This window comes from Hallella colorans, assembly GCF_003096815.1.
Lineage (GTDB): Bacteria > Bacteroidota > Bacteroidia > Bacteroidales > Bacteroidaceae > Prevotella > Prevotella colorans.
The window spans coordinates 1-57,671 of record NZ_QENY01000012.1 but is presented as its reverse complement, the minus strand read 5'-3'; the positions used below and the strand labels follow the sequence as shown (position 1 = coordinate 57,671).

At 47.1% G+C, this 57,671-nt stretch carries 40 protein-coding genes (1 of these 40 running past the window's edge); 23 read left to right on the top strand and 17 right to left on the bottom strand.

Features of this window, described 5'->3' with window-relative positions; all coding sequences use genetic code 11:
- The 4 genes from C7379_RS07265 to C7379_RS07250 form a co-directional block, all read left to right on the top strand.
- On the top strand, positions 1-991 hold the 3' portion of the coding sequence (locus tag C7379_RS07265; RefSeq protein ID WP_116616690.1) for a LacI family DNA-binding transcriptional regulator. It extends 35 nt beyond the left edge of the window; 991 of the gene's 1,026 nt are visible here — the last part of the coding sequence; the start codon falls outside the window, past its left edge; the stop codon is at positions 989-991.
- 85 nt (positions 992-1,076) lie between these two features.
- Positions 1,077-1,469 carry a four helix bundle protein gene (locus C7379_RS07260; RefSeq protein ID WP_116616689.1) on the top strand — a complete coding sequence of 131 codons (393 nt, stop codon included), beginning with the start codon at positions 1,077-1,079 and terminating at the stop codon, positions 1,467-1,469.
- A 73-nt stretch (positions 1,470-1,542) separates the two neighbouring features.
- Complete coding sequence (locus C7379_RS07255) at positions 1,543-2,865, top strand: SLC45 family MFS transporter (protein ID WP_116616688.1); 1,323 nt, start codon at positions 1,543-1,545, stop codon at positions 2,863-2,865.
- A 61-nt stretch (positions 2,866-2,926) separates the two neighbouring features.
- Positions 2,927-3,493, top strand: coding sequence for a phosphatase PAP2 family protein (locus C7379_RS07250; protein ID WP_116616723.1), 567 nt, complete (start codon positions 2,927-2,929; stop codon positions 3,491-3,493).
- A 691-nt stretch (positions 3,494-4,184) separates the two neighbouring features.
- On the opposite strand, the gene C7379_RS07240 is transcribed toward C7379_RS07250, so the two are convergent.
- Together C7379_RS07240 and C7379_RS12730 are read right to left on the bottom strand one after the other, a co-directional pair.
- Positions 4,185-5,954, bottom strand: a complete 1,770-nt coding sequence (locus tag C7379_RS07240) for a hypothetical protein (protein WP_243406745.1) — start codon at positions 5,952-5,954, stop codon at positions 4,185-4,187.
- 41 nt (positions 5,955-5,995) lie between these two features.
- Complete coding sequence (locus C7379_RS12730; RefSeq protein WP_165815043.1) at positions 5,996-6,142, bottom strand: hypothetical protein; 147 nt, start codon at positions 6,140-6,142, stop codon at positions 5,996-5,998.
- A gap of 548 nt (positions 6,143-6,690) precedes the next feature.
- On the opposite strand from C7379_RS12730, the gene C7379_RS07235 reads away from it, so the two are divergent.
- The 5 genes from C7379_RS07235 to C7379_RS07215 all read left to right on the top strand — a co-directional run bounded on the left by C7379_RS07235 (position 6,691) and on the right by C7379_RS07215 (position 16,866).
- Positions 6,691-7,554, top strand: a complete 864-nt coding sequence (locus C7379_RS07235; RefSeq protein WP_116616686.1) for a helix-turn-helix domain-containing protein — start codon at positions 6,691-6,693, stop codon at positions 7,552-7,554.
- A 313-nt stretch (positions 7,555-7,867) separates the two neighbouring features.
- Positions 7,868-10,543, top strand: coding sequence for a 4-alpha-glucanotransferase (locus tag C7379_RS07230; RefSeq protein WP_116616685.1), 2,676 nt, complete (start codon positions 7,868-7,870; stop codon positions 10,541-10,543).
- A gap of 174 nt (positions 10,544-10,717) precedes the next feature.
- A complete protein-coding gene (locus C7379_RS07225) occupies positions 10,718-12,847 on the top strand; it encodes a glycoside hydrolase family 97 protein (RefSeq protein WP_116616684.1) in 2,130 nt (709 codons plus the stop codon).
- 170 nt (positions 12,848-13,017) lie between these two features.
- The gene (gene pulA, locus C7379_RS07220) at positions 13,018-14,940 is read left to right on the top strand and encodes a type I pullulanase (protein WP_243406744.1); all 1,923 of its coding nucleotides are present in this window, start codon (positions 13,018-13,020) and stop codon (positions 14,938-14,940) included.
- A 6-nt stretch (positions 14,941-14,946) separates the two neighbouring features.
- A complete protein-coding gene (locus tag C7379_RS07215; protein ID WP_116616683.1) occupies positions 14,947-16,866 on the top strand; it encodes a glycoside hydrolase family 13 protein in 1,920 nt (639 codons plus the stop codon).
- A 141-nt stretch (positions 16,867-17,007) separates the two neighbouring features.
- On the opposite strand, the gene ccsA is transcribed toward C7379_RS07215, so the two are convergent.
- The 4 genes from ccsA to nrfH form a co-directional block, all read right to left on the bottom strand.
- Positions 17,008-17,796, bottom strand: coding sequence for a cytochrome c biogenesis protein CcsA (gene ccsA, locus C7379_RS07210; protein WP_116616720.1), 789 nt, complete (start codon positions 17,794-17,796; stop codon positions 17,008-17,010).
- The gene (locus C7379_RS07205) at positions 17,793-19,085 is read right to left on the bottom strand and encodes a cytochrome c biogenesis ResB family protein (protein ID WP_116616719.1); all 1,293 of its coding nucleotides are present in this window, start codon (positions 19,083-19,085) and stop codon (positions 17,793-17,795) included. Before C7379_RS07205 ends, ccsA begins: the two co-directional genes overlap by 4 nt.
- Before the next feature lie 128 nt (positions 19,086-19,213).
- The gene (gene nrfA, locus C7379_RS07200; protein WP_116616682.1) at positions 19,214-20,710 is read right to left on the bottom strand and encodes an ammonia-forming cytochrome c nitrite reductase; all 1,497 of its coding nucleotides are present in this window, start codon (positions 20,708-20,710) and stop codon (positions 19,214-19,216) included.
- 27 nt (positions 20,711-20,737) lie between these two features.
- Positions 20,738-21,400 (bottom strand): cytochrome c nitrite reductase small subunit, encoded by a 663-nt coding sequence (nrfH, locus tag C7379_RS07195; protein ID WP_116616681.1) that lies wholly within the window; start codon positions 21,398-21,400, stop codon positions 20,738-20,740.
- A gap of 759 nt (positions 21,401-22,159) precedes the next feature.
- On the opposite strand from nrfH, the gene C7379_RS13090 reads away from it, so the two are divergent.
- A complete protein-coding gene (locus tag C7379_RS13090; protein ID WP_262500761.1) occupies positions 22,160-22,294 on the top strand; it encodes a hypothetical protein in 135 nt (44 codons plus the stop codon).
- A gap of 145 nt (positions 22,295-22,439) precedes the next feature.
- Complete coding sequence (locus C7379_RS07190; RefSeq protein WP_116616680.1) at positions 22,440-22,715, top strand: lipocalin-like domain-containing protein; 276 nt, start codon at positions 22,440-22,442, stop codon at positions 22,713-22,715.
- Positions 22,716-22,895: 180 nt separating this feature from the next.
- Here C7379_RS07190 and C7379_RS07185 read toward each other — a convergent pair whose 3' ends face one another.
- The 6 genes from C7379_RS07185 to C7379_RS07160 form a co-directional block, all read right to left on the bottom strand.
- Entirely contained in the window at positions 22,896-23,096 is a 201-nt protein-coding gene (locus tag C7379_RS07185; RefSeq protein WP_116616679.1) for a hypothetical protein, read from the bottom strand.
- Between the two features lie 51 nt (positions 23,097-23,147).
- On the bottom strand, positions 23,148-24,674 hold the full coding sequence (locus tag C7379_RS07180) for a hypothetical protein (RefSeq protein ID WP_116616678.1): 1,527 nt from the start codon (positions 24,672-24,674) through the stop codon (positions 23,148-23,150).
- A 65-nt stretch (positions 24,675-24,739) separates the two neighbouring features.
- Positions 24,740-27,487: a TonB-dependent receptor domain-containing protein gene (locus tag C7379_RS07175; RefSeq protein WP_116616677.1), complete on the bottom strand. Its 2,748-nt coding sequence runs from the start codon at positions 27,485-27,487 to the stop codon at positions 24,740-24,742.
- A 252-nt stretch (positions 27,488-27,739) separates the two neighbouring features.
- Positions 27,740-28,678, bottom strand: coding sequence for a metallophosphoesterase (locus tag C7379_RS07170; RefSeq protein WP_116616676.1), 939 nt, complete (start codon positions 28,676-28,678; stop codon positions 27,740-27,742).
- A 39-nt stretch (positions 28,679-28,717) separates the two neighbouring features.
- Positions 28,718-31,555, bottom strand: a complete 2,838-nt coding sequence (locus C7379_RS07165) for a TonB-dependent receptor (protein WP_116616675.1) — start codon at positions 31,553-31,555, stop codon at positions 28,718-28,720.
- Positions 31,556-31,796: 241 nt separating this feature from the next.
- The gene (locus C7379_RS07160; RefSeq protein ID WP_116616674.1) at positions 31,797-34,043 is read right to left on the bottom strand and encodes an inorganic phosphate transporter; all 2,247 of its coding nucleotides are present in this window, start codon (positions 34,041-34,043) and stop codon (positions 31,797-31,799) included.
- 393 nt (positions 34,044-34,436) lie between these two features.
- Between C7379_RS07160 and C7379_RS07155 the strand changes: the two genes are divergently transcribed.
- The 5 genes from C7379_RS07155 (at position 34,437) to C7379_RS07135 (ending at position 39,992) form a co-directional block, all read left to right on the top strand.
- Positions 34,437-35,372 (top strand): YitT family protein, encoded by a 936-nt coding sequence (locus tag C7379_RS07155; protein WP_116616673.1) that lies wholly within the window; start codon positions 34,437-34,439, stop codon positions 35,370-35,372.
- 38 nt (positions 35,373-35,410) lie between these two features.
- Positions 35,411-36,052: an AlbA family DNA-binding domain-containing protein gene (locus C7379_RS07150; RefSeq protein ID WP_116616672.1), complete on the top strand. Its 642-nt coding sequence runs from the start codon at positions 35,411-35,413 to the stop codon at positions 36,050-36,052.
- 661 nt (positions 36,053-36,713) lie between these two features.
- Positions 36,714-37,049: a hypothetical protein gene (locus C7379_RS07145; protein WP_116616671.1), complete on the top strand. Its 336-nt coding sequence runs from the start codon at positions 36,714-36,716 to the stop codon at positions 37,047-37,049.
- 253 nt (positions 37,050-37,302) lie between these two features.
- Positions 37,303-39,801, top strand: coding sequence for an alpha-amylase family glycosyl hydrolase (locus tag C7379_RS07140; protein WP_243406743.1), 2,499 nt, complete (start codon positions 37,303-37,305; stop codon positions 39,799-39,801).
- Positions 39,798-39,992, top strand: a complete 195-nt coding sequence (locus tag C7379_RS07135; protein ID WP_116616670.1) for a hypothetical protein — start codon at positions 39,798-39,800, stop codon at positions 39,990-39,992. Before C7379_RS07140 ends, C7379_RS07135 begins: the two co-directional genes overlap by 4 nt.
- A gap of 159 nt (positions 39,993-40,151) precedes the next feature.
- Here the strand turns inward: C7379_RS07135 and C7379_RS07130 are convergent, their stop codons facing one another.
- Positions 40,152-41,003, bottom strand: coding sequence for an OmpA family protein (locus C7379_RS07130; protein WP_116616669.1), 852 nt, complete (start codon positions 41,001-41,003; stop codon positions 40,152-40,154).
- Positions 41,004-41,290: 287 nt separating this feature from the next.
- Between C7379_RS07130 and C7379_RS07125 the strand changes: the two genes are divergently transcribed.
- From C7379_RS07125 to C7379_RS07110, 4 genes are all read left to right on the top strand, one after another.
- Positions 41,291-42,544: an acyloxyacyl hydrolase gene (locus tag C7379_RS07125; protein WP_116616668.1), complete on the top strand. Its 1,254-nt coding sequence runs from the start codon at positions 41,291-41,293 to the stop codon at positions 42,542-42,544.
- Positions 42,545-42,687: 143 nt separating this feature from the next.
- Positions 42,688-46,485 (top strand): phosphoribosylformylglycinamidine synthase, encoded by a 3,798-nt coding sequence (gene purL, locus C7379_RS07120; RefSeq protein WP_116616667.1) that lies wholly within the window; start codon positions 42,688-42,690, stop codon positions 46,483-46,485.
- 126 nt (positions 46,486-46,611) lie between these two features.
- The gene (locus C7379_RS07115) at positions 46,612-47,139 is read left to right on the top strand and encodes a chromate transporter (protein WP_116616666.1); all 528 of its coding nucleotides are present in this window, start codon (positions 46,612-46,614) and stop codon (positions 47,137-47,139) included.
- Positions 47,140-47,201: 62 nt separating this feature from the next.
- Complete coding sequence (locus tag C7379_RS07110; protein ID WP_116616665.1) at positions 47,202-47,777, top strand: chromate transporter; 576 nt, start codon at positions 47,202-47,204, stop codon at positions 47,775-47,777.
- Positions 47,778-47,989: 212 nt separating this feature from the next.
- Here the strand turns inward: C7379_RS07110 and C7379_RS07105 are convergent, their stop codons facing one another.
- The 3 genes from C7379_RS07105 to C7379_RS07095 all read right to left on the bottom strand — a co-directional run bounded on the left by C7379_RS07105 (position 47,990) and on the right by C7379_RS07095 (position 52,156).
- Entirely contained in the window at positions 47,990-48,904 is a 915-nt protein-coding gene (locus C7379_RS07105) for a Ppx/GppA phosphatase family protein (RefSeq protein ID WP_116616664.1), read from the bottom strand.
- Between the two features lie 121 nt (positions 48,905-49,025).
- Positions 49,026-51,074 (bottom strand): RNA degradosome polyphosphate kinase, encoded by a 2,049-nt coding sequence (locus tag C7379_RS07100; RefSeq protein WP_116616717.1) that lies wholly within the window; start codon positions 51,072-51,074, stop codon positions 49,026-49,028.
- Between the two features lie 68 nt (positions 51,075-51,142).
- Complete coding sequence (locus C7379_RS07095) at positions 51,143-52,156, bottom strand: leucine-rich repeat domain-containing protein (protein ID WP_116616663.1); 1,014 nt, start codon at positions 52,154-52,156, stop codon at positions 51,143-51,145.
- Positions 52,157-52,378: 222 nt separating this feature from the next.
- Here C7379_RS07095 and C7379_RS07090 point away from each other — a divergent pair, with 222 nt between their 5' ends.
- The 3 genes from C7379_RS07090 to C7379_RS07080 all read left to right on the top strand — a co-directional run bounded on the left by C7379_RS07090 (position 52,379) and on the right by C7379_RS07080 (position 55,673).
- The gene (locus C7379_RS07090) at positions 52,379-53,410 is read left to right on the top strand and encodes a porin (protein WP_116616662.1); all 1,032 of its coding nucleotides are present in this window, start codon (positions 52,379-52,381) and stop codon (positions 53,408-53,410) included.
- A 98-nt stretch (positions 53,411-53,508) separates the two neighbouring features.
- Entirely contained in the window at positions 53,509-54,204 is a 696-nt protein-coding gene (locus tag C7379_RS07085) for a response regulator (RefSeq protein WP_116616661.1), read from the top strand.
- Positions 54,204-55,673, top strand: a complete 1,470-nt coding sequence (locus C7379_RS07080; protein WP_116616660.1) for a sensor histidine kinase — start codon at positions 54,204-54,206, stop codon at positions 55,671-55,673. The genes C7379_RS07085 and C7379_RS07080 overlap by 1 nt, the downstream gene beginning before the upstream one ends.
- A 766-nt stretch (positions 55,674-56,439) precedes the next feature.
- On the opposite strand, the gene C7379_RS07075 is transcribed toward C7379_RS07080, so the two are convergent.
- A complete protein-coding gene (locus C7379_RS07075; protein WP_243406742.1) occupies positions 56,440-57,264 on the bottom strand; it encodes a Cof-type HAD-IIB family hydrolase in 825 nt (274 codons plus the stop codon).
- Positions 57,265-57,671 lie beyond the last annotated feature (407 nt).

Here is a 57,671-nt window from a genome sequence, read left to right as displayed (position 1 = left end):
TGCCAGCGCCCTTGGGGTGTCGGTGGCAACGGTGTCGCGTGCCTTGAAAGATAGCCCAAGCATCAGTCAGGAGCAGCGCGAGAAGATTCAGACCTACGCGCGGGAACATAATTATTACCCCAACGTGCTGGCTGAGAGTCTGCGTAATAGCAGGAAGAGGCCTATGAAGATCATAGGCGTGATACTTCCGCAGTTTCAACACTATTATTTTTCGTCTGTATTGAGTGGCATTGAGCGAGAGGCCACTTCCCGCGGATATATCATCATGATTGGCCAGAGTGCCGAGGAATATGATCTCGAGGTGCAACTCTGTCGTCGGTTCTATGAGCATAAAGTGTGTGGTGTTATCGTTTCGCAAGCCAAGGACACCCAGCGATATGACCATTTCCAAAAACTCATTGATCATGGAGTGCCGCTTGTGTTTTATGATCGTATATGCACTGGGCTCGATTGCAACCGTGTTGTGGTGGATGACTACCAAGGAGCGTTCAACGCTGTTACCCATCTCATCGAGACTGGTTGCCGGCGCGTCGCCTTTTACAGTTCGCCGATGAACATGCAGATATCCAAAAATAGATACAATGGTTACCGTGACGCGCTGTTGCGGCATGGCCTTCAGCCCGACGAGCGGTTTTTTCGCATCTGTGACAACCGTGCCGACGCCGAGGCCATCACCCCTGACGTACTATCCCAAAAAGACATTCCCGATGGCTTTTTCGCCGTGAACGACGACACGGCCATCGGCATTCTCTACACGGCCAAGCGCATGGGCTTCAAGGTGCCGGCCGAAATATCCATCTGTGGATTTACCAATGGCCAGCGCGCCGTGGCTTGCGACCCTATGCTTACCACTGTGGAGCAACGTGGGGTGCGAGTGGGCGAAGAGGCCGCCGATATTCTTATTAATAAGGTAGAGGGGCTGACACCAATAGACAAGATAGAAAAGCGGGTGGTAAGAACACGCTTGGTGGTGAGGGGGACAACGAGATAGTTCATATTTCGCAATATTCAATTCACAATTAGGAAATACCATTATTAGATTTTTCATTTCGCAATTTGGATTTAATTTTTCAATTATGAAAGATATATACGATAATGTTACCATCGTGAAAAGTATGAGCAATGCCCCTCGCAGTGTAAAGCTCGCTCGATATTTACGAGAAAGTTTTTGTGAGTATGATTTGTCAAGTCAGATTTTGAGGCGCGGCATAAGCATAGGAGCCAATGCTCGAGAGGCATTGCGAGGACAGAACCGCGCAGACTTTCATTCAAATACGAGCATTGATTTACGTGGGGCCGAGGAGTTGAACTGTTGGCTCGGGCCGTTGCGCCAAGTGGGATATATGCCAAGGCAAGATTACACAAGTATGAACAACGATAGCGCGGGGACACGCAAGTTGTTAACGCCTATCGTAAAATCAATATCAACAACAATCGATAAAAATATAAAAACAGAACCGCGATCTTGACCGGTTACCATAATTGCGTGTCGTAAATGACGCGTCGTAAATTATTACACAACCTAATTGTGCATTGTAAATTATGAATAGTGAATTAAAAAAGCCCAATTTGTCCTTTTGGGGTTTATGGAACCTTAGTTTTGGTTTCTTCGGCGTGCAGATAGCTTATGCCCTGCAAAGCGCGAACATCTCGAGAATTTTCGCCACGTTGGGGGCCGACCCCCACAGCCTTAGTTATTTTTGGATACTGCCCCCGTTGATGGGCATTGTCGTACAACCCATTGTCGGGTCGTGCTCTGACAAGACGTGGACGCGTTGGGGGCGGCGCATACCCTACCTGTTTCTTGGTGCCGCGCTGGCCGTCATCGTGATGTGTTTGCTGCCCAATGCCGGGTCGTTTGGCATGGCCGTGTCCACCGCCATGATGTTTGGATTGGTGGCTTTGATGTTTCTCGACACCTCCATCAACATGGCCATGCAACCCTTTAAGATGCTTGTGGGCGACATGGTCAACGAGAAACAGAAGGCAAAAGCCTATTCCATACAGAGCTTCTTGTGCAATGCGGGGTCGTTGGCGGGCTATGTCTTCCCGTTTTTGTTCGCCTTTTTAGGCATCGCCAACACCGCTCCCAAAGGCGTGGTGCCCGATTCGGTGATTTATAGCTTCTATGTTGGCGCTGCCATCCTCATCCTTTGCGTTGTCTATACCGTTGCCAAGGTGAAAGAATGGCCGCCAAAAGAGTACGAGCAATACAACGGAGCCACTGAGACCCCTGACGAGGACAAGGGCAGTGGTAACTGGATAAAACTGCTCAAGAACGCTCCCGCCACGTTCTGGAAAGTTGGGGCGGTACAATTTTTCTGTTGGTTTGCGTTCATGTATATGTGGACATACACCAATGGCACGGTGGCTGCCAACGTGTGGGGCACCACCGATGTCACCTCAGAGGGATATCAGACGGCCGGCAACTGGGTGGGCATACTGTTTGCCGTGCAAGCCATCGGTTCTGTGCTGTGGGCCCCCATCCTGCCCAAGTTCACCAATCGCAAGATGGCTTACGCCGTCAGCCTGCTCTTGGGCGCGGTCGGTTTTGTGTCGTGCGCCTTTGTCCACGATCAGTATCTGCTCTTTGTTCCGTTCTTGTTGATAGGCTTCGCATGGGCCGCCATGCTCGCCATGCCGTTCACCTTTGTCACCAACGCCCTGCAAGGCTACGGTCACATGGGTGCCTATCTGGGCCTATTCAACGGCACTATTTGTATACCACAGATAGTGGCTGCGGCCATAGGCGGCGTCATCTTAGCTTTGGTTGGCAGCGTGCAGAGCCACATGATGATAGTGGCAGGTGTGTCGTTGGTGCTCGGAGCCTCTGCCGTGACACTTATTAAAGATGACAATAGATAATCGGCGCGATGGCTGGCACTTCTCCACGTTGCGCCAAACACGACGTCAAAATGATGTTTTTATGACAACAAGACTTGGTATTCTGTCATTCCTTTGTGTTCTGTCGCTCTCGCTCCATGCACAAAAACCTTATCGTGGCGATGGCGCTGACGACTGGTTGCGGTTTGTGCCGGTGGCCTCTACCTATGCGCTCAAGGTCTCTGGCGTGCGGAGTGCCAGCTCGTGGAAACGATTGGCTGTCAACTCGGCCTTGGCTTATGCGTTGTCATCGGGTGTGACGTGGGGCCTGAAATGTGCTGTGCGCGAGCGGCGTCCAGACTGGACCGACCGTCGCTCGTTTCCATCGGGGCACACCTCCGCGGCTTTTGCCGGAGCCACTATCCTTGACAAGGAGTACCGCCACGTGTCTCCATGGATCAGCGTGGCGGGCTATGCGGTGGCTACGGGCGTGGCTGTAGACCGTGTGGCTCGCCATCGGCATCATTGGCACGATGTGGTCGCGGGAGCGTCGATAGGTGTTGGTGGCACGCTGCTGGGCTATTGGATAGGCGACAAGCTCACTGGCGAGGGCTGTCGTTATGGGGTAGGTGTCGGGGCCGAAGGCGTGGCGTTGGTCATCCACCTATGAGAGGATCTGACAGAAAATGTTTTTGAAAAAATCTGAATAACAGTTGGCCAAACCGTTCTATAAGCAATGAGGGTGGCCAATTGTTATTTTTTTGCGCTATTTTCAACAATTTTGTCACTTTGCTGATAGACAGTGCTTTGCGTAGTTTAGTTTCTTGATTAGAGAAAAAAGTCTTTGCCATCGTTTTGCCATTAGGCCTTAAACGGCTTCCGATTAATACCTAATCGCGTTCCCTTTCGGCCTTAAACGGGTGACGAATGAGACTTTCACGCACTGCCATAAAGGCCTAAAGGCATTATGCTCTCAATTTTTTTAGCTTCCTGACGGATGTTTTTGGCATGGTTTTTTCATTTTTACGCTTCCAAATGCACTTTTTGTTCCTGTTTATTTTTCAGAATTATCATGACAAAAAGCAAATGACAGCCCTTGCTGTTTACATGCCACATGGACTCCGTGTATATAGAAGAGATAGTCGTTGAGTGTTTTCTAAGCAAGATGTTTTTTATACGCAGACCTAAAAATAAGGCTGGACACCGCGTTTGGTGTCCAGCCCTCGTGTTTTCATTTTTTTAGGTTAACAAATGATTATAACCATCGGTAAACAAATGTGTTTAACCGATATACAATATTATTTTTAAATTGATGTATCGAGATGGTCGTAAGTGCGTGGTGCGTGTAGACACATGGGCGCTTAACGTCTAACTCTTTTTGGATACATATTGTTTTTCCTGAGATTGTGTCTTCCGTATTTTCCCCAGCAACCTAACGAGGTAATCATGGTTTCGTTGTCATATTTCCATGCTACGTCTTCAAAAACTTCTCTGCCACCTTGGCGTGTTCCTTCATAGCGCATCACTGTCTTGGGGTTGTACACATAGGTAGCTGGTCCGGCTGGTCCTGGTACATTTGTCCATATATTGAAATATGGTACGCGGTAGTAAGTGAGGTTGAGATTTTCAAAACGATATATTCTTCCATAAGCGTCACGTCCAAAATTGTCCACGATGTCATTAGGTTTAGACAGGGAAATGTTGGTGCCGTTGTAAGTTAAGAAATATGCGTTGGAGAAATATCTGCTCGGTATATCGCGGCATACGGTCTTTTCAGGTTCGAATTGTTGCCTCAGATTATCATTATCTCCGAGAATGGCTATCTGGTAGATGTCGTTCTTGCAACCGTCAAATGTTCTGTTAGCTATTGTGCTGTTATATGATGTTATCAAGATAGACGCACCCGTTGGCAATATCTTCTTTTCACGGTCGTTATACAAGAACTTTGCGCCTGCGCTTTCCAAGCTGCCCAAATCGAGCACGCCAGATGCTTTCTCAGGTGAACCATACACCGAGCGCACGAGATAATAGCCGCTAAGGTCGATGGCGTGGTTGCTGATATTGCTAATTTGAAGAAGGTAGCGGTTTCCTGTATTTGGCAATGTGGTGTGAAATAATGATATGACAAGGCCGTTGGATAGGTCGGGGTCATTCGATGATGGCTTGTTAATAAAACCGAAAGAATAGGACATGTGATTTTCAAAGTTAACACATTTGCCATTGGTATCTTTAGTGTAACGCTTCGGTCCATGCCCGTTTTTCGCAACTTCCTCTACTGTCAGGGTAGTGGGTTTCTGTGATTTCTTGTCAAGAAGAGGCATGAACCATACCACCAACGGCTTGCTTTCTTGTCTTGCTTTTACCTCAAAGTTTTTTACGTCAAATTTGATATTTTCTGATGTAGAGGGGTCTGGAGACCATGCAGGCTTGTTATTGTTAGAGGAAAACAAGTCGAGCGTACCATTGGTGGATACCACGTCAGAGTTTACCAATAGATTGTCGGGAACCATATCGTGTGGTATATCCATATACGCAATGAACCAACTGCCAAGTGCTTTGAAGTTGAGTGTTATTTTTCCTGTGGGATTGACAAGGGTAAGCGGAGCGTAGAAAGGCAGGTTGAACTCCTCGGACGCGGCGTCAGCAGTGTTGGAAGTCTCTATTTTAAACTTGCCGGTAGATGTCATTTGGCTTGCCCATGCGCCGTTTTTCACGCCCGGCTGTTTACCCATGACGGCAGCGATATAGAGGTTGCCCTTTCTGCGGTTGAAAGAACCGGGGATGTTTACATCAAAGGATATTTTGTTGCCATCTTCCGCGAATACCATATTTTTGATGACCTGCGTTTTGTTGTCTTGCTTAAAAACCATGAACACAGGAATTTTTTCGCCTTTTTTCCAACGAAATTCCAAAAGTTTTTTCTTGTTACAATGCACCGTGGTTCTTGTTTCTGGTGTAGCATTGAACATGTTATCCACTTCGTTAATGTCAAAAGATCCGGTGCCCGAAATGATGTTTGAGGCCTCTACGGTGGTGTCTTCATTTGTGTCATACGCCTCGTCGGTTTCTGAGCAGCCTGCCAAGAAAACCAATGTGACAATGGCCATCAAAGCCAATACGTGTTTTTTCATTACTTTTTTCATAGTTGATATTTTCATTATTTTGTTTTCAGTTACCATTCGTTGTCTTCGTATTCTTCATTATCGTTAGGCAATTGTTCTTCTATAGAATAATTAGGTTTGGCAAAATGAGTTCCGCCTGGGTTACCAGGGTTATTGCCATCAGCTGGGGATCCTGCTAACAATGTGCTTTCCATCATAGTATAAATTACCTTAACCGTTGGAATTACATACTTTTTTTTTCATAAGTTGCTACATATATTATAAAAATAAAACATTTATTGCCGTTCTAAACAGGCACTTCTTGAACGAAACATTTGCGTTAGTAACGAATGGCATCGATACTTCGACCATGCCTCAAGACCATTGGTACGTGATAGGAGGTCTTGTTTTAGGCTATGTGTTAATGAATGTTCTGTTGCCGTATCAGATAATCGGGGACAAAGGTACGTATCTTTATAAATAACAGGTATAACAAAATATGTCAATAAATTATTGTTTTGTATCAATCTACTTGATACGATGTTTTTATACTTTTAAATTGAAAATAAAACACCCTTGGTATGTAATGATTCAATTAGTGTTTACAAGTGAAGTATAAATAAAATACATAAAACGAGCAATTTTAAGCAAAAAGCGGTTAATATTTGCAAATTAATAGTTTGTAAGGTTAATATGATTTAAAAATGGAACTATATGATATGATATTTCATTAATTTTACATAATCATATATATTTTAATAAGCCTATGCAAGTATATTATTTGAACAAGCATTTGATGTGCGAGCATTATCAGTGCAACAGCCCTACGGGCTTTAGGGTTGTCAAAGAAAAGCAGGGTGTTACAACGCATACAAACCCTTCGCGCACGGCCATGATATTTTTGTTAAAGGGAGAAATGCGCGTTTCGGGTAAGCGTTTTCCTGCGTTCACCGCACGCAGCAACGCTATGTTTCCGATGCCTGCAGGTACAGACAATATGATCTGTTTTGCGGAGGACTCTATAGCGTTGGTACTTTATTTCATTGATAGCAAATTTAGGTTTTGTGGCAGTATTCTTAGTGATGAGATGATAAAGAATGCGCCCGAGCGAGACGATTGGTTATTCCCTTTGGACATGAACAAGCCTGTTCGAGTGTGGGCTCGCCAAATGGCTGATTATGTATTGGATGGTTTGCTTTGTTGCGATATTCAGTTGATCAAGCAGCGTGAGTTCACAGCTATCTTACAAGCGTATTATCCTCCGGATGTACTTGTGAATTTTTTGGGCCCAATGTTTGGGGTGGATTTGTCGTTTCAAGAAATCATCATGGGTATGGTGGAAACCTATCCCACTATTGACGAGATGGCCGACAAGGTGTGCATGAGTCGTCCAACGTTCATACGCCACTTCAAAAAATGTTTTGGAGATACACCCAAGGCTTGGATAAGCAGGGTGAAAGGCGAGGCGCTGTTCAAGGAGTTGCACAACACTAAATACACCATGGATGAGATAGCTAAGAAGTTTAGATTTTCTTCGGTGCAGCGTATGTCCCTATTCTGCAAAGAAACGCTTGGGGGGACGCCGCTTGAAATAAGAAATGGAGAGGTTACGCCAGAGCACGCCATGTAATGGTAAAACATGGACATGAGCGAAAGGTCAGCGTTGCAATTTTTTTGGGCTATTTACTAAGACAATATCATATACTATAAAATTATTGGCACTCAAAACATTGACCATGGTCACAAATAGACTTATGGTCGTGTAATTAAGACGTGTTTCGTTGCGACTGTCAGACGTTGCCGATGGATTGTCACGTCATAATTAATTCGTCAAGGAATATGTGATGCAATCGATTGCATTGTTTTTTAGGAGGTTTTGTTATGGGCTAAAGATAAGCAAGTGAATATTTTGCTATCTTTGAAACAAAATAAGCCTAAAGACTATGAACTTAAATTTTAATGTGGACTACCAAACCAAGTTTGGTGAGGAAATCATCTTGAATGTGGTTTGCGACAATGTCGTGAAAAAATATCGGATGAATACTGTGGACGGCATGCGGTGGACGCACCATTGCGTGCATGCCGATGAGCATGCGATGCTCCAATATTTTTACAGCGTGGAGTATGACGGCACGACAGAAAAAAACGAGTGGACCACGATGCCCCATAGGGTAGAGCTGAACGCCAAGCGGGGTACCACCTATTATATATATGACCGATGGTCTGACATTCCAGAAGACTCATATCTTTATAGCTCTGCGCTGGCCGATTGTATCAATCGCCGTGACCGTGGGGCTCTCCTCGATACGGACTTCGCCCAGACGGTGCGCGTCGTGGTGCGGGCACCACAACTGAGAGCGGGCGAGCGGTTGGCCATTATAGGCGACAATGAGTCTTTGGGTAAATGGACGGCCAAAAAGGCTATCAAGCTCACCGAACACAACGTGAACGAGTGGGCGGTAGATTTGGATAGGCGTGCGCTTGGGGATAACCATTTGGAGTTTAAGTTTGTGGCTTTGGATAGTGATGGAGATGTGACCCCACTTTGGGAGTGTGGGCTTAACCGCTCGATAGACCTGCCCGACATGCGCGATGGCGACGTGGTGGTGTATCATTTGGACCAAGCTTTTTTCCCGATCTATAACGAAAAGTTGGCTGGCACGCTCGTACCCGTGTTCTCGTTGCGCTCCAAGAGTAGTTTCGGCGTGGGAGATTTCGGCGATTTGCGCAAGATGGTAGACTATGTGGAGCGGAGTGGCCAGCACGTGTTGCAGATACTGCCCATCAACGACACCACCACCACCCATACATGGACAGATTCTTACCCCTACAGTTGCATCAGTGTTTTCGCGCTGCATCCGCAGTATGTGGACCTCAACCAGTTGCCTCAACTCAAAGACGGCAAGACGCGTAGTGATTATGCAGCGCTGCGCGAACAGCTCAATCAGCTGCCCCAAATAGACTACGAGCGAGTGAACAACGCCAAGATAGAATACCTGAGATTGCTTTATGCGCAGGAGGGAAAGTCTATGATGGGCACGGCGGAGTTTAGGGATTTTTTCACAGATACCGAGCAGTGGCTTGTGCCCTACGCGCAATATTCCACCCTACGCGACCTTTATGGCACGGCCGATTTCAGCAAATGGCCAGACCACAACACGTGGGACGAGGCAGAACGAAAAGCCCTCTCCAACCCACGCAAGAAGGAGTACAAGGATGTGGCGTTTTGGTATTTCGTGCAATACGTGCTAAGCGCTCAGCTCAAACAGGTGCACACCTATGCTCTTGAACGCCATGTGGTGCTCAAAGGCGACATCCCTATTGGCGTGAGCCGATATGGCTGTGACGTGTGGATGGAACCTAAATATTTCAACCTTAATGGCCAGGCGGGCGCCCCACCAGACGCATTCTCGGTGAATGGACAGAACTGGGGCTTCCCCACCTACAACTGGACAGAAATGCTCAAGGACGGATGCCAGTGGTGGGTGCGCCGTTTTCAGAATATGGCCAAGTATTTCGACGCTTATCGCATAGACCACGTGCTCGGCTTCTTCCGCATTTGGCAGATACCCATCAACGCCGTGCATGGCTTGCTCGGCCATTTCCAGCCAGCCCTTGGCATGTCGAGAGAGGAGATTGAGGGATATGGCTTGCGTTTTGACGAGCGTCAGTTCTGCGACCCATTCATCGCCGATTGGATTATTGACAGAATGTTCGGGGAACGCGCCGCAGAGGTGAAAGACAAATATCTCGTACACCAGCACGACGATATTTGGGCCATGAAACCCGAGTATGACACCCAGCGCAAGGTGCGAGAGGCTTTCGGCGATGTGACCGACGAGCGTGAACTGAACTTGCGAGACGGCTTGTACGCACTCATATCCAATGTGCTTTTTGTGCGCGACAGCAACGATAAAAACAAATTTCATCCACGTATTTCCGCCCAGTTCGATTTCACGTACGAGGCGCTTTACGACCACGACAAAGCGGCATTCAACCGTCTTTATAACGATTATTACTATCGTCGCAACAACCATTTCTGGTACAGCGAGGCCATGAAAAAGTTGCCAAGGCTTGTTGAGAGCACTCGCATGCTGGTGTGTGCCGAGGATCTTGGCATGGTGCCCGATTGTGTGTCATGGGTAATTGAGCAGCTTCGCATATTGTCTTTGGAAATTCAATCCATGCCCAAGGACCCGCACGTGCGTTTTGGTCACTTGTCGCGCAACCCATATCGGTCCGTGTGCACGTTTTCCACGCACGACATGGCGACGTTGCGCCAATGGTGGGACGAGGATTATGAACGTACGCAAGATTACTACAACTCCATGCTCTATCGTGGCGGTCCCGCACCCCATCCGCTGCCTGGATGGCTCGCTCGTGACATCGTGGCTCGACAGCTCGCTTCTCCAAGCATGCTATGCGTGCTGAGCTTGCAAGACTGGCTTGCCGTGGACGAGGGCTTGCGCTTGCAAGACGCCGACGCCGAGCGTATCAACATACCAGCCAACCCACGCCACTATTGGCGCTATCGAATGCACCTGAACATTGAGGACCTGATGGCCAACGAGGGCTTTATGGCCAACGTGAAAGAGCTTGTTGCCCAAAGTGGGCGATGAGACGCGATGCGCGACTACCATTCACAAAACATGATTCGGAAACGCTCGTTGTCGTTTGGGGGTGTTTTAATGCTTGAATGATGGATTGCGAATAGATAGCATAAATACTTTTTACACATGAACAGGGAGGCAATATGCCCATCGGCGCACCTCCCTCACTTTTCAATAACAACTATGCGACTAAACATTCTATTGGTATCTTTGCTCTTTTCCGTGTCTGCAATGGCACAGGAGGTAACATCCCCCAATGGCCATATGGCTGTGAAATTCTCGCTCGTGGGCAATGGCGTGCCTACCTATGAGATGACCTACAAGGGCAAAGTTGTGGTGAAGCCATCACGATTGGGTTTGGAACTAATGAAAGACAAGCACGCCTCCAAAGGGCTAAGAGAGACAAACCTAATGGATGGATTTGTGAAAATGGATGCCAAAACGACATCTTTTGATGAAACTTGGAGGCCCGTTTGGGGAGAGACCGCAACCATTCGCAACCACTATAACGAATTGGCCGTCAATCTTTCGCAGCCATCGTCCAAACGAATGATGGTCATTAGGTTCAGGGTTTATGACGATGGCATGGGCCTGCGCTATGAGTTTCCAATGCAAGACAGCCTGACTTATTTTATCATTAAGGAAGAACACACGCAGTTTGCGATGGCCGGAGACCATACGGCTTGGTGGATTCCGGGCGACTATGACACGCAAGAGCAGGAGACACAGGAGAGCAAACTGTCGGAAATCAGGGCTCGCTTCCACGACGCTGTGAACTGGGGAAACTCGTCGGTGGCAGTGTTCTCGCCCACCGGGGTACAGACTTCGTTGCAGATGAAGAGCCAAGACGGCTTGTATATCAATATTCATGAGGCTGCCTGCGTGGACTATTCCACCATGCACCTCAACCTTGATGACAAGACTATGACGTTTGAGAGTTGGCTCACGCCAGACGCATACGGAGCCAAAGGATGCTTGCAGACGCCATGCGTGAGCCCGTGGCGAACGGTGATGGTGAGCGACGACGCACGCGACATGCTGTCGAGCAACATCATACTGAACCTCAACGAGCCATGCAAGATAGAGGATACAAGCTGGATTCACCCCGTAAAATACTGTGGCGTGTGGTGGGAAATGATCGTCGGTAAGAGCTCGTGGAACTACACGGACGAGTTCCCTTCCATCAAACTTGACCAGATAGACTGGTCGAAAGCCAAACCAAACGGACGTCACGCGGCCAACACGGCCAAGGTGAAACGATACATTGATTTCGCCGCCAAAAACGGTCTCGACCAAGTTTTGGTAGAAGGCTGGAACGTAGGATGGGAGGATTGGGCCAACCATTGGAAACAAAATGTATTCGATTTCGTCACCCCTTATCCAGATTTTGACATCAAGGGCCTCAACGATTATGCCCATTCCAAGGGCGTGAAACTCTTGATGCACCATGAGACATCATCGAGTGCCGTAAATTATGAGCGACATTTGAAAAAGGCTTTCAGCCTAATGAACAAGTATAACTATGACGCAGTGAAGACGGGATATGTCGGAGACATCATCCCGAGGGGCGACCACCACTTCTCGCAATCCATGAATGACCACTACATGTATGTGGTCAAAGAGGCCGCCAAGCACCACATCATGGTCAATGCGCACGAGGCAACTCGCCCCACGGGGTTATGTCGCACGTGGCCTAACATGGTGGGCAATGAGAGTGCGAGGGGCGGCGAGTACGAGGCTTTTGGCGGAAACGCTCCCGGCCACACCGTCATCCTGCCTTTTACGCGCCTGCAAGGCGGGCCGATGGACTATACGCCGGGCATCTTCGCAACCAAGCTTTCTGAGTGGAGTGATAACAAAAGCTATGTGCATTCCACCCTCGTGGGGCAGTTGGCGCTATACCTTACCATGTACAGTCCTTTGCAAATGGCCGCCGACTTGCCGGAGCACTACGAGCGTTTTGACGACGCTTTCCAATTCATTAGGGACGTGGCGTGTGACTGGGACGACTCCAAGTACCTTGAGGCGGAGCCCGCCCGGTATATCACCGTGGCCCGCAAAGCCAAGGGAACGGACAATTGGTTCGTGGGAGGAAAGTGCAATGAGAACGGGCATGTCAGTGTGGTAAGGCTTGATTTCTTGGATAAAGGCAAGGCCTATCGGTGCACCATCTATGCCGATGGCAAGACGGCCGACTACGAAACCAACCCGCAAGCCTACACCATCAAGCGCAAGACGGTGAAGCGTGGCGACGTGTTGAAAATAAAACAAGCCCGCGGCGGTGGCTTCGCCATGTCGTTGTTCGCCAAATAACGCGCGCCGAAAGCCCTTTGGTGACGATATAGGATAGATGTAAATGAGGAGGGATGGCGAACCGCCAAGCTCTTCGGGATTGAGCGACAAGCATGGAGGCGATTGCCCCCAAGGAATGAATGAATGTACTTGCGCTGTTTAAAGATAATACCAAAAATATGATACGAGAAATGTTTTTTGCAGGAATCCTCTCGTTTTTGATAGGTCAGCCCATGTGCGCGCAGACTTTCGACGAGATGGTTTATAGTCCGAAATCTACAGTTTTCAACCTTAACGCCCCTACCAGCGCCAAGCGCGTGGAGGTGAAATTGTATGACGATGCGTTGGGGGGCAAACCAATCAAGACGCTGTCGATGAGGCGTGTTGGCAACGATAGATGGAGTAAGTCGGTGAAAGGAGATTGGAGGGGCAAGTTCTACACTTTCGAGATACCATCGCTTGGCAAAGGCGAGACACCCGGAACGTTCGCGAAGGCCGTGGGCGTGAATGGCAAACGTGGGGCCATTATTGATATGAAAGATACCAATCCGGTAGGTTGGGATCGCGATGCAAGGCCTGCGTTGGCGTCGCCAGCCGATCTCGTGATATACGAGATGCACCATCGAGACTTTTCCATCGACTCGTCATCAGGATTGCGTCACAAAGGCAAGTTTTTGGCACTCACGGAGCCACGCGCCATAGAACACCTGCGTATGTTGGGTATCAATGCCGTGCACATCCTGCCATCTTATGATTACGCCTCGGTGGACGAGACTAAGTTGGACCGCCCGCAATACAATTGGGGATACGACCCGCTCAACTACAATGTGCCTGAGGGTTCTTATTCCACCGACCCCTACAACCCCACGACCCGTGTGCGCGAGTTCAAAGAGATGGTACAAGCCTTGCACAAGGCCGGTATCAAAGTTTTCTTGGACGTGGTATACAATCATACTTTCGATATAGACGGCAGCAATTTCCAACGCACTTACCCCGATTATTATTATCGAAAGAATGCAGACGGCACTTATTCTAACGGCTCCGGGTGCGGCAACGAGACAGCCTCTGAGAAGCCCCTGATGCGCCAGTTCATGATCGAGAGCATGAGATATTGGGTCACGGAATATCATATTGATGGTTTCAGGGTGGACCTTATGGGCGTGCACGACATTGAGACGATGAACCTCATACGCAAGGAGATGGACAAGATAGACCCTTCCATATATATATATGGAGAGGGCTGGAGCGCCGGCTCGTGCGCTTACCCGGCAGAGAAGTTGGCGCTCAAGGCCAATATGAGACAGTTGCCACGTATCGGCGCGTTTAGCGACGAGTTGCGCGACGCGCTTCGAGGCCCATTCTCTGATGATAGCAAGGGGGCGTTTCTCGCAGGAATCGCCGGGCAGGAAGAGAGCGTAAAATACGGCATAGCTGGCGCTATAGCCCATCCGCAGGTAGACATGGATAGGGTGAACTATGCCAAGGAGCCGTGGGCGACGGAGCCAACGCAAATGATCAGCTACGTGAGTTGCCATGATGACATGTGCCTTAACGACCGCTTGAGGGCCAGCGTACCAAACCTTACGACCGCGGAGCAAATCAGGCTGAACCTTTTAGCGCAGACGGCGGTCTTCACATCGCAGGGCGTACCTTTCATGTTGAGTGGAGAAGAGATGTTCCGGGACAAGAAGGGGGTGCACAACAGCTATAACGCTCCCGACTCTATCAACCATCTTGACTGGAATAATTTGCGTCGTTACCCACAGGTGTTCGCTTATTACAAGGGGCTTATCGCGCTACGCAAGCAGTTCAAGGCTTTCCGCTTGGGCACCGCGGAGGCAGTTCGGCGCGACTTGTTTTTCTTGCCAACGCAACCTTGCGTGGTGGCCTATCGGGTGCTGGACGAACCTACGCGCAGCTATATCTATGTGCTGCTCAATGCCAATAAGACCGAGCGCAAGGTTCGATTGCCGTATGGCGTGTACGATGTGCTGTGTTATGACGGTGTTATCGACGTGACCGGAACGGAGAAATTGTTTGTTGACGAGGACGCTGATATGGCGATAGTGCCTGCCCAGTCGGCCATGATACTGAAGATAAGAACGACAAATTAATGCGATATGAAAAGAGCGGTATTCTTCTTTTGGCTTTTAATGCAAACGTTTAGCATGAACGCGAAAGTCAAAGTGACGCGCATAGACCCTACCAATTGGTATGTGGGCATGAAAGATCCAAGTTTGCAACTCATGTTCTACGGTGAGGATTTGGACAGCGTGGAGGTCACCACAGACTACCTTGGCGCGCGCGTGGACAGCGTGGTACATCTTCCCAACGCCCATTACCTGCTCGCTTATCTCAATTTGCGCGACGCCCATCCGGGTGTCATGACGCTAAGGCTGACTAAGGGCAATGCCACCAAGAAAGTGCTATACGAGTTGAAACAGCGAGAGATGAGTGGCGAGAAGCGTATGGGATTTACCAATGCCGACGTGTTATACATGCTTATGCCCGACCGTTTCGCAAACGGCAACGGCAAAAACGACCAAGTGAAAGGCATGAACAAGTATGTTTGCGACCGTACAAAGCCAAGCCTGAGGCATGGCGGCGACCTCGAGGGCATACGCCAACACTTGGACTATTTCAACCAACTAGGTGTGACCGCGCTGTGGTTCACGCCTGTGTTGGAGAACAACTCGCCAGACACCAACGGCTTCAGCACCTACCACGGATATGCCACGACAGACTATTACAAGGTGGACCCTCGCTTCGGCACAAACGAGGAGTATCGAAAACTCATCCATGAGGCGCATGAAAAAGGGCTGAAAGTGGTCATGGACATGATTTTCAACCACTGCGGCTTGGAGCATCCTTGGATATCGGAGATGCCCAGCCCGGATTGGTTCAACTGCCCCGAATGGCTTCGCGATGGGCGCGACAGTGGGCGCGACAGCAAAACCGGCATGGCCAATGGCGCCAAGACTAACTCCAAGTACTTGCAAACGAGCTACAAGCTAACGCCCGTTCTCGACCCGTACGCATCCAAGGTAGACATGAGAGAGACTGTGGACGGATGGTTCGTGCCATCCATGCCCGATCTGAACCAGCGCAACCCACACGTGATGAAATATCTCATCCAGAATAGTATCTGGTGGCTAGAGACCGCCGGCATAGATGGCATACGCATGGATACCTACCCATATGCCGACCGCAGGGCTATGGCTCGATGGATGAAAACGATCGATACGGAGTACCCCAATTTCAACACCGTTGGAGAAACTTGGGTCACTGAGCCCGCCTACACGGCCGCTTGGCAGAAGAATTCCAAACTGTCAGATGTGAACAGTTATCTCAAGACGGTGATGGATTTCAGCTTTTTCGATAAGTTGAACAAAGCCAAAAACGAGGAGACGGACGCATGGTGGAGTGGGTATAACCGTATATACAACAGCTTGGTGTATGATTATCTCTACCCCAATCCATCCTCCGTGATGGCCTTTATAGAGAACCACGACACCGATCGCTTCCTTGGCAAGGGCATGGATGTGCCGGCTTTAAAACAGGCGTTGGCCCTGTTGCTCACCATAAACCGCACACCGCAACTGTATTACGGCACCGAAGTGTTGATGAACGGCACCAAAGAGGTGAACGATGGGTATGTGCGCGAGGACTTCCCCGGTGGCTTTCCCGGCGACACTCACAATTGTTTCACGTCGAAGGGCCGCACCAAAGCGGAGAACGACATGTTCTCATGGCTCAGCCGTTTGCTGCATTGGCGCCAAGCCAACAAGGTTATCACCAAGGGCAACCAAACGCAATTCATCCCGTTTCATGGCGTTTACGTCATCGCTCGCCAGTATCAAGGGAGGACGGTGCTTGTCGCGCTCAATGGCAAGAGGGGTGACAATGTCATGTCGGTGAAACGTTACGCCGAGGTAATCGCAAATCACACCACGGCCAAAAACATCCTCACCGGTCAGCAAGTTGACTTGACCAAGGACGTGCCAATGGCAGATCGAGCGGTCATGGTGCTCGAGTTCTAACCGTGGATAGCCGATGGGGGCGGCGTGATATCTACGGACACAAATATTCTTCACAAAGATTTTTATGCCATCAAACAGCTTGACACAAGTTCATGATAGAGTTTTGTTCAAGTTGTTTGATGGTTTTTGTTATCATTGGTGCTATTGCATGCCATACGTATGCACGCTCAAACCGCGCGCAGATGGCAGATAATTCACGCCCCACCAGCACATTTGCAGCAAAACGAAAGCCACCACGACCGTCCATAAGGCTGCTCGATGTCCGTGTGGGTGGTGTTGCCGCAGATGTATGTACACCAAATAGGCCATCCATGTGGCCGCTGCCCAAGTCTCTTTCGGGTCCCAAGCCCAATAATGTCCCCATGCCTCTTTGGCCCAAATGGCACCCATGAGCATACCTATAGTCATGAACGCCAATCCCACGCATACCAAATCGTCGGTTATGGCCATCTCGTTGCCGCATGCGTTAGGCCGTTTCACAAACAGTAAATATATCGCCATGACAAACGCCGCTCCCAATAGCGCATAAGCCATCATGTAGACGATGACGTGCGGAGCAAACCATGGACTTTGCAAGGCAGGCATGAGTGTCTTGGAATGTATCTCGGGTTTTAGAATATTAATGGCTACAAAAACTGTCGCCATGAGCGTTGAGAAACTTAATATCCACTTGTAACGCCAACGGGCGTACACAATAATGCCAGCCAATGGTAAGAAAAAACTGTACCACAGGCGTGTCTCGCCCATCGTGCGCATGGGCGGTCGCTCTAACGAAAGCCACATGAGCACAATGTATGTAAGAAAAATCGCTAAACCAATCGTTGTTGCAACAAAAGCCACGTGGCGTTTTTCTTTCCATGCGGCCCACGCTCCGACAATCCAAAGGAAAACGGCTATCGTGGCGAATAAGATAAAATAGCTCCAGTTCATGTTTTTAACTCCTTTCTGCGTCCAGTCATCAGAAACATGCATACAGCACCGACAAACAACATAAACACCCCTATATATACCACCGGCAGCCATGGGTCTGCCACTAATTCAAACACGCTTAGCGTGCTCCATTTGCCCATCTGCTCGTTGTAGCTGAGCTGATAGATGTCCCATCCTTCCACTGATAGGGGCTTGTTCACGTAGATTTCTGCGTGGAGGTGTTGTCCTTTTTTTGTGAACAGTTCCACGGTGGACGCATAGCGGCGTGGTTCTCGTGGAGGCATCACAAGGATATGCTGATGGTCCAAGACCAAAGATTGAGGCGCAAAGAGATAACTGCCACTACTTATCCACCCTTTTCGGCTCTGTTCACCCTTGGTGGCACTCACGTATAAAGCACTGGCCGTACCTCTCGATTGGCTCTTTACAAATCCGTATCGATTGTGTGCCATGCCTATGTCATCAGCCCTTAGCCGTGCCATCATACCCTCGGGCATCTTTCCTGCCATGGCGTTTAAGATGGCGGGCATGCCGTTTTCGATACGTTTTTCCACCAGAATGCTCCATCCTGACAGGTCGCCACGTACAAACGCCGTGTCTATAAGTAGTTGTGCGGGGTTTTGTCGAGATATGGCTTCGCCTTTAGCATTGGTCATCATCAGCTTGGGCGGATATTCGTCTATGGTGAATTTTTCCAGTTGTATGGCCAAAGGCAATTCGTGCACTCGGTTGTTTGCATCGAGTGCGCGCCATTCTGGTGTGCCTACCTCACAATACATTTTCAATCGTTGCATGTCCGCGCTACCCAATGTGCCACCTGTGAGCACTATGAACAGACCCGCATGGCTCATCAACGAGGGTGCGCGCCGCCATGAAAAGTCAAACAGTCGCATAGTTGTTACCTCGCCCACGATGAGCGTCATCCAAGCATATACCAAGACAAATGGCCAAAATGCGAGCATGCGTGTTATGCCGATAGCATCTGATGGTGCCTGCTCCTCGGGCACTTGCTTGGTGAGTCCCATCACCGCGGTGAGCAGTGCGGCAACGGCGATGGCGGGGACGGCGGCACTCGTGGTGGTCATAAATCGAAAAAAATATACGTGCCTACGCGCGCTCCATATCGCTATAAGCGTGGCTACAAGCGCAGCAAGCGTGATGATATTGGCTGGCCAAGCAAACACTTGCCACTCCAACGGGCCAATGGTCAACTGCAAAAGCAAGCCCGTGGCAAGTAATCCTGCAACGATGGCGGTGCCCTCTCTCAGAGTATAAGGTTTATTCCACATGAATAGATCGGGTTTGACAAAGCCGCTTTCCATCTTTGCCATCATGGTTTGGTGTAGGTGGCGAGGGTGGTAGCGGCTTGGTCTTTATCGCACGCGAACCTTTATAATAAAGTGTGCGTGCATCTCTCTTACATTGGTTTCATTTCAAAACGCTTGTTGTGGCGCGCTTGTTCTATCCATCGCGGCACCACTTGGTCTATGAACTGTCGCTTTTGCGCTCTCAGTTTTGGCATGTCAAGCCCCACATATCGAGCAGCTTTTGCACGTGTGGAGATGTCGGGCAGTGGTATGGGCTTGGTATATCCGTGGCGTGCCACCACGCGAGCTATCTGTAGGCGAGCGTCTTTGGCGTATGTCATGGCGTCGGCCAATAGGCGCATCACTTCTTGTGGCGCATGGAATGCGGATCCATGCCCAGCCATTGCATAGTCCCACCGCCATTGGCTCTTGCGTATATCATCGAGCACCTTGGCCATCTCGCTCTCTGTGGCACCTTTGTCCCATGCGAATTTGGCCTCTATGTGCGCGTAGGCCAACTCCTTGTCCAACTTGCCGCAAAAGTCGTACACCTTCTTTTGACGGTCGTATACGTTCTGCCTCAGTGTCTCGGCATCTTGTCTATGGCAGGTTTGGCAGGTACGGTCGATATTGGCTAATGGGCTGGTGATGTGATGATCGGTATATTTCACGCCACCCTCAGAGCGGTAAGGCATGTGACAATCGGCGCAGGATACGCCGCGCTGTCCATGTATGCCCTGTTTGTAGATCTCATAACCGGGATGCTGTGCTTTTAGTATGCGCGCTTTGGAGAGTGGGTGTATGTAGTCGTAGAACCCGATACTATCATAAAACGCCTCGGCATCCTCACACGTCAGGCCCTTGTCTTGTGGGAAGCGCAGGTAGTTATGGTTGTCTTTTTCAAAATAGTACTCTGTGTGGCACTGTGCGCATACCAAGCTTCTCATCTCTTGGTGTGAAGCTTTGCGTGCGTTCTTGCCAGCGTTGGCCCATGCTTCATAGAGGGCTGGGCGGGCCGGGCGAATATCCATAGTGCGAGCGTCATGGCAGTCAGAGCATCCAACGGTGTTCATGACCTCGGCTCCGTAGTCGCTCCATTGGCCGGCGTAGAATGTGCCCACACCTTTCTCGCGCATCAGCCGTGGCACGTCAGGTCCTTTGCAAGTCCAGCAGGTGGCGGGTTGCAGGTCGGTGGCTCCATTGATGCCCGGACTGCCAGTGCGTAGTATCTTGCGCAGGTCGTCGAGACAATGGCGGTGACCCCGTGGCGTATTATATTCGCGCGAGAAGGCGTAGCCGTCCCAAATGACGACAAGCTCTGGATGCGCTTCGAGCACGTCCTCTTCTTGAGAACCGTTGTATAGGCTTTTGAAAGTGGTGTCTTCGGTCATTGCCCACGTCTCATATTCACGCGGGAAGTCCTTGGCAAACTTCTCGTTTTGTGCCACGATAGAGTCGGTCATGGGTGTGCGGCGGTTGTTGAACACGCTTGCTACCTCTGCCCTGCGCTCCAAAAGCGATGAGCATATCAGCCCAAGGATGAAGACCACGGTCATGGCACAGAAAAAGAGTAGCCATCCTTGCCATTTTTTCAATTGTTTTTCCATGATGAATGTCGTTTATGTTTTTCTCGTTTACATGCCTTTGGGGCTACGCAGGTTAGGCACAGCCTCATGCCCAGTGAGCTTTTGTAGCCATTGCGGCACTGGGCTGGCGGGCAATGGTTCCACGTACTCCGCGCCCGGTGTGGCTGATAAAGAGTTCATGCCACCATGTGGCACGTCTCGGTGACAGTCCCAGCAGGCTTGCCCTTCGCCACGCTTAGCCAACATGTAGTTGATTCGCCCAGTCTTAACAAACTCTTGGTTGAGCTGGCTATGACAACGTATACAGTTGTCCATGATGACGGTGGCAGAGGGAGTTTCGGCTTCGATGGTTTGGCTCTCGCTATGCGTCACGAAGTAGGCCACGTGCTTCATGCCGTCTACGCCTTTGAACATATAGTGCGACAAGATGTTGTCGTTAGGCACGTGGCAGTCGTTGCACGTGGCGTCACGCCCATGAGACGAATGGCTCCATGTGGCGTAATAGGGCGACATGATGTGACAGTTGATACATGCCGCAGGGTCGTCTCCAGCTATATAGGTATGCATTCGGAGCAGATACATGAACAAAAGCACTAACCCTACGATGATGCCTGTGACAGCGACAAGTGCCACTTTCTGCCTGTAGGTAAAAGAACTCGTTAGTCGTTTCCAACTGTTCGAGAACCATGCTTTTAGCTTCTGGATGTACATAGGCTTGTAGTTAGCGATATTGCAAATATATAAAGAAAAACAATAATCAATGTCAATATTTCAGAAAAATATCCTCATTAATGAGGAATATTCATAATGTGTGGTATGAAAGACATATTGGTGCATGTTTGACGATTAGCGAAGGTAATGACAATTTATGGTAAGCGTGTGTGGTTGGGCTAACAATCAAACGTTATCATGATTATTGAAAAAAACTGACAATAGGGCTTTTAAAAATCGTTTATTTCCAAATGAATGACATCTTGCACGCAAATACGCCCAAAATGAGAGTTTTCAGTATCGCTTTATATATCAGAATGTTGCAGATTTAAAATTGCTATTGCCTCTAAAAAGTTTTCTGACAGCTTTGCCATTAAGCCTTATTCATGATGTGAATAGGTGCTAATGGTAACGTGAAAGCGTTTGAAACGCGTTGCGATGAGGTGCTAAACAACTTGCGAATGAGTGCTATTCGCGATGCGTCGATAAAAAAATGATTGGGAAAATCAATTTCTTTCTTCCTAAAATGCTATTTTAGTCGCTAAATCAATTGTTCTAACACCCCCTGTTTTTGTGATTTTATTTTGACATCGTTGACCGCTTAAAAGCATTGATATGCCACACGTTTGCTATCGCCACATGCAGGTAACGGCCTGTGCACGGCTCAACCTCGTGGCCCAATTACCTGTTGTTTGTATATAAATCACATCATTGCGCTCAATAATTGGCTGTTTAGCGAATTTGTTTTACCTTTGTAATATGCCAATCTTTAGCGTATATACGAAGCGTGTAAGCATCATAGTCATTGTCATAATGATGATGGTAGGTGTAAACGTCAAGGCGGCGTTTGTGGATAACTACAACGTGTCTCAACTTGGCATGGGCAATGGATAGCCCACCAATTATGTGGACGACATCTACGAGGATGACATGGAATGATAAAATAATATGTTTCTGCCAGACACCTGATGGAACTATTAGGATAGGCAGCAATGGTTATGGACTCATGGGGTGACGGCAATGACTTAGCAACGCACTCATGGTAGCTGCTGTGAGAGCTATTGTTTGGACGGCTGATGGATGGCCAATTGTGCTGCCTGAACGTTACGGAGCCGTGCCACCAAAGAGCGTATCAGAGTCTGAGCTGGTCGGAACGTGGCAGCATATAAACTCTGTTTATCGCTATCAACAGCAGCAAGCGTCGACCGATATAATACTTGGTGCTGACCACAAGGTAATCTCTGGATGGGGAGCAGACTCTGTATGGAGCTTCGACTCTATTGCGTTCCCTATACAACAAGTTAGCAGAATGTAAAAAAACAAGAGCTATTTTTGCGTCTTTTGAAATGCTCTTTGTAGATCGCTAAAATGAGAATTATGGCTGTCTGTTTCTTCTTTTCTGTCTCATTTTTATTGCGTCGTTTTGTGATTGATACTCGTTCGCATTCTGATTTAGCCTTAAACGCAGGTTGTTTGGGTTTCAATCGAGACGTGTTTAAGGTGTAATTGTGCGGCGATTGGTGCTTAAAGGCAGGCGCTCAAGAAAACTTACGAGATGTGAAAAATAAAAAACCACCCCAAGATGTTGGTTGATAGGCGAATATGAAAAGTGCTCAAAATTGGCGTATTTGCGAGCAAATGCCTTGCCGTTTGCAAATACGCCAATAATGAGCGTGTCTTTGTGAATTTTTTTCAAAGGCTTTTTATGACTTAAAAGCCTTTGGGTAGTCTCAAAGAATGAACCGTATTAATAATCTGTGTTGTTCGGGTCGAAGTTGGTCCAACCGTTCAACCAGTTGTCGCCCACGTTGAAAGCGCCAATGTAAGGCACTTGCGTGAAGAAACTATCAAGGTTTGTAAACATGGCGGCTGTGAGCAGCGCGCTACCCGATGTGGGCATATAGCCATTGGCTTGCATGCCGAGGTCATTGATGTTGGGTAGCACCTTGTTGCCACTCTGCTTGACAAACCATGTGCTGGAGAAGCTCTTTTTGCTCTCGTCGTAGATGGGTTTGCTCTTTTCATTATAACCCGTCACGAGCACATCTTTCTTGCCTTTGTTGTCGTCCACGCCTGTGAGGTCCATGCCTGCAAACCATACGTTGTTCACGTGCAGGTCGCCTTTGGTGGCGGCCCCTTGCGTGTCACCCTTCTGATTGTCGAGGATGATGCCTACAGGATAGCCCAATGCCACGGAGTTGTAGCAGTTGAGGCGTGAGTTGCGGCGTATCTGCATGGCGCTTTGGAACAATCCAAGGGCTGCGCCATTCATAGGATTCATATTGCCACCAGTGATGTAATTCTGTGTGTTTTGAAATTGGTTGTCCAATTTGGGGCCTACGAAAGTGATGTTGGAGAATGTGGCTTTGGTGTAGGGAGACACGGCTCCGCCACCAGCCTCGTTGTCGCTCTCAAAACCGTTGCTCAAGGAAGTGTCGGCGATTTTGGAGTCTCTTACGACTAATCCGAATTGCACTTTGCCAGAATAGCCGTTGTCTGTGTCAAAGTCGTCATCCCAACCGTGGTAGGCTATGAGATACTTGGCGTTGACCATACCGCCAAACCACTCGTAGGAATCGTCGTTGCTGTATGACACTTGGATGTGATCTAATTTGGTTCCTGAACCAACAGAGCCCAATGTGAGGCCATTTATTTCCTTGTCTTTCATAAATGGGTAGCCTGCGAACTCTATGCGCACGTAGCTCAACACGCCAGAGTTGTCGGTGTTGTCATTGCCACCGTGCTTGGTGCGGGGCCCACCCTCAATCTGCATTTCCTTTTGGTTGTTCTGCGCTTTGCCGCAGAGAATGATACCGCCCCAATCGCCGGGCTTGCGGTTTCCTTTGGCTTGGGCAGATGTAAAAACGATTGGCGCTGATGCGGTACCTTGGGCAAACAGCTTGCCGCCACGCTCCACGATGAGGGCAGCCTTGCTGGCTTTGTCACCCTTGATGATGGTACCCGGTTCTATGGTTAGCTCTGCGCCATCGGCTACGTATACCCATCCTTTAAGCATATAGGTGCCTTTTTTCAGTGTTTGCTTGCCGGTGAATACAAATTCGTCATTACCATTGCCAATCTCTCGGCCCGCGGCATCCTCCTTGCCGTTGTTAAACAGGATACCAGTGCATGCCTTCAGGCCGCCGTCAGTGGTCCAAGTGTAGCCTGTGTTAACCTCAGGTTTTACTTTTTCGTCTTCGTCAGAGCTGCAAGAGGCAAAGCCTGTTGCCAGCGTTAGGACGCATAAGCATCCGTACATCATGTTCTTGTTCATAAAAGTTTGATGTTTGTTAAACATGTAAAAGAATATATTTTCTAAATTGTATAGTCGTTTTCGATTTATAATTTATACATCACGGATAGGCCGATGTTGCGTCCGGGGCGATATTGCCGCACGATCTCGTCTACCTTTTTGTTCTCGCCACTTGGCATTTTCACTTCGGCGAACTGTTTGAAGTTTACTTTTTCAGTAAGCAAGTCACGTATATTTAATTTTATTTCCCAATGTTTCCCAATTTTTTTGGAGGCAGAAATGTCTATCACATTGCGTGGCATCTCGTATGAGTCAGGTATACGTGCGTTGTCGTCTCCGGCCGATTCGCTTGAACCTTCAGAGCGTCCCACGCCGATGATGCGTTTTCCTATGCGATTGTAGAGCAGTGCGATGTTGAGTTTGAAAGGCTCGTTGCGATAAAAAACACCCGTGTTGATGAGGTAAGGCGACTGTCCCTGCATGGGCCGGTCGTGCTCCATGGAGCCGGCTGGAAAGGTCACACTGCTGTGGATGAGGGCGCCGTTGAACGACCAGCTGAAATTGGTCAATCCGATAAACGACAAATCCTTGCGTATATCCAATTCCAATCCGTAATTGTTTGCGCTCTGGGCGTTTTTGTAAGAGTAGATAAGGTCTGTGCCACCAGCCACCGTGTATGTCCACTCGATGGGCGAATCGAAATGTTTGTAGAATGCGGCCAATGAAATTTGCTCACCTCGCGATGGGTAGAACTCATATCGCAAGTCCAGGTTGTCCACCCTGCAAGTGTTTAGCTCGGTATTACCCTGCACGTTAGAGGCCAAGTCGAAGTCGTAGAATACCGATGAGGATATCTCGCGAAACTCGGGCCTGTTGATGGTGCGGCCGTAGCTGGCGCGTAGCTGATGTTGGTCGTTGAATTTGTAAGTGGCGTTGACTGATGGAAAGAGGTCGTCGTTGCGGTAATGCCTTGACGACTCGCTTCGCTCTATGTCGCGCATGTTGGAGATGAGCTCCATGTCGTTATGTTCAAAGCGGACACCGGCCAGGACGCTCAGTTTGCCAAAGGGGAGGAATGCGGTGAGATATCCTGCGCCGAGTGTGTTGTGTCCGCTGTAATTGTTTCGCCAGCGCACTTGCTCCAAGACGTCCAAGCCTCCGTCGCCCAAATAGGTCTTGTTGGATAGCAGTGTGGGCACGTCCATCTGTCTAAATCCGTCGGGCAGGTGGTTGTTTGCGGCATCCCAGTTGTAGATAAACTCGCGTGCTTGGTACTTGCGTGTGCGATATTCGCCATAGGCCCCGTATTTAAAGTTGGGCTTCCAATCTCCAAATTTGAGGTCTATCTTGTCATTGACATTGGCCGAGACAATATGTTCGTCAAGCTGTGTCCACTCGCACGATATGTCATTGCCTGTGGTGAGGGCTATTTGACCGCTGTTGATAGCGTCGTCTACGAGATAGCGTCTGCGATCGGGGAGGTTTCTGTTAGCGTATGCATAACCCACACTCCAGTCTAAAAGATTGTTCTTGAAGGTGTGTTTACCCGTTAATTGGCCATTGTATACGGCTCGGCTACGATAGTAATACTCGGCTGAGTTTTCCAGATTGGCTTGGGCCGAGACGCCCTCGCGCCAAGTGTATCGCTGGTTGGTGAGGTAATTGAAAATATTTTTCAGTTGAAATTTATGGTTGCCAGACGGTGAGAAGAATGTCAGATTGAGCATGCTACCGAGGCGACGGTTATTATTGTACTGGTTGTCGGTGGAGTGGCGCAAGTAGTTGCTGTGATCGTTGGCCACATCGTACACGCCGAAGAGATTGTTTTTCATCTCGTCGTAGGTACGATATTCGTTGGAGTAGTTTGCCGCGGCGATAAGTCCCAATCTGTAGTCTGCTATCTTCCAGCGATAGCTGCCGTTCATGCCGAGTTTTAAATCTCCGTACACTTTTTGATCTTTCACTATCCAGTCATTGTTAAATCCACCCGTGAGCAAGGAGTTACCAATGGATGAGAGAGCTGTGGTTGACTTGTTGAAAGAAGAGAAATTGCCCAATGAGGCGTCGTTCCAATTGCCTCCTATGGTGAGGGCCAATGAGTTGGAGGCGGGAATTTCCTTAGTGTTGATGATGATAAAGCCGCTAGTATAATCAGCGGGATAGTCGGCGGAAGGCGTCTTTACGATAGTAAGATTGTCAATTTGCTGACTTGGAATGATGTCGAAAGAGAACGCGCGGCTGTCAGCTTCGCTGCTCGGCACGGCGCCACCGTTCATCCAGACATTGTTGTAGCGTTGTGAAAGCCCTCGCACCATGACAAATTTGTCGTCTATAAGGCTCACTCCCGGTACTCGCCTGATGACCTCGCCGGCATTGGAATCTTGTGTTTTTTCTATTTCTTGGGCCGACACATTGCTCAGTATGACATCGCTATTTTTTACCTGTTGCACCGCCGCTGTCTCAGTGTTTTTGCGCTCCAGGGCCACGATGGATACCTCCCCTAACTGCTTTTCGTCGGGCTCCATGCGTATTTTTAAACCTTCTTCTGTAGCAATAGGTTTGCCCGGGACATGTTCCAAAGTAAAACTTTTGTACCCCACATAGGTCACAGTGAGTGTATATTGCTTACTGGGCTGTAGCCCGTCTATCTTAAACTTACCGTCTACATCTGTTATAGCTTTGTAGTCTGTGCCTTTCACGCTGACCATGGCACCTATCAGCGGTTCGTCATTTTTGGCATCTGTGACTGTGCCCACTATTGTTTGGGCCAAGCCCTGAATTGCAGCGATCAGCAGTATGGCCGCAATCGCTATTCCCCTTTTGCAATTTTTCATTGTCTTCTATTATCTATTATGCGATGCAAAGTTACTTGTGGGATGTTACATAGAGGTTACACGGTTTTGACGATATGTTCACAAGACGTTTACATCATTGATACAAAGTGGTTTCAATCATGTTAAGACAGTGCCACTATCGTGTGTAAACAGATGTAAAGGCCCCATCGTTAACATCAACGCTAACGGTGGGGCCAATCACCTATGAAAAATATTAAAGACTATATTTTGTATGCAAGTGTATATCTATTATTATTTATGTCTTCGCGTAACCTCGTGCAACACTTTGCCATGCTTGTCTATCATGCGTAAAACGAGTGCGTCTTTGGAGGCGGACACAATGGAGAACCCAGGCTCTCCACTGCAAAACATCGTTCCCTCCACGGCTTTCACGTAGGGTCTGGAAAGTGAGGCGGAGCTGTTGATGATATAGTCTATGTTGGAGTCTTGGTGCCTGATGTGCTGAAAATTGTGAATGTGTCCACAGAGATACATGTCTACATTGTGGCGTTTCAATATTGTGTTCACATGGCTCTGCATGTCCAACCGCTCGCTTTTGCTCTTTCCTGTTTCGGCGTATATGGGATGATGGCCCATCACGATGACCCAATCTTCACGCTCAACGGTTAGTACAGAGTCGAGCCATTGCATTTGCTGGTTGCAGTCTTGTAAGCTGGCGTCGGGGTATTTTAGATAGGCATTGCGATATTTTGAGATTATCGGTGTGGTGTCTATCCATACCAATCGTAGAGTCATGCCATGATTTTCGAACACCTTTGTGTAGTATCGAGCGGGCATCATCCAGCGTCTACTCTTGTGGCTATACTCCATGCAGGCAGTGGTGTTGCCTCTGTATTCATGATTGCCCAGCAAGGGAAACCAGTCTAACATAAGCTCTGGGTGACTGTATATCTGCTCGAAATTGGTCATCCATAACGGGTCGTCAACACTTGCCACGCCATTGAAGTGGTGTACATCGCCCAATGCTGCCACAAATTTTGGGTTCACACCCTTTTGGCTCATCTGTCCCATCAGCTCGGCGATAGGTTTTTGATCGTAGTAGCCGTTACGTCCAAGGTCGTTGCAAACAATGAAGTTTAATTTGCCTTTAAAGATAGAATAGTCGGTTATCTGTGCTCTGGTAAGGAGCACAGATAATATAGTAAGGATTAAAACGAATGTTTTTCTCATAGTTCTCAAGTTTAAAAATCCAAATGTTTAGGCTTTTTGTCACAAGGAAATCTTGATGCCAGCGTTCAACTTCACGCCGTAGTATTCTGATTGCATGGTGCGATCTTTGGTACCTTGATAATATCGCAGTGGTTGGTTCAGCAAGTTTGTGGCGTTGGCGTATACCGTGAATTTGGAGCGTTTGCCCCATGTGTATGATGCATTGATATCAAGATAATTCACGCTATCGTAGTAACGGTCAAGTTCAGCTACGGTTCCTAACTCGTCGATGAAGCTTGATGCTGTGTTCCAACTCAGCCTTATGTTTGTGCCGTTTTGCTCGAAATAGAGCGAGGCGTTGGCTGTATGCTGCGGACTTCCGGTCATTTTGATGTTCTTGGCATCGTCCATCGCACGATGTTCAAACTTGTGGTTGAGCGTGTTGCTGTGCGTATAGGTGTAGGTTCCGTAGAAGCCAAGGCACTTTAAAACGGGTGTGATGAAGCTGAAATCGCGCTCATAGGCCACCTCAACACCGAACAGGCGTGCGTCGTAGGCATTGATAGGCTTGGTTATTTCGTACTTGGGTGTCTCGCCGTCTTCGGTCAACAGTCCGTTGGGAATGTTGGGGTCGGTGCTCGATTTCCACACCTCGTCCACAATAACATTATTTAATCGCTTGTAGAATACTCCCAAACTTACTAATCCAATGCTCTTGAAATAATAGTCGGTTGATAGGTCGAGGTTATACGATGTGGTAGCTTTCAAGTTAGGATTGCCCATAGACGCTTCCTCGTCGGCCACCGTATAGCTTACGCTTGGCACCAACCACGAATATTTGGGGCGGCTCAATGTCTCGGTGAACGAGGCTCGTACGTTCCAGTCGTTCATAGGTGTGTATTTGAAAAGCACGCTTGGCAGCCAGTTCACATAATTGTTTTTTTTGTCTCCTGTAGGTATCAACTTGCCATTTTCATCCTTGGCATTGTCCACCACCCAGTTGAAACCGCTGTAATTTAAGTTGGTATATTCCATACGAAGACCAGCTGTAAGGTCCATCTTTTCACCCAGACGCTGATCAAATCTAATATATGCAGCGGTTACCTTTTCTGTGGCATGATAGTTTCCTGCAGCCTTTGAGTTCAGCTCATTGCCCTCAAGTGAGGCAAAGTTGAAAGAGCCGAGATAGTGATTTGCGATAAAAGGCGTACCTTCAGGATAGTTCTTTCCTGCCATGAAACCGTTGCGGATGTGCGGAGATAGATATTTTTTCCACTCATCATTATTGACTTTTTTGTATGCGTCAATATAGTCTAAACAGTGAATGGCTTTGTCTTTCTCTTTGGAAGTGAACTTTGCTCCGATTTTCATTTTGGTGCCATAAAGTCCTGTAGAGAGAGGCAGCGTAAAATTAAGGCGCCCTTTCCATTCGTTCTCATAAATCTCTTGGTTAGAATTGGTCAACTCGTCTATGCTCCATTTGTAATCGTCTATTGATGAGATAACTGCCGAAGGATAGGGTTGCCTACCACCATTGTCCACAAAATCGATCCCTTTTAAAAAGTCCTCGTTAGCCTTGGCCTTCCCTTTCATCACCACACCCATGTAGCGTTCGTTAGGTCTATCCTCTGTAGCGCGGCTGTAAGAACCGGCCCAATCCACCTTTAAGTTGCCGAAATAGTGTTCGCCGTCAAGCATGAAATCCATGGTTTGTTGTAGTTCCAAGCGTCTATTCTTGTTGTTATCACTACCTGCTTTGGTCTGCAACACCAAACTGCGTTTGCTTGATTTTTCACTTATTTTCTTGTATGTTAGTCTGAATCGGTTTTCCCAATCGTTACGTCGGTTATACATTGCACGAAATCTTATCTTGTGATCAGCGTTGAATTTGTAGTCGGTTGAGAAAGTATAGCTTTGACGTTGGCGCGTCACATAATATTGTCTAATCTCCGCTTTGTTCAAGAAAACCTTATTATTGTCGTCCACGTCATAGGTGAACTCTGTGTTGTCAGAGCCTCCGGGGTTGTACTGATAAGATGCGGCGAGCATCAAACCAAGCCTGTCATCGAGAAATCTATCGCCCCAAGTGGCGCTCAATTCCTTTTCCATCTTTCTGCTTACCATGTTGTAACCTGTTCCGGCCGAGAAGTTCAGCACTCGTCTGTAAGGCGTGTTCTTGGTCACGAGATTGATGCTTCCACCGATGGCATCACCGTCCATATCAGATGTCACCACCTTGTTTACCTCAATGGTTTGCACCATGTCTGCTGGAATAAGGTCCAACTGTACGTTTCGTGTGCCACCTTCGGCTGAAGGAACGCGATTTCCATTGACCGTCACCGACGAAAGGTCCGCGGCCGTTCCACGCACTTGCCCAAATCGTGCCTCGCCTTGATCATACTGCACGTTGATGCCATTGATGCGCTTCAGGGCATCGCCGATGTTCGAGTCGGGAAATTTTCCCACTTGGTCGGCACTCACCACATTGGTCACACCCATACTGTTTTTCTGCATATTTAGAGCCTTACGCCGGCCGTGCAGGGCACCGTGTACTTTCACTTCGCGCAGATAGGTTCCCTCGCTCATCACAATATTTCTTTCCACGGTGCCCCCACCACTGATCGTCACGGTTGTAGTGACGGGTTTATATCCAACGTAACTTACTGTCACATTGTAAGTTCCTGGTTTGATATTGGTAAGGTTATAAAATCCGTTTTCATCGCTCACCACGCTCGTTTTCAGACTTTTGATGTATACAGTTGCACCGGGTAATATGCCCTCGTCCGCGTCTACAATTCGTCCTCTCACTGTACCTGCGTTGGGCAAACTGGTCACTTCCGCAGCGTTCGCACATAACAAGGCAGCCTGCAACATCAAAACGATTGGTAATTTTTTCATCTGTAATGCATTGTTTTTTAATCTTTTGCAAAATTACGTGGTAAGCGTTACATTTGTTTTGCAATGGTTTGAAAAAGTTGTTACAGTATATTGAGTTGGCATTTAGCCATAATTCAAGTCTTCATGTCAAGCTCTTAGGCACAAAAATCCCATCCCAACGTCGCGCGGTTGAGATGGGACATCAATCTACATTTACCTTAAAAATACACGTCTTCCCACGCTTGGGCAAGACTAACGCATGTTAATTTTCCATGAATTTTTTTGAGGCGCGCAACTGATGGCGCATGATATTGAGAAACTCTTGACTTTCTTGCAACATATTGAGATATACCAACGACACCTGTAACATCTTGTTATTTTCAGTCTGTTGAATACGATCAATATGTCGTTTGCGCAATAAGGATATGTCATCTTTGCACGTATCAGCCTCGGCCATGATGTTGCGGTAGTCGTCATAGCGATTGGTGTCTATCATATTTTGTGCCATTTGCATCAAATCATTAATTCTGCGGCGCATCGGTTCAAACTCCTTGATGTATTCGTCGGGCAATGGGTTGAAATTGTTGTCTACATGCTCCTTGATAGGATCGAGCATACGGCGTAGGCAATAAACGTATTGCTGTGCAGAGTTAGCACTGAGATGATACCACGTGTTGCGCTCTATGGCCTTTTCAGTGGGCGATCGTTTCAGCCCCAACATCTCCTGACGGCGGAATTTTTTCAGCATGTCGCGTTCGTTCCTCAAGCTTTTTAGGCTGTGTTTCAGGGCTTTCACGTCTTGGTCTGCAAAGCCATCTACGATACGGTTAAATTCGCTTTGGGCAAAATTGTTGATAAAAGCCTGGGTTTGTCCCACTTGCCTTTGTAACATGTCCCATACCAAATCGGGATCTCGCGTGCGCATCATCAGGTTGAAAGTGCTGGTCTTCTTGTTAGCTGCCATCTTCTTGGCGTAGCTACGATTAGAATGAATGAGCGAGACGACCACTAACAGCATGAACAAGGCTTTGGCCACGATGCCACCGTAAAACATGATGGTGCATACCACCGCGCAAGCGAGAAAGGCCACGCCAGCCGTTATAAACCATCCGCCTATGACGCTCAGTACGCCCGTCACGCGGAATACGGCACTCTCCCTGCTCCATGCCCTGTCGGCCAAACTCGAGCCCATGGCCACCATAAACGTGACGTATGTGGTTGATAATGGCAGCTTATAATTAGTACCGATGGTGATGAGCATGGCCGCCAATACAAGGTTGACCGAGGCCCGAACGGTGTCGAATGCCGCTCCATCGTCAAGGTTTATCTCATTCTTATTAAATCTGCTATCCACCCAATTAATCATTTTTTGTGGCACCACGTCTTTTACCCACGAATTGCCATTCTGCGTAGCTCGCACTATACTTCTTGCCGCACTCGATGACCCGAACATCTCGTCACCCTCGTCTTGCCGGCTCAGGTCCACCGAAGTTTTGATCACATTGTGTGCTTTCTTGGATGTCGCCATGGCAATAATCATTATCACTCCAGCGCTCATCAGGTACAGAGGCGGTGTCTTGGCGCTCTCCATTAACGAGGTCATCATAAACCCTGACGCCGAGGCCCCGTTAGCATTGGCCATGAAGTCTTGGTAAGAGGACAGTCCGGCCAATGGCACACCGATGAAGTTCACGAGGTCGTTGCCTGCGAACGCCATAGCCAACGCAAACGTACCCATGAGTACAACAAATTTGAATATGTTGACACGACATAGATACAACAGCTCCATCAACACTGTAGACCCAATAAATACATAGACGAGCAGCATATCCGTGTTATCTTCAATGTATTGTCGCGTGGCCTCTGCTATATATGGGCTCTTGCCCAACCCTTTAAGAAAGATGAAATAAGACAGTGCCGTGAAAGCTATACCACCAAATATCGCAATGGCGTATTTGGAATGTCGTTTAAAGTTAAACGTGAAAATCACGCGCGAAATCCACATCACGATGATGCCAAAAAAGAACGCGATGCCCACACTTACAAAGATGGCGATGATGGTTTTCAAGGCTTGACTGCTGTTTAGCAGGTCGTTATAATCCAAACCGTCGTCTCCTATCATCTTGAATGTGGCTAAGATAAATGTGCCACCCAACAGCTCGAATACCAGCGATACCGTGGTTGATGTGGGCATGCCAAGCGTGTTAAACACGTCAAGGATCAGCACATCGGTTGCCATGACGGCCAAGAAGATGGTTATAACCTCCTCGAAAGTGTAATTAGCTGGTGCCATAATGCCATGGCGCGCCACGTCCATCATGCCCGAAGACATCACCGCGCCCACTGCAACGCCACACGATGCAATGATCAAGATGGTGCGAAATGTTGCCACTTTGGCACCTACGGCCGACTGCAAAAAGTTTACGGCGTCATTGCTTACGCCCACAAAAAGATCAAAAACTGCCAAACAAAGCAGAAAAATGACAATACATAGATAAATGGTGCTCATAAAAAAGAGATATCCGTAAGATTAATGTCGCAAAGGTAGATAGAACATGTTACATAAATCTTAAGCAAGTATTACAATAATGTTACAGCCTAAACCAATTACAATAAAGCTAATTTTAAAATCACCAACGTATTTGATATTAAAGGATATATACATTAATATATGGTCAATTTTTTGTTATTTTTCGGTTCAAAATTTAATAGCGTTAAGTCGTTAAGCTCGCCACACTTTTTCCATCGCTTAACATTTTACCCTCGAAAATGAAAGCAAAGGCTGTCATGCCTAATTTTTAGAACAATACTTAATTGTAAGTTTAGGCCTTAATCGCATTTTATTTCAATATTAATCACTAACTTTGCGGCATCAAATAAACTATAATTTAAGATTTGTGTCATGATATTAGATAAGAAAAAGACTATCAACGAGATACGCGATTATTTGATGATTGGCATCGCCATGATATCTTACAGTATTGGTTGGAACATCTTTCTTCTGCCAAACAGCATTGCTACGGGTGGCGTGCCGGGTATTGCATCTGTGGTGTTTTGGGGTGTGGGCATTCCTGTCCAAATCACCTATTTCTTTGTAAATGCCGTGCTTCTACTCATCGCGTTGCGTATTTTGGGGTTCAAATTCTGCATCAAGACCATCTTTGGTGTCATTGTTCTTACGCTGATGACCACCGTTGTGCAAAAGGCTACGGCCGGATCGCATCTGCTACACGACCAGCCTTTCATGGCCAGTATTATCGGCGCCATCTTTTGCGGTTCGGGCATCGGGTTGGGATTGGCCTTTCGAGGCTCCACGGGCGGCACCGATATAGTGGCCGCAATCATCAACAAGTATCGTGACATCAGCCTTGGTCGCATCATCATGCTTATCGATATTGTTATCATCTCGTCCACCTACTTGGTGTTTCACGATTGGGAGAAGGTGATATATGGTTATGTTGTACTGTTAGTGACGAGTTTTTGTGTAGACCAAGTGGTACAGTCTATGCAGCGCAGCGTTCAGTTTTTTATTATTTCCGACAAGTACAAGGATATTGCTTCGCGTATAGCCCAGTTTCCACACCGTGGCGCTACAGTCATAGAGGCTCACGGTTTCTATACCGGGCGCGATGTCAAGATGCTGTTTGTGATGGCCAAGCGCAGGGAGAGTGGTGTCATCTTCTCTATCATTAATGAGATAGATCCCAAGGCATTTGTCACCCAGACCAATGTGATAGGCGTGTATGGCGAGGGATTTGACAAGTTCAAGGTGCGAGCGCCGCGCCAGCCACGAACGAGCAAAATCACGCCATTGCAGCAGGTTGCGCTCAACAAATAGCACGGTATAATACAAGGAGTGAGAAAGGGATAGCAAGAATGGTGAGTCGTGAAACTAAATATTTAGAAGAGCTTATAGCCCAAGGCGAGCACCAACAGCAAGATTTCAAATACAAAATACAAGATCCAGCCAAGTTGGCCAAGTCGGTTTCGGCCTTTGCCAATACTTTTGGAGGTCGTCTACTCATAGGGGTACGCGATGATGGCAAGCTTTCGGGCGTGCGTGATGAAGAGGAAATCTACATGATGCGAAAGGCTGCTACCGAGTGTTGTCATCCTGCGTCGGCTATCAGTTTTGACACATACCACGTGGAAGGCCATTCCATTGTCATCGCCACCATTCCCCCATCAGACTGCCGTCCCATCTTTGCCGTTGACGAGAGCGGCCATAAAATAGCTTACGTTCGTGTAGCCGACGAGAACATTGTGGCATCGCCTGTACATTTGGAAATGTGGAAACAGGACAGGGCCTCAACCGTGGTGATGACCTATAACGACGACGAAACCCATCTCATCAATACGTTGCGACAGCACCCAGACGCTACGCTCAACCGTGTGGTACGCTTTTCAGGCCTTAGCCGTTTTAAGGTTATCAAGAAGCTCGCTCGTTTTATTCGTTACAATATCGCAGAGATAAGATTAAAGGACGAGCAGTTTGTCTTTGGTTTGACGGTGTCGTGAGCGTCGCCGTCATGCTTTGATTTGTGCCCCTAACAGCACGCCAAGGCTACCCTATAACTCTTTGAAAATATCCGACAAACGGTCGCTCATACGCAGCTTATTTTCAAATAATAAATCATTCTGTCGAAATACGCTAATTTTGCGAGTTTTTCTCAATGTGTTAATTGTCACCAGATTATACTCTCCAGAGTGCTTTTCTTGGCAAAAAAGTTTTCTATACCTATTCCAATTAGGTATCAATTGCCATGCGATTCGAACTTAAACGTGAAGCGTATGCTGTCTAAACGCATCGCCTTTAGCACTTATTCGCGCGGCCTTTAGGCATTGTTCGCATTTTCAACTTTCTTTTTTTGTCTTGTCATGGTACAAAAAAGGTTTTACGCTATGATTTTTTTCTGTAGAACACCAAGTTTATGAACCCCCTGATTTAGTGATTTTATATTGACACATTCGCATGTCGCCCCATTGTGTCGCGAATTTTTCCATGTGAGTGTTGTGCTCCAATCATCTGCTATAAACGCTGCTCATGTTGGTTATAGCCGTTGGCACGACCAGTTCTTTTTTATTAGGGATTTCCCTAATATCCTGTAGGGATTGCTGCCGTTGAGTTTGGTATGTCTTTTATATCTTTGTCAGCGTAATAAACAATACTATATAAACCATGCGAAAAAATCTTTTTCAACACATAGTAGTGACGCTTGCCATGGTCATGACGCTTAGCTCATGCTCTATCCTGACGATGAGAGACACGGCACAAGTGATAGGCAATTTGCACCACGGACAAACATACGAGGAGGTTGTTCAGGTCATGAGAGGCAAACCCAAATACCGTAGGTTCACAGAAGAGGGGTTGGAACAGTGGGAATATCGCAGAAACATGAATATGGCTGGCGATTATGATGTCATCATCATCGGGTTTAGGGATGGTCGCGTGATTAGCATGGACTCGTTCCGATATGTTGCCCCATATCAGCCCACGATTAAAGTGGACAAGTGAGAAAATGGCAAGAAAGCCATCGGTTTAGTGCCAAAGCTATCTTCCTTAGCTCTTTTCGTATACCTTTTTCCACATTGTATGCCAGCGCTTCGCCAGTGCCTTTATAAAGGCTTTTATGCGTTGGTTAAGTGATAGTTATGCCACTTGTTGTTGCAATCGATTGCATAGCGAATGTCGAAAATATTGATAGCGTATGAGAGGAATAGTGGTATTTGGTGGTATTTTTGTACAAGAAACCTAAAAATATCTACAAATGAAACATTTCTTATTATTGCTATCCTTTTTGTCGTTGTGCTTGTGCGGCCATGCCCAAGGGTGGCCATCGCGCTATACGGGCGTGATGCTACAGGGATTTTATTGGGATTCGTATGATGAAACCAAATGGACAGTGTTGCAATCAGAGGCCGATGTCCTGGCTAAAAGTTTCAATGCTATATGGGTGCCACAAAGTGGCTATTGCAATACAGGCATCGATGGCAAAAGCATGGGCTACAATCCTGTGTGGTGGTTCAATCAGAACAGTTCGTTTGGCACAAAGGATGAGCTGAAGTCCATGATAAAGACGTACAGGGACAAAAACGTGGCTATTATTGAGGACGTGGTCATCAACCATAAAAGTGGCGACAAGGACTGGTGCGATTTTCCCAAGGAAACGTGGAATGGCAATACGCTTGAATGGTCATTTGCTGACATTTGCTCGGACGACGAGGCTGCAGCGCAGCCAAAATTTCAAGGCAAGACCTTTGGAAACCATGACACCGGCGACTCTTTTGGCTACCGTGACTTGGATCATATCAGTGTGAACGTACAAAAAAATGTGAAGTTATATTTGCGATTTCTCAAAGAGGAGATGGGCTACCAAGGTTTTCGCTACGATATGGTGAAAGGCTATGGGGCTGAGTTTGTCAAGATTTACAACGAGTATGCCAAGCCCGATTTTTCAGTGGGCGAGTATTGGGACTATGATTATAATAATGTGGCCAATTGGATAAAGGGCACCGGCTATACCTCGGCGGCGTTTGACTTTCCTTTGAAAAACATCATAAATGATGCGTTTGGCAAAGGCAATTGGGGTGCGTTGACCAACAAGGGTTTAGTGGGCGACCCCTATATGAGTAGGTATTCCGTGACATTCGTGGACAACCATGATACTTATCGTAACGAGAATAATGACCAGTTGCAACACAATGTGCTCGCCGCCAACGCCTTTATACTGGCCATGCCGGGTACGCCCTGCATATTCTTGCCCCATTGGAAAGCCTATCAGACAGAGTTGGAAAAGATGATTGCTGCCCGAAAAGAGGCGGGCATCAACAATCAGAGCAAGATAGTGTACGGTGAGTATCGCGATGGTGGATATGTGACCATTGTGCAAGGCGACAAACGCAAGATAATGATTGTAAGTGGTTATCCCAAAGGCATAGACACCAATGGCTATGAACCCGTGTCGGTTGGCACGCCCGAAAACCCGAACTACGCCTTTTACAAGGAGAAAAACCCAGTGAAAGACCTTACCGTTTATGTCGAGGCGAACACCTCGCCGCTCTATCTGTATACGTGGGAAAGCAGTGGAAACGTGCTCACTGATCCATACCCCGGCACGATGCTCACCCAAAAACGTCTTGTAGGCGACAAGGTGTTTTACTACATGACATTCAAGTCGGATAAGCTCAACTTCTTGCTCAATAAAGGAGGAGACGATACGAAGACAGCTGACGTCAATGATATTGTAGCCGATGTGTTTTATGCCTACAATAACAATCAGGCCACAGACCTGACCTTGCAATACAACAACCAGAACGTTGAGGGAGAGGTGGACCCCTTGGTGTACCGAAATGATGAGACGGTGGCTTACTTCGAGGCACCCGAGGGATGGGCTAAAGTGGCATGCTGGGCATGGAATGGCGATACAAACTATACGGGAGGATCGTGGCCAGGGCAGCAATGCACATACATAGGAAAGGCCGCCAACGGCAACAAGATATGGAAATGGACGTGTAACCCGACAGCCATTGGTGAGCCCGCCAAAATCATGTTTAACGACGGTGTAGACAACACGTCACAGAAAAGTGGGGAGTTTACTTTTGAAAATGGTGGTTATTACAACCTGTCTGCCATGACGAAAACGGGGAAAAACGTGGACGCGATCACCTGTCGTGAGTTTAGGCAAGGAGTGAAGAGCACTGTTTGCCTGCCCTTTAACCTTGACGTGGACGAGGTGAGACGGTTAGATGGCACAATCTATCAATTCTATTCGGCCAAGGACGGCATTTTCTATTTCAAGCCATCAAAAGTTTTGGAGGCATTCAAGCCTTATGTCTTCGTTGCCGCACACGATGGGAAATCTTTGGAGTCGTATATTGGCAAAAAGCTGCTTGTGGGTCAACCCATTCCCACAATCATGGGCGACTACTCGTTTGTTGGCACTATGTCCAAACAGACCAAGACCTCAACCGACGAGGCTTTGTGCTATATTTACACCGCGAGAGAAGGCGTTTTTTCCAAAGCCAACAGACAAGGTGGTGTTGTTGTACCTGCTTTTCGTTGCTATTTCTTAAGCAAGACCCAAGCCGTGGCACCATCCAAATTGTGTATAATGGATATCCCCACAGGGCTTCGATGTGTCGATGTGCCCACGGATGACAATGTCTATAGCATACAAGGTGTATGTATGGGCAATCGCTTGTCTCTACCCATGCTGCCCAAGGGTATTTATATTTATAAAGGTAAGAAAGTTTTAATTACGCGATGATGAAGAAACGATATATTGTGCCCATTGTAACGAAACACCAAATGCAAGGGTACGCACTGCTGGCGGGTTTTTCAGAAAATGGGAACGAGGCTCCAGAGCTTCCGGATGGAACTGAAGCTGGCGCCAAACGTGCTGATTGGAATTGGGAGGATGAGGATTGGAACGATATGGAAAACCAATATGATATTTGAATTTTGCGATTTCTGCGAGTATGCGAAGGACAAAGGATGTCGACAACCTTAAGCCATTAGCTTTAAAACATACAGGGGCACTTTGGTTTAAACCAAAGTGCCCCTGTATGTTGCTTAGCTGTTTAGGTTGTAACCCTCTGGTGACAACCCAATTTTAAATTATTTCTCTTCGGGAGCCTCGTCGATAAGGTCCATGAACTGGTCAAGTTTAGGCGTGATGATGATTTGGGTGCGGCGGTTTCGCTGCTTGCCAATCTCTGTGTCGTTAGAGGCTATCGGGTTAAACTCGCCACGGCCGCCAGCGGTGAGGCGATTAGGAGCCACGCCGAAATGGTCTATGAGGTATTGCACCACAGATGAGGCGCGCAGGGCGGAGAGATCCCAGTTGTTGCGTATGTTTTGCATCAGTTTTGAGGATGTGTTGATGGGCACATTGTCGGTGTTGCCCTCGATGAGCACGTCATAGTCCTTGTAATCCATGATAATCTTGGCAATCTTGCTCAAGGTCTGTTCGGCCCGGTCGTTAATCTCATAGCTGCCGCTCTTGTAGAGCATGTTGTCTGCCAAGGAGATGTATACCACGCCTTTAAGTACCCGAACGTCCACCTCTTTCATTTCCTCGCGACTCAAAGAGCGTGTCAATCTGTTGGTAAGCGCCATGTTGAGCGAGTCGCTTTTGGTTTTCACCTCCACCAAATGGCGTATGTATTGGTTCGACTCGTTGATCTGATCCACCAATTTTGATATATTGATGTTGTTGTCCGTGGTGTTTGAGAGGCTCTTGTCAAGGCTCTGTTGCAGTGCGGCGTAGTCTCTCTTTTGCTGTGCCAACTGGTCCTCCAAAGAGGTGACGCGTGCATTTGAGGCAGCCAATTGCTCTTTGGCGTCTTGGTAATTGCTGGTAAGTTCACGGTTCTCGTTCTGGCAATTCTCCAAATCTTTCTTGCTGGCACAGCTCGAGATGAGCAGTGCGCCAGTCATCATGGTCATTATTAAAACTGTTTTTCTCATGTCTGTTTATATTTTTGATGATCTATTGTATTATTGTCACGCTATGCTAATAAGGTAAGCCAAATTTATGAAAAAGACGGCTTAAAAGTAAAATTGTTGCGTTATGTTTAAAATTTTTAACCACAAACGCGTCTATTTAATATATGATGACATGTGACAAGCCTCGCCAAACGGAACGTAAAGTGAAGAGAGTGGTAAGCTGTATTGTTCGTTTGTATGCTTTAATGGTACAAAATCCACGCTCATATACGGCTATTGATGGATTTTTTTCTTAAATTTGTTGCCCAATGAAAGTTATAGCCATTTTTTTGATGGGCATGTTTTCCATGCTATCTGTGAGCGCCAATGAAAATGACACAACCTATTGCAGACATTGGAGCGCGGGCTTGACCGTGCAGCCTGGATGGGTTATTGGAGCTGACCAATATGTGCGAAAGTGGCTGCGAGAAAACTTTGCCATTGCCTTTGACGCGGCGGTGCGTTATGCCGTTTTGCCCAGGGACAGTGACGCTTACGCGAAAGATTTCGGCTATCCGGCTCTTTCGGTTGGTTTGAAATATGCGCTAAACCACGGTGTGACGATGCGACGTGAGAAGGATGCGGCATGGGGATTGTTGCAGCCGGTGGATTATACCTCGCGGTTGGGAAATACCGTGACTGTCTACGCTATGTTTGAACGTGCCATCCTTCGAACACCCCATTGGCAGATAGACTATACGTTGGCAACGGGGGTGGGGTATACCAAATCGAAATATAACACCTATAATGCCATAGACAACGAGTTTATTGGCTCGCGATGGCTTATCTATTTTGGCGCGGGTGCGCATGCCACCTACTACCTCGACAGGGCATGGGGGGTGCGTGCCGGCGTGGATTTTTACCATCATAGTAACGGCGCGATGAACCGCCCAAACAAGGGCGTCAACGTTCTGGGTCCATCCGTGGGGGTAGTGTACGAGCCCTATCATGACGAGTTGGCTCGCTCTGGCAAACCATGCGTGCGACAACCTTTCACGCCTTTTAGTTTCATGGACTTCGCTTTCAGTGTGGGAGTCAAGACGCTGCACGAGGATTGGCAGCTCACGCAGTTCAGAACGCCACCCGGCGCTCCCAATTACCGCACGTCGAACTTCAAGGTTTATCCCACTTACTCGTTGCAAACATCGTTCATGAGACGCTATGCGCGGCGATGGGCATCGGGGATTGGCGTGGACGTTTTTCTCGTATCGTATGCCAACAGGGTAAGACAGTTGGACGAACGGGACGGGTTGCGTCTCAAGCATAGTCCGTGGTCTATGGGTGTTTCTGGGAAGCATCGTGTGTATTATCATAACCTCTCACTTGATATGTCGTTGGGATACTATCTGTTTAGGGCCTTGGGTGACAATGCTAACAAGGTGGAAACTCCCTATTATGAGCAGATAGGGGTGCACTATACCTTCACAAAACTCAAATGCCTGAACATCGGTATCAACATAAAAGCGCACAAAACCAAGGCCGATTATACGGAGTTGGCGCTTTCTATGCCCATGAGACTGTGATTCTTGCAATACAGGCCTTGTAATACATGGCAACATGAAAAAGTCTACATGCTATGATGTTTTCGGCTAAAAAAACATGATATCATACTATTTTTTGTACCTTTGCAAGGTAAACATACACCTTATTAAAATACATAAAGATTATGATCCATTTCTTTAAGACGCTCAAGGAGAGTATCATCGCTGTTGAGGCAGACCATCAGCTCAACGGGCAGGAAACGCAGAAACTGTGTTGGCTTTTTGGCAATGCGGAACGTATGCAGGTCGAAAGCATGGAAGGCTTCTTTATAGGGCCACGCCGTGAGATGATAACCCCATGGAGCACGAATGCTGTTGAGATTACACAGAACATGAATCTCGCTGGCATTTCGCGTATAGAGGAATATTTTCAGGTGGAGCGAGAGGATGCCGACCACGACCCAATGTTACAGCGCATGTACCACGGTTTGGACCAAACGGTGTTCACTGTGAACCACGAACCGGAACCCATTAAGCATGTGGACGATCTTGAGAAATTCAACGAGGAGGAGGGATTGGCACTCAGCGCAGAGGAAATGGAATATCTACACAAGATAGAAAAGCAAAATGGCAGGCCGCTTACCGACTCGGAGATATTCGGCTTCGCACAGATAAACTCGGAGCATTGTCGTCATAAAATTTTTGGAGGAACATTTGTTATTGATGGCAAGGAGCGCGAATCGAGCTTGTTTGCGCTCATCAAGAAGACTACGAAAGAAAATCCTGGCAAGATACTCTCGGCCTATAAGGACAACGTGGCGTTCGCACAGGGACCTATGATAGAACAGTTTGCGCCAGCCGACCAAACCACGAGCGACTACTTCAGGGTTGAACCCATGGAGAGTGTCATCTCATTGAAGGCTGAGACCCATAACTTTCCCACCACGGTGGAGCCTTTCAATGGTGCTGCCACGGGTACGGGCGGTGAGATAAGAGACCGTATGGGCGGAGGCATAGGCAGTTGGCCGATAGCTGGCACGGCTGTATACATGACGTCATACCCTCGCTTGGCCGGTTCGGATGAAGAGCGCAGGTGGGAGAAAAGCATAGAACCGCGCAAGTGGCTATACCAAACTCCTGAGCAGATTCTCATCAAGGCATCGAATGGCGCCAGTGATTTCGGCAACAAATTTGGACAACCTCTCATCACCGGTTCGGTGCTGACATTTGAGTACCAGACATCGTCTGCGGACACGTCGACCGATGCTGACGCCAAGAACGAGGGTGGACAGGTGTATGGATACGATAAGGTAATCATGTTGGCAGGTGGCGTGGGCTATGGCAAAAAACGCGACTGTCTTAAGAAAGAACCTCGAAAGGGCAACAAAATAGTGGTGGTGGGAGGCGACAACTACCGCATTGGGTTGGGCGGTGGCTCTGTGTCGTCGGTGGACACGGGACGTTACAGCAGTGGCATTGAATTGAATGCCGTGCAGCGTGCCAACCCCGAGATGCAAAAACGTGCCTACAATTTGATACGCGCCTTGGTCGAAGACGACAACAATCCGGTGGTATCGGTGCACGACCACGGCTCGGCTGGCCATCTCAACTGCTTGTCAGAATTAGTCGAAGAGTGTGGTGGAGAAATAGACATGACCAAACTTCCCATAGGCGACAAGACGTTGAGCGCCAAGGAAATCATAGCCAATGAGTCGCAGGAGCGCATGGGACTGCTCATAGATGAGAAATATCTCGACCGCGTGCAGAAGATAGCCACGCGCGAACGTGCGCCAATCTATGTGGTGGGCGAGACCACTGGCGATGCCCATTTTAGTTTTGTGCAGGGTGATGGCGTGAAGCCTTTCGACCTCGATGTGGCTCAAATGTTCGGCCATTCGCCCAAGACGGTGATGAAAGACGAGACGGTGGAGCGTCGCTATGAGGACGTGACTTACTCTGTGGATAAGATAGACGAGTACCTGAATGATGTGCTCCGTCTTGAGGCCGTGGCCTGCAAAGACTGGCTCACAAACAAGGTGGACCGCTCTGTGACGGGTAAGGTGGCGCGCCAACAAACGGTGGGAGCGTTGCAACTGCCATTGAGCGACTGTGGAGTGGTGGCTCTCGACTATCGAGGCAAGAAGGGTATAGCCACGGCTTTGGGGCACGCGCCACAGGTTGCCATGGCCAACGCTGCAGCCGGCAGTGTGCTGAGCGTGGCCGAAAGCCTTACCAATATTGTTTGGGCACCTATCGCCACGGACAACACTCATCCATCGGCCGTGCGCAACTTAAATCTTTCGGCCAACTGGATGTGGCCCTGTCGCAGCCAAAAAGGTGAGGACGCACGACTCTACGAGGCTGTGCGCGCGCTCTCCGACTTCTGTTGTGAGCTTGGCTTGAACGTGCCCACGGGCAAGGACTCGCTCTCCTTGAGCCAGCAATATCCTGACGGCAGCAAGATAATAGCGCCGGGAACGGTTATCGTGACGGCCGGAGGCGAGGTGGGCGACGTGTGTAAAGTGGTTAGCCCGGTAATGGTGAACGACAAGAACTCGTCATTCTATTACATCGATTTCTCTTTTGACAAACAGCGATTAGGCGGCTCCGCCTTTGCGCAGGCACTTGGAAAAATTGGCAGTGACGTGCCAACGGTGAAGAACGCGGAGTATTTCGCCGATTGTTTTAACGCCGTGCAAGCACTCATTAATAAGGGATGGATAATGGCCGGGCATGACGTTTCGGCTGGTGGGCTTATCACAACGCTGTTGGAAATGGCTTTTGCCAACACCAAAGGCGGCATGCATGTGAACCTGCACGATATGCAATCAGAGAATGGTGACATTGTCAAAATGCTCTTCGCCGAGAACCCTGGCGTGGTAATTCAGGTGTCGGACAATTACAAGAGGGAACTTCGGGAGTATTTGGAAGATAATGGAATAGGCTATGCCAAGATAGCGTACGCCACGCCTGATGTTCGTAAGATTGTGGTTAAGAAAGACGATTTTGAGCATGAATTTGATATTGACGCACTGCGTGACGTATGGTATAGCACTTCGCATCTGCTTGACAGAAGCCAAAGCATGAATGGCACCGCCGATAAACGATATGCCAACTACAAGTCGCAACCTATTAGCTTGAGATATCACGACGGTTTTAAGGGCACGCTAAGTTCGCTCGGTCTTGACGCTGACAGGTGGAAAACGCAGACCGATGATAATCGGCGTAATGCCCCGAAGGCCGCCATCATACGCGAGAAAGGTACAAACGGCGACAGGGAGATGGCTTATGCCTTGTGGTTGGCAGGCTTTGAGGTGAAAGACGTGATGATGACAGACCTTGTCACTGGGCGTGAGACACTCGAGGACGTCAGCATGGTCGTATTCTGTGGAGGTTTCTCCAACTCGGACGTTTTGGGCTCGGCCAAGGGATGGGCGGGCGCTTTCCTCTACAATCCCAAGGCCAAGGAGGCGTTGGATAAGTTTTATGCCAGAGAGGATACGTTGAGCCTTGGCATCTGCAATGGTTGCCAACTGATGGTGGAACTCAATCTGATTAATCCTGATCACGAGCGCAGGGCACGGTTGTCGCACAACGAGAGCCAAAAGTTTGAGAGCCGTTTCCTCGGTCTTGACATTACAAAAAACAACAGCGTGATGCTTGGAAGTCTGTCGGGCGACAAACTCGGCGTGTGGGTGGCGCATGGCGAGGGCCGGTTCAAACTGCCCGAATCGGAAGAGCGATACAACGTGGTGGCCAAATACAGCTATGATGAATACCCAGGCAATCCTAACGGAAGCGACTATAACGTGGCTGGCATTTGTTCGGCTGATGGTCGCCATTTGGCCATGATGCCACACCCGGAGCGCTCCATCTTCCCTTGGCAGAACGCTTACTATCCTTCTGATCGCCCTGCCGATGAGGTGACGCCATTGATGGAAGCGTTTGTCAACGCGCGTCGTTGGGTGGAGCAGCATCAATAAAGATAGCCCTGTTTTGTGAAAAAAAATGATGCCGCTGGTGCCCAAGCGACGGTTCGCCATTGTGGATACACAATGTTAAGGGCTGCCAATGGCATTATTTTTTACAAACCGTTCAAACGTCAACTTATGTATGTAACGCTTTTCAAAACCTTTTTTAAGGTAGGAGCTTTCACCATTGGTGGAGGCTATGCCATGATACCTATTATCCAAAGCGAGGTGGTGGACAAGCACAAATGGATAGAAAAAAACGAGTTTCTTGACCTCATAGCTGTCGCACAGAGTTGCCCGGGTGTGTTTGCCATCAATATTTCTACGTTCATAGGTTATAAGTTGAGAGGCAGATGGGGGGCCCTATGTACCACGGTTGGTACGGCATTGCCGTCATTTCTTATCATACTGCTCATCGCCATGTTTTTTCATCAATTTATGAATGTGAGTTGGATAGCCGCTATGTTTCGGGGCATCAGGCCTGCCGTGGTGGCTCTTATCGCTGTGCCAACGTTTAATTTGGCTAAGAGCGCACATATCAATTTAGCCAATTGTTGGATACCAATAGCCTCTGCGTTGCTCATTTGGCTGCTGCATGTAAATCCGATTTGGATTATCATTGCGGCTGGTGTGGGTGGTTATGCCTATGGCAAGGTGCTGAAATGAGATTAAACAAAGATTGTAATCCTTGGCTTGAGGATATGAATTTTGATATTTGAATTACCAATATGATATTTCTTCAACTCTTCGTCACTTTTTTTCAAATAGGCCTTTTCGGGTTCGGCGGCGGATATGGCATGCTGTCACTCATCCAAACGGAGACCGTGGCACGCCACCATTGGCTTACCTCCGCGGAGTTTACCAATATCGTGGCCATCTCTCAAATGACTCCCGGCCCTATCGGGATAAACTCCGCCACCTATTGCGGATATACAGCTATACACAATGCTGGTTATGGCATGCCTATGGCTATGCTTGGCTCTGCCACCGCAACTTTCTCGTTGGTGTTGCCCTCATTCATCTTGATGATATTGATATCGAAGATGTTTATGAAATATATGAGGACGGATGTTGTGCAGAATGTGTTTGAGGGTTTGCGTCCGGCGGTGGTGGGGTTGCTGGCGGCGGCCACGCTGATGCTTTGCAACGGAGAGAACTTTAACACGCCCATCGTAAACCCTTGGCACTTTTACATTAGTTTGGCACTGTTCGCGGCCACTTTCGTGGGTACCATGTGGCTTAGGATTAACCCCATTCGCATGATATGTTTTGCGGCTTTCGCTGGGTTGATATTGTTGTATTGACAATGCGGATGGTTAATAAATATCGTGCCTGATAATCGTATAAAAAACAGACAAAATATCTCGAAGAGTTAGAAAGACAGTTGCACGAGAGATCATTCACCATGCTTTTACCATATTAAAAACCTCTATATGCTGGTTTTTAAGCATATAGGGTGATTATTGTCAATATTTAGAGATTTGGTGGTTTAGCTGAAAACAGATATAGTCTTTTGTCATTTAGCCTCTTCGATCATGATTTTTTCTCTTACCTCCCGGTATAAACCGTCAACAATAGAGTCGGCCAAGGATATGTTAGGTACATATATTCGGTTGCACAATAGCTGTTGGGAGACACCAAGAAATATTTGCGCAGCAGGAACAATAACGTCTGCTCGGTCATCTTTCAGACCGTATATCTCCATGCGTTCTTTGAGTTGCATGGGTTTAAGATTGTTGTATAGGCGTTGCAATTCGTCTACGCTCAGCAGTTTGTTAACATTGTTATCATTCGATATTTTATAGAGTTTGTTGATGTTTCCACCAGAGCCGATGATATGAATATTGGGGTATTTGATGGCGTAGTCTTGTAAGTCAGTTTCCATTTCTTCCCACATTTTGTCTGTCACTTGTCCTGAAAGCAGTCGTAAAGTACCAATGTTGTACGAGTGACTTTCTGCTAAAGTGCCATCGTGGATAAGCGAAATCTCGGTCGAGCCACCACCAACATCCACGTATGCAAAGTTGCCTTCGTTAGAGTCTGTCTTCTCTACGAGGTTGTTTACCAACAGCAACGCCTCGTCCGAGCCTTTGATAATCTCGAGCTTGATGTTTGTTTTCTTTTTTATTTTGTGCAAGATATCCATGCCATTCTCGGCATCTCGCATGGCCGATGTAGCACAAGCTCGGTATGCATCAACTTTGAATAGCTTCATGAATTGGTTGTAACCCTTCATCATGTGGATTATCATTTCCTCACGTTCTCTTGATACTTTGCCTAACGAGAACACGTCCTTGCCAAGTCGTAACGGTATGCGCACGAACATGAGTTTCTTTACTCGTTCAATGCCTACCTCTTCGTCGTTAAAATTTTTGATGAGTAATCTTGCGGCGTTAGAGCCGATATCTATTGATGCGAGTGTTTTCTTCATTAATTATAAGTATTTATATAAGCAATTGTTGGTCTATAGTCTATGTCCACATTCATTCTGTCCGCATGTGGTGTTGGTGTTATGGCATGTGGCATGTAGATATTTTCTGCACACCATTTGGCTATGCTTTCCCAGCCTCTTGCTCGTATAGGTTGTACAGTTCTTCTTGACTTCTTCTGTATGCCCCTTGTTGAAACTTGTTTTCTCCATGTCCATCAACGATTCTTCCGTTAGCGGTATCGTTCAATCCCAATTCGATTGTTCGCATGAGGTCTGCTTTGATAGTTTCGTCATAGACAGGTGCCATCACCTCGATACGACTCAATAGGTTGCGAGGCATCCAGTCGGCCGAGCCTATATAATATTTGTTGCGACCGCCATTGCAGAATATGAGAATGCGGCTATGTTCCAAATAGCGGTCTATTATGCCTACGGCTTTGATGTTATCTGATATTCCTGGGACTCCCGTGATGAGTGAACAATTGCCCCTGATGACAATGTCTATCTTCACACCCGCTTTCGAGGCTTCGTATAGTTTGGCCACAACGTCTCGGTCTGTAATGTGGTTTATTTTCATTTTAAGCCATGCCTCGTTTCCCTCTTTGGCGTTTTTGATTTCATTATCGAGCATGCGCAGTATGCGTCGCTTCATGGCATTGGGTGAAACCAATAACTGGTTGAACCGCACTTGTTGGAAGGGGCGGTCGATAAACTGGAACACTTTGGCCACCTCAGACACCACAGATGGACGTGAAGTCATTACCATATAGTCGGTATAACTCTTGGCATTGCCTTCGTGAAAATTGCCAGTTCCGATGCATGCGATGTCGCCTTTCTTGTCTTTGATATAAAGTAGTTTCGAGTGTATTTTCAAACCCTCTACTCCAAAAATAACGTTCACGCCCTCTTCTTGCATGCGTTTGCTCCACCTGATGTTGCTTTCCTCGTCAAAACGAGCTAAAAGCTCCACGACTGCCGTTACTTTTTTGCCATTGCGAGCGGCGCAAATGAGAGCCTCCACCACTTTGGAGTCTTTGGCCAAACGATATAGCGTGGTTTTGATCTCTTTTACCTCAGGCTTCAGGGCAGCCTCTCTCAATACACGTATGTAGCCGTTAAAGCTGTGATAAGGGACGTGCAAAAAACGGTCTTTCTCTCGAATGAGGTCGAGCACACTTTCCACAGAGACAAATTCTGGTTTCAGTATCTGTTTCCATTTGGGATATTTCAGATCGGCGTGCCCACAGTCTGGAAAGCTCATCAGGTCTTTATGGTTCTGGTATCGTTCGCTGCCGAGCGTGGTGTCGAGTTCTCTTACCTTGAGCTTACTCATAATAGTTTTTTGCATGTCGTGTGGCATGGAACGGTCGTAGATCACGCGAATGGGCTCGCCATGTTTCCTGCTGTTGACCCCAAGGGCAATGCGCTCCATGGCACCATAGTCTGAATCGTAGTCTACGTCCATCTCTGCATCTTTCGTAAACTTAAAACTGTAAGCGCTATAATGGCTTTTTGGGAAACCGTTGAAGATGAGTGGCAGGCAATAACGAATGACGTCATCCAAGTACATGATGTTGTCAAAACCATCCGAATTGGGTATTTTGATAAAACGACTATAGATCTTGTCGGGCACCTTGATGATGGCATACTTAGGTTTTTTGTCACCATCCTCTGTTTTTTCTACCAGCAAATAGATACGGTTGTCTTCCAGAGTGTTAAAGTCTTTCAGCATGTTGAGCCAAATAGGATTGGTGGAACCATTCAATTTGTCATAGAAAAACTCACGCAACCACACTTTTTGCACCTCGTTGAGAGATGTCTCATCGAGCAATCTGATGTTGTGCAGCTCCAGCTCTTTGAACACATTTTGCGTCGCTGCCAAGTATTCTTTGTTAAATTGCTCGTTGAGTTGGTTAATGGTTTTGATGGTGCGCTTAACTTCTTGTCGCATTTTTTTTGTGATGTCGGCACTTTCCAAAATGCGGTTTAGCGATGCCATGCGTACCCGAAAAAACTCATCGAGGTTATTGGAATAGATGCCGAGAAAAGACAATCGCTCCAACAGTGGTACATATTCTTTCTCTGCTTCCTGTAAGATGCGATAGTTGAAATACATCCAACTGATGTCTCTCTCCACATACATGTCCTTCAACTTGTTTGCCATAGCCATTTTTCTAAAATGTGCGAAAGGGGTGTAGCCTTCTGTTGCCACGCCCCTTTCTGATGTTTAACTTGTTATTATTGCAAATCGTTGCTGTTTTTTTCAGTCTCTGTCTTGGTTGCTTCTTCGAAGTTTTTGGGAGCTGGTGCCTCTTCAGCCGATTTCATATTCGGGCTTTCTGGCACTTGCTTGGGCTCTCTGTCTGCTTCGGTGGTCATGGCTTTAGCCAAAACTTCTTCGGGCAGTTTTTCTTTTTTCTCATTCTCGCAGTGCATATTGAGGTCCTTATTTTGCTTGTCGTTTTGCTGCATTCTGTCTTTTTCTAAATTTTTGTCGCAGCATTTCTCATTATCAGTTTTACATGTAGGCTTCGTTTCTTTGTTCATTTTGGCATCCTTCCCTTTATTTTTGTCTTTGTCTTTTTTCTTTGTTTTTTCTTTTTTTATATTGACGTTTTCAACTGTCTTGTCTTTGTTCTCCTTGGTTTCCTTTGCTTTTTTCGCGTCTTTGTTGTTTTTCTTTTTTTCTCCTTGAGATGTGCTTTCACGCCCTACCACTATAAAATCGGTATCGCCGTCAAGCATATGTAATGACTTGCGGATAGATTTCACATCATTAGATGGAACTGAAATCTCGTGTAGTTGCTCACACTCGGCAAAGGCTTTGTGACTAAGATGCTTGGGCACTTTCGCGAAGTACACGCGTTTCAAGCCATCACAATCGCCAAAGGCGTATGCATCTATTTCTTCGAGAGATTCTGGGAAATCAATACTTTTTAGTCTATCACAATCTGAAAATGCGTCTCGCTCTATTTTTTGCAACGTATTTGGCAGCCTCACTTGACGCAGGTTTTTCTTGTTTGCCACTGCCAATTCACCGATGATCTCCACCCCTTCGGGTATATCAACCTCTGTCTCATCTCCCAATACGTAGATGAGTCGTTTCTTATCAGCGGTGTAAAAAAACATGTCGTCGTTAACAAAGTCTTCTGTGTCAAGTCTCTGTAAGGCTCGTGTAAGCATCAGACTCTCAAATTTTGACCCTTTTTTTGCCAGCTTCTCAATCTTTTCAAGAATTTCTTTCTTATTCATAGGCGCTTTGTATGATGTTATTTGCAAAGTTAGTAATATTCTGATGCAAAGAGTCAAACATATATGTTACACTTGTATTAATAATGTGTTACAAATGTATGTCGTCATAAAATTATAAAGTGAATGACATAACGATTCAACACAAAACGGATATCTTTGCAACATAAATTTCATAACCAAGTCATGCATAATATGCGTAATGGATGATAATAATAACGCAATATGAAGAAAATAAACCTGTTAGCAATATTCATGTGCATAGCTTCGGGTGTCTGGGCACAGGAGAGAGAGAATTATGCGCCTGCAATCAGTGGAACGCTCAGAGGAAAATACGAGTATCAAACTAAGGAAAACGAAGCCCGTTTCCAAGTGAGAACGGCTCGTGTGAGTGTTCATGGCAACGTAACGCCAAAGGTAGAGTATAAGGCAGAGATAGATCTGTGTGACAAGGGCGTTATCAAGATGCTTGATGCCTATACCCGATTGCAACCGTGGCAATACTTCGATTTCACCATTGGACAGATGCGCGTGCCGTTTACCATAGACGCACACCGCTCGCCGCACCAGCAATATTTTGCTAATCGCAGCTTCATAGCTAAACAGGTGGGCAATGTGCGAGATGTGGGTGCTATGGTGGGCTACGATGTTCATGTGGGTTTCCCCATCAGGCTGCAAGCTGGAATTTTCAATGGCTCGGGTCTTACGCATCAGCGCGACTTTTGGACCAAGGGTATTAACTATTCTGCAAAAGCTCAGTTTTTCTTCCCATTCAACATTGATCTCACCGCAAGTGTTCAAAAAATTGTTCCTGATCATTTCACAGTTGTGATGTACGACGTGGGTCTCACAGGTCATTATCGCAATTTTTTGGCCGAGGTGGAATATCTCTATAAAACGTATGAACATGACGCTTATAAAGATGTGCATGCGGTAGACGCCTTTGTTAATTATGATATCCCTGTAAAAAACAGAAAGAGTTTCATCCGGAAAGTGTCACCATTGTTGCGTTACGACTTTATGACTGATCACAGTGACGGTCGCCGATACCTTGATGGTGCACTTAACCAAACAGGCAAACTTGTCACCAATGATTACCAACGCCATCGTCTCACGGGTGGTGTGACTCTGAGTTTAGGAACCCCTTTTGTGTCTGATATACGCATTAACTATGAGAAGTATTTTTATCGCCATGATGGTATACCTAAGACATCAGAACGTGATAAAATCGTGGTTGAGTTTATGACACACTTTTAAAATGAGACGACTTGCGTATTTTTAACAAAATCTTAATACTTTGAAACGGATGTTACAAGATAAATGTATTATTTTTGCAATACTAATACGAAGACACTATGTCAGCAGAAAATAAGAAGTATGGTATCCTTGTGGTTGATGACGAAATGGATCTCTGCGAGATCCTAAAGTTTAATTTGGAGACAGAAGGTTATCGTGTCGAGACTGCCAACTCGGCAGAGGAAGCGCTAACGTTAGACATCCCATCGTTCGATTTATTGTTATTGGATGTGATGATGGAAGGCATGTCTGGATTTTCATTGGCCAAACAGCTTAAAGTCGACCCAAAGACGGCCGACATACCCATTATATTCCTAACCGCCCGTGACACGGAGAACGACACCATAACGGGCTTCAATCTTGGTGCTGATGACTATATCTCTAAGCCGTTTTCCATTCGCGAGGTGCTTGTCAGGGTGCGAGCTGTCATCAGGCGAACTGACGAGAGAGAACGGCCACAGCCCACAGTATTGCGCTATCAAGGTCTGGAGATGAACTTAGACAAAAAAACCGTGACGGTAGATGGTGAACCTGTCGCGTTCACTAAAACCGAATTTGAGCTCCTCAGGTTCTTGCTGAATGAGAAAGGACGTGTTTTCTCTCGTCAGGAACTCATCGACAGAATATGGCCCAAGGACGTATTGGTGCTCGATAGGACCGTTGATGTGAATATCACTCGGCTGAGAAAGAAGATAGGACGATTTTCTAAATGTATTGTCACCCGATTAGGATTTGGATATTATTTTGATGCATAATGAAGTCGTTTTCGGTTGGGCAGAGGCTGTATATTAGTGTCGTGATGGTGTTTCTCATGTTTGCGGTTTCATTCATCGTTTTTCAATGGAACCGTGAGAGACACTACAAGATAATGCTCTTGGAAACGCGACTACAAAATTTCAACCATCAATTAAACCAGTCTTTAGGCTATATGGGTGGTATCAATGATAAGTCATTGACCAATTATATAAAAAACAGCGGCATAGAGAATTTAAGGTTGACACTTCTTGATCACACAGGAAAGGTGATATACGATAATGTCAGAAAAAAATACAAATCTTTACCCAACCATAAAGATAGACCAGAAATAGTTGAAGCCCGAAAGAAGGGATGGGGCTCCACGGTGGAGAGAAACAGCGAGACAGTAGGTCAAGATTTTTTTTATTCGGCCACTTATTTCCCCCAAGACAGCCTTTTCATTCGCACGGCTTTGCCTTACAACCATACTTTGGTTAATATTCTCGAGGCCGACCAGCATTTTATATGGTTTGCCCTCATTGCCTTTACGGTGCTAACCTTGGTGCTCTACCGATTTGTTAATCGCTTGGGAACCAACATTACTAAACTAAAGATTTTTGCTGCCCGCGCAGACCATAACGAGAGCTTGGAAACTGAGGATCTTGCCGCTTTTCCGGCTGACGAATTGGGCGAGATAGCCGAAAAAATTATCAAACTTTATAAAAGACTACAGACCACTCGACGCGAACAAAGCAAGCTCAAGCGAGAACTTACCCAAAATATAGCGCACGAATTGAAAACCCCGGTGGCCAGTATTCAAGGTTACTTAGAGACCATTATTGATAATCCAAGGATTGAAGACACCATGAAACAACAGTTCTTGGAGCGTTGTTATGCTCAGAGCGCCCGCTTGTCTTCGCTTCTGCAGGATATATCCACCCTCAACCGTATGGAGGATGCACCAGACTTGCAACAGTTTGATGTAGTCGATATTGTGGAGTTGGTACATAATATCCAGAAGGAAACATCCTTGCAATTGGAGGAACGCAACATGACGTTTGAAAATCTGTTGCCCAAAGAACTGAAAATAGTTGGCAGCAAGTCTTTGATATACAGTATATTCAGAAATCTTACAGACAATTCTATATCGTATGCTGGCCAAGGAACGACCATCACTCTGAAAGCCGAAAAAGATTCTGAAAAATGGAAATTTATGTTCAGTGATAATGGAGTTGGAGTGTCGGTGGAACATCTGCCAAGAATTTTTGAGCGTTTTTATCGAGTGGACAAGGGACGAAGTAGAAAGATGGGAGGCACCGGTCTCGGGTTGGCCATAGTGAAAAACGCCGTATTGCTGCACCAAGGCAGCATCAAGGCCAACACCAATCCAGATGGTGGACTGGTTTTCACGTTCAGCCTCTCCACTGACCTTAGAATTTCAGAAAACCAAGATAACAGAATTGATGGCAAGGGGTTGGCCATGCTTTAGACGGGCATTGCTGGCGTGTTGTGGCACGATAGGTCATGGTATGGATATGTTTCGCGATCTATGCGGAAATACATATATGGAATCTTACGCTGCATTTTTATGCTCGGATATGGCTAAAACGTTAGAAGTCGTCCGCCAAAGAGCCCAATGTAAAGCTCACGGACATTCTTACTTGAATGTTATTATGCCAATTCGGATTTCTTGTTTGGATTGAAATATGCTGGCAATTTTACATTTTATTATTTCGGGGCGAAGTGGGGTGATATGAAAGGCTCTGCGCAATTTTCCGTTGACTATGCCCTAACTTGCGTTCAGATTGCTGCAAAAAAATGCTTAGGACTTAATTAGTATTCACCAATTAGTCAAAAAATATCACGAAAAACACAATGTCCCAACTATGTGTTTTAGAGGAATTTTTATGATGTTTACACCTTGGATCATGCGATGGAGAGACGCTTTTATGGAGTGTTTTTTGCGATTAATACCCAATGGCATTGCGTCAAAGGCTCAATGACGTCGTGTTTAGAGGCTGTTCGCATTGTGATGAGATACTAATCATGCTCTGATTAGGGCCTAATGGCAATTGTGTAAGAAAACTATTTTTGTTTATTTACAAATTTGAGAGTATAACTATTTGGCTTACTGTCGTATGCAAAAAACTCTAATGCTTCGCTTATTTGCGAGGAAAGAGTAGCTCGCTCCCAAATAAGCGAAGCATTTCAGAGCTTTTGTCAAATATTATCCTAATTTTTCTTCCAAAGAAAAATTAGTGCCAAATTTTTTCCATGGCTTTTTTAATGCCATCCTCATCCACGTGAGTGGTTACATAGTCGGCATTTTGTTTCACGTTTTCCGCAGCGTTGCCCATGGCCACGCCAACACCGGCTTGACGCAAAATGGGAATGTCATTGCCGCCATCGCCAAACGCTATGGTATCTTTGATGTTAATGCCGAGATGATCGGCCAAAGCCTTTAACCCTTTGCCTTTGTCGGCGTTTATATGCGTAATGTCTGTGAACGATTCTGTCCACCTGCCCGACGTGCACGCCTTGAGTTTGCCCATGAGCTCAGCCTCCTGCACGGCATTGATAAAGGGCGTTAGTTGTAGGATGGGCTCTTGCAAGACGCGATTGAGAGTTGCAAACTTAAAGCCTTCCAATCCCAATCCCACCAAGAGTACTTCGTCCACAATTTGACTATGGCAAAGCACGGTGATATGTTCGCAGCCCACCACAAGGCACGGAGCGTCGAGTTCGCGGCATGTTGCCAATATGGTGTTTACATCTTCTGGCAAAAGAGCGTGACGGCAAATGGTACGACCATTCACAATGCACAGTGCGCCATTGGTGGTGATATAACCGTCTATCAAGTCTTCGATTTGTTTCAAGTTTATGATAAAAGGCATGGGCCTGCCTGTGGATATGAATATTTTGCTACCGTGTCTCTTGGCCTTGCGTAAAGCATCCACTGCCGATTGCGGAATGACGTGGGTCTTAAAGCTGACAAGGGTGCCGTCTATGTCGAAAAATAAGGCTTTGACGTTCATGGTCTTGAATATTAGTTTTTGTGTGTTCTTGAATTGGATGTTCATTTTTAGCCAATTAGGCAATGTCATGCGTAATTAATGGTTGAGTTAACCATGTATATACAATTTATTTTAGAGAGCTTGTTAAATAAACGCTCTCATGTGGCTTTTGAGGCTGCAATCTTTTTTTTGTGTCTCCATGTTGTGTTTGGACATCCGATATATGGACAAAGGTACGCAATTATAAACAATCGGGTGGCTAAATGTACATGTTTTTCACAGCTATTTAAGATATATTAACCGCAGTAAATAAGGGGGATGAGATCAATAGAATGGTGTAAAATTATCCGATATTTACAATTTTTTTCCTTAGCATATTGTTGCTTACTTGCTTTTTTCTCCTGCTATCTTATATATTATAATAATGAGATTATCTCGTTTTACAGCGTATTTTGTAATGATTTTGGAAAAAA

Bases quoted from the DNA above. Each gene is read 5' to 3' on its own strand.
- C7379_RS07165 (WP_116616675.1), bottom strand. From the start codon at position 31,555: ATGAAAAAATTACCAATCGTTTTGATGTTGCAGGCTGCCTTGTTATGT.
- C7379_RS07180 (WP_116616678.1), bottom strand. From the start codon at position 24,674: ATGAACAAGAACATGATGTACGGATGCTTATGCGTCCTAACGCTGGCA.
- C7379_RS07255 (WP_116616688.1), top strand. From the start codon at position 1,543: ATGAATAGTGAATTAAAAAAGCCCAATTTGTCCTTTTGGGGTTTATGG.
- C7379_RS07100 (WP_116616717.1), bottom strand. From the start codon at position 51,074: ATGGCTATGGCAAACAAGTTGAAGGACATGTATGTGGAGAGAGACATC.
- purL (WP_116616667.1), top strand. From the start codon at position 42,688: ATGATCCATTTCTTTAAGACGCTCAAGGAGAGTATCATCGCTGTTGAG.
- C7379_RS07125 (WP_116616668.1), top strand. From the start codon at position 41,291: ATGAAAGTTATAGCCATTTTTTTGATGGGCATGTTTTCCATGCTATCT.
- ccsA (WP_116616720.1), bottom strand. From the start codon at position 17,796: ATGAACTGGAGCTATTTTATCTTATTCGCCACGATAGCCGTTTTCCTT.
- C7379_RS07085 (WP_116616661.1), top strand. From the start codon at position 53,509: ATGTCAGCAGAAAATAAGAAGTATGGTATCCTTGTGGTTGATGACGAA.
- C7379_RS07240 (WP_243406745.1), bottom strand. From the start codon at position 5,954: ATGAAAAAACACGTATTGGCTTTGATGGCCATTGTCACATTGGTTTTC.
- nrfA (WP_116616682.1), bottom strand. From the start codon at position 20,710: ATGGAAAAACAATTGAAAAAATGGCAAGGATGGCTACTCTTTTTCTGT.
- C7379_RS07215 (WP_116616683.1), top strand. From the start codon at position 14,947: ATGAAAAGAGCGGTATTCTTCTTTTGGCTTTTAATGCAAACGTTTAGC.
- C7379_RS07175 (WP_116616677.1), bottom strand. From the start codon at position 27,487: ATGAAAAATTGCAAAAGGGGAATAGCGATTGCGGCCATACTGCTGATC.
- C7379_RS07230 (WP_116616685.1), top strand. From the start codon at position 7,868: ATGAACTTAAATTTTAATGTGGACTACCAAACCAAGTTTGGTGAGGAA.
- C7379_RS07205 (WP_116616719.1), bottom strand. From the start codon at position 19,085: ATGTGGAATAAACCTTATACTCTGAGAGAGGGCACCGCCATCGTTGCA.
- C7379_RS07160 (WP_116616674.1), bottom strand. From the start codon at position 34,043: ATGAGCACCATTTATCTATGTATTGTCATTTTTCTGCTTTGTTTGGCA.
- nrfH (WP_116616681.1), bottom strand. From the start codon at position 21,400: ATGTACATCCAGAAGCTAAAAGCATGGTTCTCGAACAGTTGGAAACGA.
- C7379_RS07090 (WP_116616662.1), top strand. From the start codon at position 52,379: ATGAAGAAAATAAACCTGTTAGCAATATTCATGTGCATAGCTTCGGGT.
- C7379_RS07235 (WP_116616686.1), top strand. From the start codon at position 6,691: ATGCAAGTATATTATTTGAACAAGCATTTGATGTGCGAGCATTATCAG.
- C7379_RS07110 (WP_116616665.1), top strand. From the start codon at position 47,202: ATGATATTTCTTCAACTCTTCGTCACTTTTTTTCAAATAGGCCTTTTC.
- C7379_RS07130 (WP_116616669.1), bottom strand. From the start codon at position 41,003: ATGAGAAAAACAGTTTTAATAATGACCATGATGACTGGCGCACTGCTC.
- C7379_RS07140 (WP_243406743.1), top strand. From the start codon at position 37,303: ATGAAACATTTCTTATTATTGCTATCCTTTTTGTCGTTGTGCTTGTGC.
- C7379_RS07105 (WP_116616664.1), bottom strand. From the start codon at position 48,904: ATGAAGAAAACACTCGCATCAATAGATATCGGCTCTAACGCCGCAAGA.
- C7379_RS07225 (WP_116616684.1), top strand. From the start codon at position 10,718: ATGCGACTAAACATTCTATTGGTATCTTTGCTCTTTTCCGTGTCTGCA.
- C7379_RS07075 (WP_243406742.1), bottom strand. From the start codon at position 57,264: ATGAACATCCAATTCAAGAACACACAAAAACTAATATTCAAGACCATG.
- pulA (WP_243406744.1), top strand. From the start codon at position 13,018: ATGTTTTTTGCAGGAATCCTCTCGTTTTTGATAGGTCAGCCCATGTGC.
- C7379_RS07080 (WP_116616660.1), top strand. From the start codon at position 54,204: ATGAAGTCGTTTTCGGTTGGGCAGAGGCTGTATATTAGTGTCGTGATG.
- C7379_RS07135 (WP_116616670.1), top strand. From the start codon at position 39,798: ATGATGAAGAAACGATATATTGTGCCCATTGTAACGAAACACCAAATG.
- C7379_RS07190 (WP_116616680.1), top strand. From the start codon at position 22,440: ATGGTAGCTGCTGTGAGAGCTATTGTTTGGACGGCTGATGGATGGCCA.
- C7379_RS07115 (WP_116616666.1), top strand. From the start codon at position 46,612: ATGTATGTAACGCTTTTCAAAACCTTTTTTAAGGTAGGAGCTTTCACC.
- C7379_RS13090 (WP_262500761.1), top strand. From the start codon at position 22,160: ATGCCAATCTTTAGCGTATATACGAAGCGTGTAAGCATCATAGTCATT.
- C7379_RS07145 (WP_116616671.1), top strand. From the start codon at position 36,714: ATGCGAAAAAATCTTTTTCAACACATAGTAGTGACGCTTGCCATGGTC.
- C7379_RS07150 (WP_116616672.1), top strand. From the start codon at position 35,411: ATGGTGAGTCGTGAAACTAAATATTTAGAAGAGCTTATAGCCCAAGGC.
- C7379_RS07250 (WP_116616723.1), top strand. From the start codon at position 2,927: ATGACAACAAGACTTGGTATTCTGTCATTCCTTTGTGTTCTGTCGCTC.
- C7379_RS07095 (WP_116616663.1), bottom strand. From the start codon at position 52,156: ATGAATAAGAAAGAAATTCTTGAAAAGATTGAGAAGCTGGCAAAAAAA.
- C7379_RS07260 (WP_116616689.1), top strand. From the start codon at position 1,077: ATGAAAGATATATACGATAATGTTACCATCGTGAAAAGTATGAGCAAT.
- C7379_RS07155 (WP_116616673.1), top strand. From the start codon at position 34,437: ATGATATTAGATAAGAAAAAGACTATCAACGAGATACGCGATTATTTG.
- C7379_RS07170 (WP_116616676.1), bottom strand. From the start codon at position 28,678: ATGAGAAAAACATTCGTTTTAATCCTTACTATATTATCTGTGCTCCTT.
- C7379_RS12730 (WP_165815043.1), bottom strand. From the start codon at position 6,142: ATGATGGAAAGCACATTGTTAGCAGGATCCCCAGCTGATGGCAATAAC.